This is a genomic window from Corallococcus sp. AB049A (genome assembly GCF_003668885.1).
In the GTDB taxonomy this organism is placed as follows: domain Bacteria; phylum Myxococcota; class Myxococcia; order Myxococcales; family Myxococcaceae; genus Corallococcus; species Corallococcus interemptor.
Map to the genome: position 1 here is coordinate 1 of NZ_RAWL01000020.1, position 40,843 is coordinate 40,843.

37 protein-coding genes are annotated in these 40,843 nt (G+C 69.6%); 13 read left to right on the forward strand and 24 right to left on the reverse strand.

The window, feature by feature from the left end:
* Nucleotides 1-344, reverse strand: a 344-nt coding sequence (locus D7X55_RS03910) for a peptidogalycan biosysnthesis protein (RefSeq protein ID WP_199746858.1), incomplete at its 3' end; no start/stop codon positions are given.
* 113 nt (nucleotides 345-457) lie between these two features.
* Entirely contained in the window at nucleotides 458-868 is a 411-nt protein-coding gene (locus tag D7X55_RS03915) for a helix-turn-helix domain-containing protein (protein ID WP_120547224.1), read from the reverse strand.
* A 110-nt stretch (nucleotides 869-978) separates the two neighbouring features.
* Here D7X55_RS03915 and D7X55_RS03920 point away from each other — a divergent pair, with 110 nt between their 5' ends.
* Complete coding sequence (locus D7X55_RS03920; RefSeq protein ID WP_120547225.1) at nucleotides 979-1,836, forward strand: SDR family oxidoreductase; 858 nt, start codon at nucleotides 979-981, stop codon at nucleotides 1,834-1,836.
* A 43-nt stretch (nucleotides 1,837-1,879) separates the two neighbouring features.
* On the opposite strand, the gene D7X55_RS03925 is transcribed toward D7X55_RS03920, so the two are convergent.
* From D7X55_RS03925 to D7X55_RS03935, 3 genes are read right to left on the reverse strand one after another with little or no spacing between them, the layout of a single operon-like run.
* Nucleotides 1,880-2,347: an NUDIX hydrolase gene (locus D7X55_RS03925; RefSeq protein WP_121722267.1), complete on the reverse strand. Its 468-nt coding sequence runs from the start codon at nucleotides 2,345-2,347 to the stop codon at nucleotides 1,880-1,882.
* Nucleotides 2,344-3,813, reverse strand: a complete 1,470-nt coding sequence (locus D7X55_RS03930) for a DUF2380 domain-containing protein (RefSeq protein ID WP_121722268.1) — start codon at nucleotides 3,811-3,813, stop codon at nucleotides 2,344-2,346. Before D7X55_RS03930 ends, D7X55_RS03925 begins: the two co-directional genes overlap by 4 nt.
* The gene (locus tag D7X55_RS03935) at nucleotides 3,803-5,125 is read right to left on the reverse strand and encodes a hypothetical protein (protein WP_121722269.1); all 1,323 of its coding nucleotides are present in this window, start codon (nucleotides 5,123-5,125) and stop codon (nucleotides 3,803-3,805) included. The genes D7X55_RS03930 and D7X55_RS03935 overlap by 11 nt, the downstream gene beginning before the upstream one ends.
* A 221-nt stretch (nucleotides 5,126-5,346) precedes the next feature.
* Between D7X55_RS03935 and D7X55_RS03940 the strand changes: the two genes are divergently transcribed.
* A complete protein-coding gene (locus tag D7X55_RS03940; protein WP_121722270.1) occupies nucleotides 5,347-6,204 on the forward strand; it encodes an SDR family oxidoreductase in 858 nt (285 codons plus the stop codon).
* Here D7X55_RS03940 and D7X55_RS03945 read toward each other — a convergent pair.
* The 3 genes from D7X55_RS03945 to D7X55_RS03955 all read right to left on the reverse strand — a co-directional run bounded on the left by D7X55_RS03945 (nucleotide 6,191) and on the right by D7X55_RS03955 (nucleotide 8,690).
* Complete coding sequence (locus D7X55_RS03945) at nucleotides 6,191-6,532, reverse strand: DUF3969 family protein (protein ID WP_120547230.1); 342 nt, start codon at nucleotides 6,530-6,532, stop codon at nucleotides 6,191-6,193. The two genes, D7X55_RS03940 and D7X55_RS03945, sit on opposite strands and share 14 nt — an antisense overlap.
* 29 nt (nucleotides 6,533-6,561) lie before the next feature.
* Complete coding sequence (locus D7X55_RS03950; RefSeq protein WP_147442666.1) at nucleotides 6,562-7,782, reverse strand: hypothetical protein; 1,221 nt, start codon at nucleotides 7,780-7,782, stop codon at nucleotides 6,562-6,564.
* A gap of 110 nt (nucleotides 7,783-7,892) precedes the next feature.
* Nucleotides 7,893-8,690: an acyl-CoA desaturase gene (locus tag D7X55_RS03955; RefSeq protein ID WP_120547232.1), complete on the reverse strand. Its 798-nt coding sequence runs from the start codon at nucleotides 8,688-8,690 to the stop codon at nucleotides 7,893-7,895.
* A gap of 188 nt (nucleotides 8,691-8,878) precedes the next feature.
* Here D7X55_RS03955 and bioA point away from each other — a divergent pair, with 188 nt between their 5' ends.
* Both bioA and D7X55_RS03965 read left to right on the forward strand, forming a co-directional pair.
* Entirely contained in the window at nucleotides 8,879-10,210 is a 1,332-nt protein-coding gene (bioA, locus tag D7X55_RS03960; protein WP_120547233.1) for an adenosylmethionine--8-amino-7-oxononanoate transaminase, read from the forward strand.
* Between the two features lie 127 nt (nucleotides 10,211-10,337).
* On the forward strand, nucleotides 10,338-11,786 hold the full coding sequence (locus D7X55_RS03965) for an FAD-binding oxidoreductase (protein ID WP_121722271.1): 1,449 nt from the start codon (nucleotides 10,338-10,340) through the stop codon (nucleotides 11,784-11,786).
* A gap of 10 nt (nucleotides 11,787-11,796) precedes the next feature.
* On the opposite strand, the gene D7X55_RS03970 is transcribed toward D7X55_RS03965, so the two are convergent.
* The 3 genes from D7X55_RS03970 to D7X55_RS03980 all read right to left on the reverse strand — a co-directional run bounded on the left by D7X55_RS03970 (nucleotide 11,797) and on the right by D7X55_RS03980 (nucleotide 17,041).
* A complete protein-coding gene (locus D7X55_RS03970; RefSeq protein WP_121722272.1) occupies nucleotides 11,797-15,222 on the reverse strand; it encodes an ATP-binding protein in 3,426 nt (1,141 codons plus the stop codon).
* 96 nt (nucleotides 15,223-15,318) lie between these two features.
* Nucleotides 15,319-15,939, reverse strand: coding sequence for a DedA family protein (locus tag D7X55_RS03975; protein WP_120547235.1), 621 nt, complete (start codon nucleotides 15,937-15,939; stop codon nucleotides 15,319-15,321).
* Between the two features lie 16 nt (nucleotides 15,940-15,955).
* Nucleotides 15,956-17,041, reverse strand: a complete 1,086-nt coding sequence (locus D7X55_RS03980) for an AI-2E family transporter (RefSeq protein WP_120547259.1) — start codon at nucleotides 17,039-17,041, stop codon at nucleotides 15,956-15,958.
* Nucleotides 17,042-17,470: 429 nt separating this feature from the next.
* Here D7X55_RS03980 and D7X55_RS03985 point away from each other — a divergent pair, with 429 nt between their 5' ends.
* On the forward strand, nucleotides 17,471-17,992 hold the full coding sequence (locus D7X55_RS03985) for a hypothetical protein (RefSeq protein WP_121722273.1): 522 nt from the start codon (nucleotides 17,471-17,473) through the stop codon (nucleotides 17,990-17,992).
* A gap of 47 nt (nucleotides 17,993-18,039) precedes the next feature.
* Nucleotides 18,040-20,106, forward strand: coding sequence for a S9 family peptidase (locus tag D7X55_RS03990; protein WP_121722274.1), 2,067 nt, complete (start codon nucleotides 18,040-18,042; stop codon nucleotides 20,104-20,106).
* A 3-nt stretch (nucleotides 20,107-20,109) separates the two neighbouring features.
* On the opposite strand, the gene D7X55_RS03995 is transcribed toward D7X55_RS03990, so the two are convergent.
* The 7 genes from D7X55_RS03995 to D7X55_RS04025 form a co-directional block, all read right to left on the reverse strand.
* Nucleotides 20,110-20,877, reverse strand: coding sequence for a hypothetical protein (locus D7X55_RS03995; RefSeq protein ID WP_121722275.1), 768 nt, complete (start codon nucleotides 20,875-20,877; stop codon nucleotides 20,110-20,112).
* On the reverse strand, nucleotides 20,877-21,998 hold the full coding sequence (locus D7X55_RS04000) for a hypothetical protein (protein ID WP_121722276.1): 1,122 nt from the start codon (nucleotides 21,996-21,998) through the stop codon (nucleotides 20,877-20,879). Before D7X55_RS04000 ends, D7X55_RS03995 begins: the two co-directional genes overlap by 1 nt.
* A 92-nt stretch (nucleotides 21,999-22,090) precedes the next feature.
* The gene (locus D7X55_RS04005) at nucleotides 22,091-22,666 is read right to left on the reverse strand and encodes a GNAT family N-acetyltransferase (RefSeq protein WP_120547240.1); all 576 of its coding nucleotides are present in this window, start codon (nucleotides 22,664-22,666) and stop codon (nucleotides 22,091-22,093) included.
* Nucleotides 22,667-22,694: 28 nt separating this feature from the next.
* Nucleotides 22,695-23,618 carry a response regulator gene (locus D7X55_RS04010; RefSeq protein WP_121722277.1) on the reverse strand — a complete coding sequence of 308 codons (924 nt, stop codon included), beginning with the start codon at nucleotides 23,616-23,618 and terminating at the stop codon, nucleotides 22,695-22,697.
* Nucleotides 23,615-25,207, reverse strand: a complete 1,593-nt coding sequence (locus D7X55_RS04015; protein ID WP_121722278.1) for a sensor histidine kinase KdpD — start codon at nucleotides 25,205-25,207, stop codon at nucleotides 23,615-23,617. Before D7X55_RS04015 ends, D7X55_RS04010 begins: the two co-directional genes overlap by 4 nt.
* A gap of 84 nt (nucleotides 25,208-25,291) precedes the next feature.
* A complete protein-coding gene (locus tag D7X55_RS04020) occupies nucleotides 25,292-26,545 on the reverse strand; it encodes an OmpA family protein (protein WP_121722279.1) in 1,254 nt (417 codons plus the stop codon).
* Between the two features lie 33 nt (nucleotides 26,546-26,578).
* Nucleotides 26,579-26,941 carry a DUF4398 domain-containing protein gene (locus tag D7X55_RS04025; RefSeq protein ID WP_120547244.1) on the reverse strand — a complete coding sequence of 121 codons (363 nt, stop codon included), beginning with the start codon at nucleotides 26,939-26,941 and terminating at the stop codon, nucleotides 26,579-26,581.
* Between the two features lie 226 nt (nucleotides 26,942-27,167).
* Between D7X55_RS04025 and D7X55_RS04030 the strand changes: the two genes are divergently transcribed.
* The 3 genes from D7X55_RS04030 to D7X55_RS04040 are packed head-to-tail and all read left to right on the forward strand — an operon-like array spanning nucleotide 27,168 to nucleotide 29,303.
* Nucleotides 27,168-28,052 carry a 5'-3' exonuclease H3TH domain-containing protein gene (locus D7X55_RS04030; protein ID WP_120547245.1) on the forward strand — a complete coding sequence of 295 codons (885 nt, stop codon included), beginning with the start codon at nucleotides 27,168-27,170 and terminating at the stop codon, nucleotides 28,050-28,052.
* Nucleotides 28,053-28,059: 7 nt separating this feature from the next.
* The gene (locus D7X55_RS04035; RefSeq protein ID WP_120547246.1) at nucleotides 28,060-28,500 is read left to right on the forward strand and encodes a group II truncated hemoglobin; all 441 of its coding nucleotides are present in this window, start codon (nucleotides 28,060-28,062) and stop codon (nucleotides 28,498-28,500) included.
* Entirely contained in the window at nucleotides 28,497-29,303 is an 807-nt protein-coding gene (locus tag D7X55_RS04040) for an SRPBCC family protein (protein ID WP_121722280.1), read from the forward strand. Before D7X55_RS04035 ends, D7X55_RS04040 begins: the two co-directional genes overlap by 4 nt.
* 15 nt (nucleotides 29,304-29,318) lie before the next feature.
* Here the strand turns inward: D7X55_RS04040 and D7X55_RS04045 are convergent, their stop codons facing one another.
* Nucleotides 29,319-30,170, reverse strand: a complete 852-nt coding sequence (locus D7X55_RS04045) for a hypothetical protein (RefSeq protein ID WP_120547247.1) — start codon at nucleotides 30,168-30,170, stop codon at nucleotides 29,319-29,321.
* A 130-nt stretch (nucleotides 30,171-30,300) separates the two neighbouring features.
* Here D7X55_RS04045 and D7X55_RS04050 point away from each other — a divergent pair, with 130 nt between their 5' ends.
* The 4 genes from D7X55_RS04050 (at nucleotide 30,301) to D7X55_RS04065 (ending at nucleotide 35,983) form a co-directional block, all read left to right on the forward strand.
* Nucleotides 30,301-31,020: a sterol desaturase family protein gene (locus D7X55_RS04050; RefSeq protein ID WP_121722281.1), complete on the forward strand. Its 720-nt coding sequence runs from the start codon at nucleotides 30,301-30,303 to the stop codon at nucleotides 31,018-31,020.
* Nucleotides 31,021-31,067: 47 nt separating this feature from the next.
* Nucleotides 31,068-32,864 carry an amidase gene (locus D7X55_RS04055; protein ID WP_121722282.1) on the forward strand — a complete coding sequence of 599 codons (1,797 nt, stop codon included), beginning with the start codon at nucleotides 31,068-31,070 and terminating at the stop codon, nucleotides 32,862-32,864.
* Nucleotides 32,865-32,999: 135 nt separating this feature from the next.
* Nucleotides 33,000-34,766: a glycoside hydrolase family 88 protein gene (locus D7X55_RS04060; RefSeq protein ID WP_121722283.1), complete on the forward strand. Its 1,767-nt coding sequence runs from the start codon at nucleotides 33,000-33,002 to the stop codon at nucleotides 34,764-34,766.
* Between the two features lie 17 nt (nucleotides 34,767-34,783).
* The gene (locus D7X55_RS04065) at nucleotides 34,784-35,983 is read left to right on the forward strand and encodes a spore photoproduct lyase family protein (protein ID WP_233609567.1); all 1,200 of its coding nucleotides are present in this window, start codon (nucleotides 34,784-34,786) and stop codon (nucleotides 35,981-35,983) included.
* Here D7X55_RS04065 and D7X55_RS04070 read toward each other — a convergent pair.
* From D7X55_RS04070 to D7X55_RS04085, 5 genes are all read right to left on the reverse strand, one after another.
* On the reverse strand, nucleotides 35,904-37,160 hold the full coding sequence (locus D7X55_RS04070) for a GntR family transcriptional regulator (RefSeq protein WP_167510794.1): 1,257 nt from the start codon (nucleotides 37,158-37,160) through the stop codon (nucleotides 35,904-35,906). The two genes, D7X55_RS04065 and D7X55_RS04070, sit on opposite strands and share 80 nt — an antisense overlap.
* Nucleotides 37,161-37,684: 524 nt before the next feature.
* Nucleotides 37,685-38,323 (reverse strand): hypothetical protein, encoded by a 639-nt coding sequence (locus D7X55_RS44485; RefSeq protein WP_233609568.1) that lies wholly within the window; start codon nucleotides 38,321-38,323, stop codon nucleotides 37,685-37,687.
* A complete protein-coding gene (locus tag D7X55_RS44490; RefSeq protein WP_233609570.1) occupies nucleotides 38,320-38,931 on the reverse strand; it encodes a hypothetical protein in 612 nt (203 codons plus the stop codon). The genes D7X55_RS44485 and D7X55_RS44490 overlap by 4 nt, the downstream gene beginning before the upstream one ends.
* 46 nt (nucleotides 38,932-38,977) lie before the next feature.
* Nucleotides 38,978-39,310, reverse strand: a complete 333-nt coding sequence (locus D7X55_RS04080; protein WP_120547252.1) for a hypothetical protein — start codon at nucleotides 39,308-39,310, stop codon at nucleotides 38,978-38,980.
* The coding region (locus tag D7X55_RS04085; protein WP_121722284.1) for an alpha/beta hydrolase-fold protein at nucleotides 39,307-40,843 on the reverse strand (1,537 nt) is incomplete at its 5' end. The genes D7X55_RS04085 and D7X55_RS04080, both read right to left, overlap by 4 nt.

The following is a 40,843-nucleotide window of genomic DNA, read 5'->3' on the forward strand; positions in this document are numbered from 1 at the left end:
GTGGCGGGGGACAGGGGGCCGCCGACGAGGAGCTTCGGGTAGTACTCCACGCCCAGCTGGGCGGCGGCGTTGGCCCAGCCGAAGTCGTAGATGTACTCGCCCATGCTGTGGAACTTGAGGTAGGCGGGCGCGGCGGCGACCAGCTTCTTTCCGCGCCACAGCGTCAGGTGGTGCGGGGCCCAGCCGGTGTCCTCGGTGGCGCTGCCGCTCTCCTCCATGGCGGACAGCCACGCGTGGCGCACGAAGGGGGGCGCGCCGCCGGCGACCAGGGCATCCCATTGGGCGGCCGGGACATCGCGGATGGCATCGAGAATGCGGACCTGGAGCGGGGTGTCGGCGGGCACGGGAGCAGTCTTAACGCGGGCCTGTCTCCTTCGCTCCCGTTCGTCCCGCTGGAGGGCACCCGGGCAGGCAGGCCCGCCCGGGGCGGCTCAGGAGGCCGGCTCAGGAGGCCGGCTCAGGAGGCCTTCTTGCGGGGCGAGGCCTTGTTCCGGGCGGCCATCACCCGGGCCACGTTGTCTTCAATCCAGGTGGTCAGCGCCTCCACGTGGACGGCGACCTCTTCACCCAGGGGCGTGAGGCTGTAGTCCACGTGCGGGGGAATCACGGGGTGGGCCTCGCGGTGCACGAAGCCGTCCTGCTCCAGGGACTGGAGCGTCTGGGCGAGCATCTTCTCGCTGACCCCGCCCACCTTGCGGCGCAGCTCGCTGAAGCGGTGGGTGCCCTCTTCCTTGAGCGCGACGAGCACCAGCACGCCCCACTGGCTGGTGACGTGCTCCAGGACGCCGCGCGAGGGACACATGGGCGCGTACAGGTCCCCGCGCTGCTTCACCTTCTCCAGCAATGGACTGCCCTTGCGTGGCTTCATGACGGGACACTTACCATGGGGTGCGTACTTACGAAAAGTGAGTACCCCCGTTACGGTAAGCCCCAGTCCGATTTCGCGCCTGGAGCGCGGGTTCAGGAAAGGGCGGAGCCATGTTCGTTGTCACGGGAGCCACGGGGAAGCTGGGGCAGTACGTCGTCGAGGGGTTGCTGAAGAAGGTGCCGGCGAACCAGGTGGCGGTGGCGGTGCGCAACCCGGACAAGGCGAAGGCCTGGGCGGCGAGGGGCGTGCAGGTGCGCCAGGTGGACTACGACCGGCCGGAGACGCTGAACGGGGTGTTCTCGAAGGGGGACACAGTGCTGCTCATCTCGGCGAACGAGGTGGGCAAGCGCTTCCCGCAGCACTCGGCGGTGATTGAGGCGGCGAAGAAGGCGGGCGTGAAGCTCCTGGCCTACACGAGCATCCTGTTCGCGGACCGGAGCGGCCTGTCGCTGGCGGGCGAGCACAAGGCGACGGAGGAGGCCATCCGCGCGTCGGGCCTGCCGTACGTGTTCCTGCGCAACGGCTGGTACGTGGAGAACTACACGGAGCACATCGGGCCGGCACTGCAGTACGGCGTGGTGCAGGGCAGCGCGAAGGAGGGCCGGGTGGCCACGGCGACGCGCGAGGAGTACGCGGACGCGGCGGTGGCGGTGCTGACGGGCACGGGCCACGAGAACCAGGTGTACGAGCTGGCGGGGGACTCCAGCTTCAGCCTGCCGGAGTACGTGGCGGAGCTGTCGCGCCAGTCCGGCAAGCCGGTGAAGTACGTGGACCTGCCGGTGGCGGAGTACTCCGCGGCGCTGCAGCAGGTGGGCGTGCCCAAGCCCTTCGCGGACACGCTGGCGGACGCGGACGCGGGCCTGTCGCGCGGGGAGCTGAACGACACGAGCCGCACGCTGAGCCGGCTGATTGGCCGGCCCACGGCGCCGTTCGGGAAGGCGATTGGCGCGGCGCTGAAGCAGGGGTGAGTTCTGGGGGGATGCCCCCTGGCCCGCGAGGTCTCCTCGCGGGTCAGGCTTCCTCGTCAGGGAGGAGCGTGCGGAGCAGTTCGTCATCGGGACCGAGCGGCTGCCAGCCGGGCGGTGGCGGATGGGCGAGGAGCGCATCGCCGGCCCGGTCAACGCGCTCCTTGTGGGTTTCTGGGGTGTAGGCGAACCACGTCCCGAGCCCCAAGGCGACCTCTCCCCGGCTTACGTCGTCCAGCGCACCCGGCCAACCATTTGGGAACCTCTCGGCCAACTCGCGCACGAGGACATCACGAACCAAACGCGTGACCTGCCTGCGCTGCTGCGCCTCGTACAGCAAGCCGCTTAGGACCTGTACGGCAGCAACGTCGTTGCCAAGCTCGTCGGCCAGGGCATACAGCGGAATGGCAGGGCGTGCTTCGGCAAAAGCGATGAGGGAGTCAAAGCCACGTTCACGAACCCTCTCGTACAGGCGCGCCTTGATGTTGCCCCGCCAAGCTTCTCCGCCGCTCATCGGCTTCTCCCGGATGTGAAGCTCATCGGGATTCTGTAGTCCCGCATACGCATCGCGACCTCCTTCAGGATCTCATTCCGCATCAATCTTCGGCCGGCCTTCATCTCGGCTTTAAACAGTACCTCCATCAACATCCGGTTCCACTCACCGGGCCACATGCGCCCCAGCTTCCAGTTCCCTCCACCGTGAATCGCTTCGTGGTGGGCCTGCTCCAACCGGACGCAAAACTGGTCGATGTCCATGTCGCCCTTGAAGCCGCGCTGTTCGAACCACTCGCGGTGCTCTTGCGGTAGGACATGGTGCTTCGGAGCGTCCGACATGCCCGCCCCCGTCCTGCCGGTTTCGTGCATGCCGCGCACCTCGGGACTGTCCCCCAGCGCGTCGCGCACGCCCTTGGGTAGGTCCTGATGCGCCTGGGCCATCATGACCTGTCCGCTTTGAATCAGGACGGCCGCGCTGACGGCAGGAACGGAGATGACGCCCGCCTGCACGAGCCGCCGCATCATCTCTACCCACTCGGCGGAGACCACCATCCGCGAGCCCACCATGACTCCACCCGAACTCATCACGAGGCCCACGCCGAGCGTCGCGGGAGCCGAGGGCGGCACGCGTGGCAGGGACATCTTCAGCGTGGAAATCATCGTGACCAGCTCCACCGCCTGCATGGCCGCGATGACCTGCCCGCCGAACCTCATGGTCGCTCGAGTTTCTCGCTGGAGCGTGTCGAACTCACGCGTCAGCCTCCCCATCAGCTCGGGCATCGCGGTGGTCGCCGCCTCCACCCGCTCCGGGTCCAGTGATGCGAGGTCCGTGAGCGTGGGCTCCATCAGCCCCTGCACGCGATGAAGGTCCATGAATATCTTCTCGACGCTGCACATGGGGCAGTTGCGAAGCACGGCGTCCCCGAGGTGCAGAAAGTCCACCCAGGTGGACAGCAGCAGGGTCCCGAACTGAGCAGCCTGGAGCTTCGGCCCTGTCATGCGCAGCAGGCCCAGCTCCATGTCCGAGTCGCCGACTTCCGAGGCCGCATTCGTCAGGGCGGTGGCGCTTCCGAGCGCGCCATGAAGCCACGTCACTTGCTTGGAGCCCTGGTCGAGGTAGCGCGTGAAGACGCCGGTGAGGCCCCATCCCCCAAGGGCTGGAGGGCGGGCCGCCAGCTTGGAGAACGCGGCTTCGACGCGGGTCAGGGCGCCCTTCACCTCGCCCGTGGCCTGGAGGACTGCCTGACGTGTCAATGCCGCGCTTCGGGCCCCGCCGCCCCCAACAGCGACCTCCGTGCTGCCGTCTCCCACGGCTGTCACGTCGTCACGCGGTTGCTGGCGGCGCAGGAGTCGTTGCTCGGGCCCGGAGGAGTAAGTCTCTCGCGGCGCGTAGCTCAGGCTCCGGCCATATCCAGGCACCTGCGACACGGAGGCGCATCCCGTGGCCATCAGGACCAGGACCAGCACCAGGGCGTCAGCGCGCATCGTCCACCCCGAGGCCCAATGAGGCGAAGGCGCCTGTCCGCGGCATTCCTCCCGGCGATGGGAGCAGCAGCGTGCCGCCCGTCCCCACCGCGTAGAGCTTTCCACCCAGGAATCTCCAGCGGAGCTCAGCGGACCCCAGATATCGCGCCCCCGGCTGTCCCATGCCCACCCCGAGGCCGTTCACCTGCACTTCGAGGCTGCGCGCGAAGAGTTGCACCGCCACGCGCCCATCCACGTCAAGGCGACCCCATGAGAAGGCTTCCGCGCCCAGCGACACCTTCAGGTGCTTGGAGAGGCCTCCATAGCGGACCGCGTCCCAGCCCACTTCCGCCTCGCCGTAGGCGGAGTACCCATCCGGGAAGAGGGCCTTCGCCAGCGGCACTCCCTGCGGCCCCGCCGCCTTGAAGCGCGCCAGTTCGTAGTCCGGGCCGAAGAAACCCTGACGGAAGCCGCCGTGCTGCCTGCGCATCTCCAACCGCAGCCGTAGATCCAACGTGGGCGTCAATGCATCCACGCCCGCGCCCACCACCGCGCCCCACGCGCCGCCCTCACCGGGCCGTCCGCCCCAACCGGCGAGAAGGTGCGCCTCGAAGCCTGGCCGCACGACCACCACGGCGGTGCCATCCAGGTGCGCCAGCGTCACCGAAGGCGCGCGTCCTCCAGCCCGCCCCCAGTCATGCACGGCGGAGAGGGCCAGCGTGTAGCGGCCCTGCTCGCGGGGCTGGCCGAAGAGGACGTGCTGCACATCCAGCGAGACTTCCGCCCCCAAGAGGCGCGCACCCAATACGTCCGAGGCGAATGCCTGCGTGTAGAGGGGCCCCAGCGTGCCGGTGAGGAAGCCTCCCGCTGGGTGGTAGTCGGGATTGCTTCGGTTGGAGTAGCGCCGCACGAGATGTGCCGACAGCAGGCTGTAGGACTCCAGCGCGCCGAACCAGATGCCCACGGGCGCGTTGTCCGAGCCCAGCTTGAGTCCGCGCACCACCTGCCCGAAGTCGGAGAGGTTGTCCCAGTCCTCCCTCCTCACGTGGCCCGTCCCGCCCCACGCTCGCAATCTGATTGGTGCGCCGAGGTTGAGCCCGAACTCTGGACCCCCATCCAGGATGAGCGTGGGCTCCAGTTGGACGAAGCCTTCGGGCTCACCGCCGCCTGAGCGCGGAAGGAACGCGAGCGACGCCACCTCCAGCCGTGCCAGTGAAGACCAGGAGCGGGATGGCTCCTTGGGGACTGGAGGCTCGGAGTCAGTCGAATCCGCAGCCGCTCCTCGCATGGGAAGGAGCCCCAGCCACAGCACCGCCCACCAGCGGTTGCCCATTGCTCGCGCCTCCTGACCGCACTCCGGTGCGGCGTGCAGAACCCGGTGATAGCGGTCAGGTCCGACACGTCAGCCGAGCCGGGCGAGGCCTGCTCCAGAACGCATGGTGTTGGGGCTCTCGCCTCAGGACTCCCTCTCCTTCTGGTTGCGCGATTTGTTAGAGAACTTCTGGCGACCTGCTTGGGCGCGGTGGCCGCATCTGCAAAAGGGAGAGGACGCCGATGATCGTCGTCACGGGAGCCACGGGCCGGTTGGGCCGTTTCGTCGTCGAAGGCCTGTTGAAGAAGGTCCCCGCGAACCAGGTGGCGGTCGCGGTTCGCAATCCGGACAAGGCAAAGGATTGGGCCGCGCGTGGCGTGCAGATCCGCAAGGCGGACTACAGCCACCCGGAAACGTGGGATGGCGTGTTCTCCGCCGGGGACACGGTGCTGCTCATCTCTTCGAGCGAAGTGGGGCAGCGCCGCAAGCAACACCAGACCGTGGTGGACGCGGCGAAGCGGGCCGGCGTGAAGCTCTTGGCCTATACGAGCATCCTGCACGCGGACACGTCGCGGATGGTGCTGGCGCCGGAGCACCTGGACACGGAGAAGGCCATCCGCGCGTCAGGGCTTCCGTTCGTGTTCCTGCGCCACAGCTGGTACCTGGAGAACTACACGGAGGCCGCGAAGCGCACGCTGGAGCAGGGCGTGCTCCGGGGCTGCGCGAAGGACGGCCGCGTCGCTCCCGCCACCCGGCAGGACTACGCGGACGCCGCCGTGGCGGTGCTCACCGGCACGGGTCATGAGAACCAGGTGTACGAGCTCGCGGGTGACACCGGCTTCACGCTGGCCGAGTACACAGCGGAACTGTCCCGCCAGTCCGGCAGGACCGTGACGTACCAGGACCTGCCTCCGGCCGACTTCGCCGCCGCGCTCCAGCAGGCCGGCCTGCCCAAGGGCTACGCCGACGTGCTGGCCAACTCCGACGAAGGCATCGCCCGGGGCGACCTGAACGACACCAGCCGCACGCTGAGCCGCCTCATCGGCCGGCCCACCACGACGCTGGCCGAGGCGCTGGCCGCCACGCTCAAGCAGGCGTGATGTTGAGCCACTTCGCGGCATCACTCGACGGAGACGAAAGGCTCGCGAGCACCTGATGCAGCTTCGCCTCAATCTCCGCGATGGAGGCGGATAGCGCCTCGGGTGCCAGCTGAGCCACGTCTTCCAGCTCCGTCGCCAGATGGATGGCGTGACGGAGCTCGGGGGGGACTTCCATCGCTTCGAGCCGCGACAGCAGCGCTGGTCCAAAGAGCCGGCTGCATGCTCCGGCGGGAGCGATGCTCCCCAGCATCAGCGCACGGCACATACCCAGGGCCGTGACCGCCACGAAGCGCTGGACCTCTTCAAGCCCCGAGGCCTGAAGGGTCATGACTGCTCCTTGTTCGGGGGGCGCAGGATTCACAGGTTGCTCCATCCGGGTTTGACCTTGAGGTTGAAGACCTTGCCGGATGCACTTTCGAAGTAGTGAAGGGACACCTTCTCGCTTCCGACCCAGCCATCCTTGTAGACCTTGTGCCAGGTCCCAGGTTCGACTTCCCGAAGCTTCTCCAACAGGGCCTTGTTGGACACAGTGTTCCGGGTCGTCCCATTCTGGACGGCCTTGAACCCAGGAGGATATCCCGGGGCGATCTTCACACTGTCGTGGACGGAAGCGACCCCTCCTCCCTGTCCCGACGGCGAAGGGCTCCCGGTTCCCTGCCAGGCGGAAGCGGCCACGGCGGTGGACGCGACGCCGATGGTGAGTACGCCCTCCGCGAGCGAAATAGACCGAACGCCCCCGGATGCCGCGGCACTCAAGCGCAGACCTGCGTTGGTCTCCGCCGCCAGTGCCGCGCGAGCGAAACCCGGAAGCATGGGACCCTTCGTGGCCACATTCGACGCTCCGCCACCCAGGGCGGCCGTGAGTGCCAGGATGAGGAGCCGGGCTCCGCTGGTCCCCATGACCTTTCCAAAGCGATGCCCCGCGTCCTGCAACTCCTCGAACGTGACCGCTCGCCCTGCTTCCGCGGACAACTGCTCCCAGCCGCTCACGAGCTGGACGAAGTTCTCCACTCCGACGTAGGCGATGACGTACGTGGTGAGCGCGATGGCGATGAGCTTCGTCACGGGCTCGGGCGCCACCAGCAGGGCCATGTAGGCCGCCATGGCGGTGGAGATCATCGCCTTGAGCGTCAGGGGATTGATCACCTCCGCCACGGCACCCTGGACGCCATCCCAGACTCCGTCCCATGCGAAGGACAGCGCCAGTCTCCTCCGGGCGCTGGCATCCAGGAACGAGAAGCCGTCATCCAACAGGGAAAGGCATTCCGTGGGTGCTTCTTGCTGGGAGCACCATTCCCGGGGCTCCAGTTCCTGCGCGCGCGAAGCCGGGCCCCAGCTGGCGAGCTGGAGGCGGGAAGGGGGCTGTCGCTCGGATTGAAGAGGGAGGCGCATCTCCAGCACGAGCTGAAGCAGCGCCTCCCGGAATCCATCCTCGGGAATGGGAATGGGGTCTACGTTCCGGGGAGGCGTGTAGATGATGGGGACGCCATCACCCGTGTCCAATTGGACGACGCGCGAGGTTGCACATCCCGCGCAGAGCAGTCCAAGGAGCAGGAGACCCAAGCCGCGTTGCTTCATGTCGTCCTCCCGGCACGCATGCCCACGAGGAGCATGCGTGCGGGGACTGACATCCACGGCCGGACCACGACAACCGCCGGGGCGCGACAGGCCCCGGATGATTCAAGACCTCAGGCCACCTGGGCTCCGGCGCCGCTCTGGCGGGCCACTTCGCGCGGCTCCGGGTAGACGGCGCGCTGGGGCGTGGTGATGCGGATGACGCCCAGCTTGGACAGCACGCGCATCACCTGCCACGTGGGGTCGATTTCGAAGGCGCGCGCCGCGAAGTTCGGGCTGCTGCCGTACTTGTGGTGGTTGTTCTGGAACAGCTCACCCATGCACAGCACGTCCACCGGCAGCGTGTTGCGCGACTTGTCCGCGCCCTTGAAGTTCCGGTAGCCGTACTTGTGCCCGCACCAGTTCACGATGGCCCCGTGCACCGGCCCCATCACGAAGTGCACCGGCAACAGCAGGAACATCCAGGCCGACGTCGCGAACGCCACGTAGAACGCCGTGTACAGCGCCACCCAGCCCAGCACCGCGAACCAGGACTGGCCCAGCGTCTCGTCCACCAGCTTCCACTCCGGATAGCCACCCTCGAAGCGCGGCTCCGGCTGGATCTTCCGCGTCAGGATGCCGGTGTAGCGCTCCTTCGTGTGCCACATCATCCGCATCACGTCCTTGAAGTAGTGCGGCGAATGCGGGTCGTTCTCCGTGTCCGAGTACGCGTGGTGCTCGCGGTGCAGGATGGCGTACGCCCGCGGCGACAGGTACGACGAACCCTGCACCAGGTAGGTGAGCAGGTGCATCACCTTCTCCGTGCGCGGCCCCATGCTGTACATCCGGTGCGCCGCGTAACGGTGCTGGAAGAAGCTCTGGAAGAAGACGCAGAGCAGCCAGTGACTGATGAAGAAGATGACGATGGCCATGACTCTCCCGTGTTTACAGACACAGGGCTAACACCCCCCCTGTCACGGCAATGTCAGCGCCCCCCATGTCACCGGCCCCCTCCCGCTCGCCCTGTCCACGGGCGGATAAGGAACCGTTGCCGGCCGCACCCGGGGAGGGCAGAAGGGCACGCGGCGCGTCACCCTCCCTGTACCCAGGAGCTTCCACCGTGGATCGGGCAACCCTCGTCGGCCTGGACAAGCAGCACGTCTGGCACCCCTACACCGCCATGGAGGCGTACATCGCCAGGACGGATCCGCTCGTCGTCGTCCGGGCGGAGGGCGTCTGGCTCCATGACGCGGATGGACGGCGTTATCTGGACGCCAACGGCTCCTGGTGGGTGTCCACCCTCGGACACCGCCACCCGCGCCTCGTGCGCGCACTCACCGAGCAGCTGGGCAGCCTGGCGCACGTCTCGCTCGCTGGCATCACCCACGGCCCGGCCGCCCGCCTGGGCGCGGAGCTGACCGCGCTGGCCCCGGGCGCGGACCGCCCGGACGTGCCCGCGGAGCAGAAGCTGTCGCGCGTCTTCTACACGGACAACGGCAGCACCGCGGTGGAGGTGGCCATCAAGATGGCCGCCCAGTACTGGGCCCAGAACGGCCGGCCCCGCCGCACCCGCTTCATCACGCTCACCGGCGCCTTCCACGGCGAGACGATTGGCTCCACCAGCGTGGGCGGCGTGCACGAGTTCCGAGACGTGTTCGGCCCGCTCCTCTTCGACGTCATCCATGTCCCGTCCCCCGCCGAGGCCGACGGCCACGCGCGCGCCCTGGAGCAGGTGAAGGCCGCGCTCGCCCAGGATCCGGACGGCATCGCCGGCGTCATCCTGGAGCCCGTCATCCAGGGCGCGGCGGGCATGTGGATGTCGTCGCCGGACTTCGTGCGCGAGGTGCGCGCGGCCACCCGGGCGGTGGACACCTTCCTCATCGCCGACGAGGTCTTCACCGGCATGGGCCGCACCGGCGCGCGCTTCGCGGTGGACCTGGCCGGCGTGGTGCCGGACCTCCTGTGCCTGGCCAAGGCGCTCAGCGGGGGCCTGCTGCCCTTCGCCGCCACGCTCGCGTCGGAGCGCATCTTCCAGGGCTTCCTGGGAGCGAAGGACCGGGCGCTCTATTACGGGCACTCGTACTGCGGCAACCCGCTGGGCGCGGCCGTGGCGCGCGAGGTGCTGGCCGTGTACCGCGACGAGGACGTGCTGGGGCAGGTCCAGCGCAAGGCGCCGCGCGTGAAGGCCGCCTTCGAGCGCATGGCCGCCACCCTCCCCGGACTGGAGCGCCCGCGAGCGGTGGGCATGGTGGGCGCGGTGGACCTGGGCGGCGGTGGCTACTTCGCGGACAGCGGCTGGCGCGTGTACGAGGCCGCCCGCCGGCGGGGCCTCTACCTGCGCCCCATGGGCAACACGGTCTACATCGCGCCCGCGCTCAACATCCCGGACGCGGACCTGGACCTGCTGCTCCAGGGCGTGGAGGACAGCCTGCGCGAGGTGGCGGCGGGCTGAGTCGTCACTCGCCACCGGCGCGTGCCGGGCAGCCCCCTCCCGCCTTCCGGTCCTCCCAAGGCCGTCACCGTGCGCATCCGTTGAGTCAGGCGCCGTGCCGGTGCCGGCCCTTGAGGAGGGAACCGCCGTGACACTCGAAACCCACCGTCCTCGGACGGGCCCCGGCCTGCCCGCCGGGTTGACACCGGACAGCGTGGAGCTGTTCCGCGCGCAGCTGCGAGGCTCGCTCATCCAGCCGGGTGACGCCGACTACGCGGAGGCGTGCCAGCTGTACAACGCGATGATCCACAAGCGCCCGGCCATGGTGGCCCGCTGCGCGGACGTGGCGGACGTCATCGCCGCGGTGGCCCTGGCCCGCGAGCGCAAGCTGGACCTGGCCGTGCGCGGCGGCGGCCACAACGGCGGCGGACTGGGCCTGGTGGACAACGGGCTGGTCATCGACCTGTCGCGCATGCGCGGCGTGCGCGTGGATCCGGAGGCCCGCACGGTGCGCGTCTCCGGCGGCGCCGTCTGGGGGGACGTGGACCACGCCACGCACGCCTTCGGGCTCGCGGTGCCCTCCGGCATCATCTCCACCACGGGCGTGGCCGGGCTCACGCTGGGCGGGGGCCTGGGCCACCTCACGCGCCGCTTCGGGCTCACCATCGACAACCTGCTCGCCGTGGACATGGTGCTCGCGGATGGCCGCTTCGTCACCGCGAGCGAGGAGAAGCACCCGGACCTGTTCTGGGCCGTGCGCGGCGGCGGCGGCAACTTCGGCGTGGTGACGTCGTTCCTCTTCCGCGCCAACCCCGTGGACATCGTCCTGGGCGGTCCCACGCTCTGGCCCCTGGACCGCGCGGCGGAGGTGATGCGCTGGTACCGCGAGTTCCTGCCGAACGCGCCGGAGGACCTCACCGGCTTCTTCGCCTTCATCACCGTGCCGCCCGCGCCGCCCTTCCCGGAGGAGCTGCACCTGAAGAAGATGTGCGGCGTCATCTGGTGCTACACGGGCGACCCCGCGCGCGCGGACGCATTGTTCGCGCCCGTGCTGGCGCTCAAGCCCGCGCTGCATGGCGTGATGCCCATGCCCTTCCCCATGCTCCAGACCGCGTTCGACGCGCTCTATCCGCCGGGGCACCAGTGGTACTGGCGCGCGGACTTCGTGCGCGAGCTGCCGGACGCGGCCATCGAGCGCCACGTGTCCTTCGCGGAGCGCCTGCCGTCCATGCAGTCCACCATGCACCTGTACCCCATCGACGGAGCGGCGCACCGCGTGGGCCCGCATGACACGGCCTTCCGCTTCCGCGACGCGCGCTGGTCGGAGGTCATCGTCGGGGTGGACCCGTCACCGGAGCGGGCGGCGGACATCTCCACCTGGGCGAAGGAGTACTGGAACGCGCTGCACCCGTACTCGGCGGGCGGCGCGTACGTGAACTTCATGATGGAGGAGGGCCAGGAGCGCGTGCAGGCCACCTACGGCGACAACTACGCGCGCCTGGTGGAGGTGAAGCGGGAGTACGACCCGCACAACCTCTTCCACGTGAACCAGAACATCCAGCCCGGCCCGGTGAAGCCCCCGAGCGTCGCGCACTGAAGGCGCGCGCTCAGGCCTGGGCCCGCGGAGGCAGCGGCAGGTCGATGATGAAGGCAGCGCCCTGGCCGGGGGCGCTCTTCAGGACCAGCTTGCCGTGGTGGCCCTCGACGATCCGCCGGGCGATGAAGAGGCCCAGCCCCAGGCCGTGCACGGAGCGGGGCGAGCCGCCGCGCTCGAAGCGCTCGAAGACGCGGTCCTGGTGTTCCTGAGGGATGCCCGGGCCGCCGTCCGACACGGAGAGGATGAGCCGGTCGCCGTGCTTCCGGAGCCCGATGCCGAGCGCCGTGCCCGGTGCGTACTTGATGGCGTTGGACACCAGGTTCGTCAGCACCTGCTGCATGCGCGAGCGGTCCCACCACACGCGCACGTTCAGCTCCGCCCGCAGCTGCAGGATGCAGTGGGCCTGATCCATCTGCTCGCGGAAGACGTCGAGGACCTCGTGCACCAGCTCCATCGGGTCGCTCTCCTCCATGTGGAGGTCGAGCTTGCCCGCGCGGATGCGGGAGACGTCCAGCAACTCGTCCACCAGCCGCGACAGCCGCTCCACCTGCCGCTGCGCGGACCCCACCGCCACCGTGAGCTTCTCCGGGGAGGGCGGGTCTCCGCGCTTGGGCGACAGGCGCCGGCGCGTCATCTCCAGGTGAAGGAGCAGCGCGGTGACGGGCGTCTTCAGCTCGTGCGAGGCCACGCCCAGGAAGGTGTCGCGCGCGGTGAGCGCGTGCTGGAGGTCGCGCGTCAGGGCCTCCAGTTGCTGGCGCGCGTGGGTCCGCTCGCTGACCTCCTGCACGGCGACGAGCAGCCCCTGGATGTGGCCCCCGCCGTCGCGCTGCGCGTGGATGTCCACGTCCAGCAGCAGCTCCTTGAGGCCGCCCTGGCCGTCCGGCTGGCGCACCGGCACCTCGCGGCCCACGAAGGGCTCGCCGGTGCGGTAGACGCGCTCCAGGTGCTGGAGCAGCATGCCGTGGCCACCCTGCGGCTGCGCCTCGCGCGCGGGCCTGCCCAGCATGTCCCGGCCCATCAGGCTCGCGAACAGGGGGTTGATGACCGTGAAGCGGAGGTCCGGCCCCGTCAGCACGCACATGGCCACGGGGGCCTGCAGGAAGAAGTCGGAGATCTGCTGCCGGGCCCGTCCCAGCTGCAGCTGGCTGTCCACGCGCGCCAGCAGCTCGCGCGCGGAGAAGGGCTTCACCAGGTAGTCGTCCGCGCCGGCCTGGAGCCCCTCGATGCGGGCCTCCTCGCCCGCGCGCGCGGACAGCATGATGAAGGGGATGCCGCGCGTGCGTGCGTCGTCGCGCAGCTTCTTGAGCAGGCCGAAGCCATCCAGCCGGGGCATCATCACGTCGCTGAGGATGAGGTCCGGCCTCATCTCGAGCGCCGCCTCGAAGGCCGCCTCGCCGTCCGCCACCGCGCGCACGGTCCCGTGCGCCGCCAGGAGGCCGCTCACGTACCCGCGCATGTCCGCGTTGTCGTCCGCGACGAGGATGCGCCCGCGCCTCACGGACGGAGCGAACCCCGTGCCCAGGCTCTCCAGCATGGTGGCGTCGTTCGCGGCCAGCGCCGGTTCCAGCCCGGCATCCCGTGAAGGCACGGGCTCCTCCGCGTCCGGCAGCCAGCGCAGCGCCTCCTCGCTGAAGGCGGACCCCAGCTTGCCCGCGTGCGGAGCGCCTTCCTCTTCGTGGACCTGCTCCGCGGGCAGGTGCGCGCGGCCCAGCGGCAGCTCCACGGTGAAGGTGCTGCCCTGGCCCTCCACGCTGCTGACGCCCAGCTTTCCGCCGTGCAGCTTCACCAGCTCCTGGATGAGCGCCAGGCCAATGCCGGTGCCCTCGTGCGTGCGGCCTTGCGAGGACTCCACGCGGTGGAAGCGCTCGAACACGCGCGGCAGCTCCGCCTCCGGGATGCCGGTGCCGGTGTCCCGCACGGAGAGCCTCACCCGCGTCCCTTCGCGCTCGAGCCGCACGGTGACGCCGCCGTGGAGCGTGAACTTGAACGCGTTGGAGAGCAGGTTGAGGACAATCTTCTCCCACATGTCCCGGTCCACGTAGACGGGCTCGCCCACGTCCCGCGCCTCCACCGTGTACTGGAGCCCCGCCTTCTCCATGGCGGAGCGGAAGACGCTGGCCAGGTCCCCGGTGAGCCGCGCCAGGTCCGTGGGGTGGAAGCCCGCCTTCACGCGGCCCGCCTCGATGCGGGAGAAGTCCAGCAGCGAGTTGACCAGCTTGAGCAGGCGCAGCGCGTTGCGGTGGGTGAGCTCCTGGCGCGCGCGCTGGACCGGAGGCAGCGGCGCGGACGTGTCCGCGAGCGACTCCTCCAGCGGGCCCAGGATGAGCGTGAGCGGCGTGCGGAACTCGTGCGACACGTTGGAGAAGAACGCCGTCTTCGCCCGGTCGATGGCGGCCAGCGCCTCCGCGCGCTGGGCCTCCGCCTCATACGCGCGCACGGTGACCACGGCGTTGGTGACCGTGGCCTGGAACTGCTCGTGGAAGTCGCGGTAGGCGTCATCCATGGCGCGGCGGGGGCTCACGCCCGCCACCAGGTAGCCGAAGGGCTCCGCCATGCCGGGCGGGTGGATGGGCAGCACGCGCGCGTGCGCGGGCGGCTCCTCGTACGGCCCCGGCACGATGCCCGCGTCCAGCGGCGCGCGTGGCACGTCCACAACTTGCGCGCCCGCGCTGGCGAAGGGCCACGGCCCGTCCAGCCCGGTCTCCTCCGGGCTCCACGCGGTGCCCGGAGGCAGGCCCATGCCGGACACCCAGCGGACGCGCGGGGCGGCTTCGTCGCGGCGGTAGAAGAGGAGGAAGGGCACGTCCAGCGCGGCGTCCGGCTGCAGCCGCGGCAGCGCGGCGCCAATGTCCTCCACCGTCTTCACCTTGCCCAGCAGGCCGGACAGCTCGCGCAGCGTCTGCGAGCGCCGCGCGCCGAGCATCTTCTCCGTCACCTCCGTGATGGGGTGGAAGAGGCCGCCCACGCCCCCGGACTCGTCGCGGATGGGGCTGAAGGAGAAGGTCATGAAGGCCTCCTCCAGATAGCCGTGCCGGTCCAGGAACATGCGCTGGTTCTCGATGTAGGAACCCGTGCCCGTGCCCGCCTTCTCGAACACGCCGCCCACCACCGGCAGCGCCGTGGCCCAGCAGTCGCGGAAGCGCTGGCCCATGGACTCCGGGTGCTTCGCGCCGCAGATGGGCCGGTAGCTGTCGTTGTAGATTTGAACGCGCTCCGGTCCCCACGCGATGAGGATGGGGAAGGTGGAGGACAGGCACAGGCTGACGGTCGTGCGCAGGCTCTGCGGCCACGTCTCCAACGGCCCCAGCGGCGTCTTCGACCAGTCCATGGCGCGGATCAACCGGCCCATCTCACCGCCGCCGGACACCCAGTCCATCCCCCCTTCCGTGGATGACATCGCCGTGGAGCCGGCCTGAAGGGGGATGGGGAGAGTCATGAAGCCTCGGATGTTCGATCAGGGGAGCCGTCTGGTTGATAGCGGAGTCGCGCGGCGCGTGCCGGGCCAACGCCCCGAAGTGTGCGCTTGCCTGCTTCAGCCCTGGGGGGGATGGCGCGACAGCCGCTTCTCGCGGGCATGGCGCACCGCGAACGCGACAAGCAACGCGGCCACGCCGGCCAGCACGAGGAAGTGCTCCACGCGGCCCACGCCCTTCGCCACGCGGTCCACGCTCTGGGAGCCCAGGTAGCCCAGCGTCACCACCAGCGGTGAGCTCACGCACAGCGCCAGCCCGTCCCAGAGGAGGAAGCGGCGCAGGGGCATGCCTTCCGCCGCGGCCATGGCGAACACGGGCACGCGCAGCACGGACATGAACCGGCCCACGAAGACGACGCGCGGGCCGTGCTTCGCGTACAGACCCTGGATGCGCTCGCGCCGCTCTGGGGGGAACAGGCGGCGGGTGCGCCGGTGCGTGTACAGGGCTTGTCCCAGCCGGCGGGCCGTCAGGAAGAGGACGGTGTCGCCGCACAGCACGCCCACGAAGCACAGCGCGATGGCGGCCGGCAGCGGCATGGCGCCCCGGTGCGACAGCACGCCCGCCGCCAGCTGCACCAGGTCCTCCGGGAAGGGCAGCCCCAGCCCTCCGGCCACCAGCACGAGGAAGAGCAGCGGGCCGGAGCCGTGCGTCACCAGGAGCTGGAGGGGCGAGGCGTTCATCGAGGCGTGAAGCCGTTCAGGGCTCCGGCAGGACGGCCGCGGCGCGGCGCTCCTGGCGGAAGAGGAGGACCTCGCGGACGATGATCTGCACGGTGGCGGCCACGGGCACGGCCACCACCGCGCCCACGATGCCCGCCAGCTCCACGCAGAAGAGCACCGCGAGCAGGGTGACGAGCGGGTTGACGTGCACGGTGCGCTTGAACACGAGCGGCGCCATCACGTTGCCCTCCAGCTGGCCGTAGAGGAGGAAGTAGATGAACACCGCCAGCGCCTTCCACAGGCCGCCGGTGGCCAGCGTGAGCAGCGTGATGAAGCCGCCCGCGATGATGGGGCCCGCGTAGGGCACCAGGCTGGAGAAGCCGCTGGCCACGCCCAAAGGCAGGTAGAAGGGCATGCCCAGCACGGCCAGCATGGTGGTGGTGAGCGTGGCGTTGATGGCGCAGATGAGCGTGATGCCGGACAGGTAGCCGCCCGTCGCCGTGTACACGTTGCGCAGCACGCGCACGTACCGCAGCCGGTGATCCGGACGGGCCAGCTCCAGCAGGCGCCTGAGCACGCCGCCGCCGAACACCAGCATGAACACCACCAGGAAGAAGACGGTGATGACGCCGCCCAGCAGGCCCACCACGCCGCCAATGGCGCTCATCAGCAGCTCGGGCAGCGGACCCGCGAGCGCGGGCGTGGCCTCCTCCAGCCGTTCGTTCCAGCCCAGGCTGTGCAGCCGCTGGTTGAGCGCGCGCAGGATGCCGGTGCCGCGCACCTGCTTCCACAGCTGAGGCCACTGGGTGACGAGCGCGTCCACCTGCTCCACCAGGTCCGGAATCACCAGCAGGCCCAGCGCCACGATGGCCAGGAACAGCGCGAGGAGCACCAGCGTGATGGCCTGCCACCGCCTCAGTCCGCGCTTCTCCAGCCGCGACACACCGTGCTCCAGCGACAGCGCGATGAGCGCCGCAATGCCGGTGAGCGTGAGCGCCACGCGCGTCTTGGCGATGAGCACCACCAGGGCCATCACGCCCAGCACCACGAAGCACACGGTGAGCACCGTGCGGATGGACACCTGGGACTTCTGCTGCGGTGGGACGACGACGGGCTCGGACACCGGCAAAGGCTCCCCGGGGCGGGCCACCGGCTTCGGGCCCCATGTCCTTGCGGATGCGTCATCCCGTGCCCGGCGGCAACCACTGTCATCACGCCAGGTGTGCGCGCCGGGGCCGCGCGCCGCTCAAGCGTCCTGCGGGTGACACCCGGCGCTCGCGAAGTGGCCGGGGCGGACGCAATCACCGGCCGCGTGGTTCGTCACCCCGGCAGCCCCGGAATGGCCGGGCTGGCCGGGCTGGCCGCCAGGCTGTCCGTCCCCCCCGGCACGGTTGCGCGTCCGCCACGCGACGGCGCCGCGCTCGGGCGTCCAGCACCTGACGCGCTGGGACGTCGTGGAAAGAGGGGACAGCACGGTTTGCCGGGCCCGAGCGTCAGACGGGGATGGGAACCTTCGTGGGAAGGGGCCTTTCGCGGGCCGGGAGAGGACACCATGAAAAAGACGGGTGAGCAGGAACTGGAAGGGGTGCGGCGGGAGGCCCTGGAGACCGAGGCCCGGTGGCGCGCGCTGGCGGCGAAGCTGGCGGAGCTGGGCGGCGAGGAGATGGACGCGCAGCTCCTGGTGACGTTCCGGAGCGCGCGGGACGCGGGCGCGGTGCCGCCGGACGCGGGCTTCTTCCTGGTGGCGCACATCCTCACGGCGATGGCGGACGAGGCCATCGCGGAGGATCCGCGCGTGCGGATGCGGGCGCGGGAGCTGGACGCGATGGAGCGCGACTACGGCCTCACCGGCGAGGGCTGGCCGGAGGGAGAGCTTCCACCGGAGGACTGGGAGGCCCTGTGCGTGGAGTACGAGCGGGCGTGTGACGAGGCGCGCGCCGCGTTCTTCCGCGCGTACGGCGAGGAGGAGATGGCGCGGCTGTACCTGGACCAGCGCGTCACCTTCCACCACCGCTTCGAGAGCGGGCGCCGCTTCTTCCACGGGCTGCCCATTCTGCCCACGCAGCTGCACTGAGCGGGAGGTAGACTCCGCCTCCCTGCGTGCGTTTCGGGAGGCGGCGGATGCGAGCGGCAAGCCTGGCTGTGGTGGTGGGCTGTTGGGTGTGGGGCGCGCTGGCGTCCGCGGCGGTGCCCTCGCCCGCGCCCGCGCGGATGGATGCCAGCGCGACGTACGACGCGCTCCAGCGCACGGTGCGCATCAAGCAGGTCTCGCTGTCGCCGGATGGCGCGCGGGTGGCCTGGGTGGAGTCGGTGCCGGGGACCGCGGAGGCCGCGCGGCTCCAGGTGCGGGAGCTGGCGCATCCGGAGCGGGCACCGGTGCGCGTCACCGCGTCGAAGGACGGCGCGCCGTGCGCGGAGGGCTCGCTGACGTGGAGCCCGGATGGACGGCAGCTCGCGTTCCTCTCCACGGCGGGCGAGGGCCGGGCGAAGCAGCTCTACGTGGCGGACGCCTCCGGTGCGGGCGGGCCCGCGCGCCGGCTCACCACGATGAAGGGCGTGCTGGCATCTCCGAAGTGGTCGCCGGACGGGAAGGCCGTGGGGCTGCTGGTCATTGAAGGCGCGGAGGACGCGCTGGGGCCCCGGGGCCCCGCGGCGCGTGAGACGGGCGTGGTGCAGTCGTCCCCGCCGGTGAAGCGCTTCGCGGTGGTGACGGTGGAGGACGCGCGGCTGCGGCTCGTGTCGCCCGCGGGGTTGTTCATCCACGAGTACGCGTGGAGCCCGGAGGGGGCTCGCGTGGCGGTGACGGCGTCGCTGCCGCCGGGGGATGCGAACTGGTGGACCGCGCGGGTGTACGCGGTGGAGACGGCGACGGGAGAGACGTCGCTGTTGCACGTGCCCCGGTGGCAGGTGGCGGAGCCGGCCTGGAGCCCGGATGGACGGCAGCTCGCGTTCATCGAGGGCCTGATGAGTGACGAGGGCAGCACGGGCGGGGACGTGCTCGTGGTGCCGGTGCCGGAGCGGCTGGCGGCGAAGGTGCGGTTCGGGGAGAAGGCGGCGCTGCCCGCGAAGGTGCCGCCCGCGCGGAACGTGACGGAGGGGCTGAAGGCGACGGCCACGGACCTCTTCTGGCCCACGGCGGAGCGGCTGGTGTTCGGGGCGCAGGCGCAGGGCGAGGCCGCGCTGATGGCGGTGGCGCCTGGCGGTGGGGACGTGAAGACGTTGTGGAGGGGCCCGGAGCGCGTGACGGTGTCGCTGGGGAGGGACGGGGTGACGAGCGCGGTGGTGCGCGACTCCATCACCCAGGCGCCGGAGCTGTGGACGGGGCCGGTGGGGAAGTGGAAGCAGGTGACGCGCCTCAATGCCGGCGTGCGCGTGGCGGTGGGCGACGTGCGCAGCGTGACGTGGACGAGCGGTGGGCAGCAGGTGCAGGGCTGGCTGGTGCTGCCGGTGCCGGATGGGTCCGGGCGCAAGGTGCCCATGGTGACGGTGGTGCACGGAGGGCCCGCGGCGGGCGTGCTGCCGGGGTTCAACCCGCAGACGGTGTTGTTCGCGGCGAGGGGCTACGCGGTGTTCATGCCCAACCCGCGAGGCAGCTATGGCCAGGGCGAGGCGTTCGTGCAGGCGAACCGCCGCGACTTCGGCTTCGGAGACTTCGACGACGTGCTGGCGGGGCTGGATGCGGTGCTGGCGTCAGCGCCGGTGGATCCGGCGAGGCAGGGCATCACGGGGTGGAGCTACGGCGGCTTCCTGACGATGTGGGCGGTGACGCGGACGCAGCGCTTCCAGGCGGCGGTGGCGGGCGCGGGCATCGCGAACTGGCAGAGCTACTACGGCACGAACCACATCGACACGTGGATGCTGCCGTACTTCGGAGCCTCGGTGTACGACGAGCCGGAGGTGTACACGCGCTCGTCGCCCATCAACGGCGTGAAGCAGGTGAAGGCGCCCACGCTGGTGCTGCACGGAGAGCGGGACGTGGAGGTGCCCGCGTCGCAGGGCTACGAGTTCCACAAGGCGCTGAAGACGCTGGGGGTGAAGACCCAGCTGGTCATCTACGCGGACGAAGGCCACAGCCTGCGCAAGCCGGAGCACCAGAAGGACCGGCTGCTGCGCACGCTGGACTGGTTCGACGCGAACCTGCCGGCGGCGCAGGATTCGAAGCCGAAGGTGCGGGCTCCCGCGCGGTGAGCTTCAGAGCTCCGCGAACAGGTCGACCGCTGCCTGGGCCAGCAAGGCCTGCTCGTCTGGATCGAGGCTCGCCGCGTAGCGGATGACGTCACGAGGGCCGGGCGCCTCCGTGCTCCAGAAGAGATGAAGCAACCGGGTTCGGAGCGCCCGCCCTTCTTCACCTGCCTGCAGCAGGGACGCACGCACGGCCTGGGGACCTACCAGCTTGACGTAGGCGAACAGGTCGAAGCTGTCCTTGGTCTTGTCAGGTCGCAGCTCACGCTTGGCGCGTTCCTTCATCGTCAGGAACCCCGTGGCATCCGGTAGCAGGATCCGCAGGGGCTTTCCTTCGAGCAGGACCACGGCGTGACCGCGGCGGAGTGCCAGCCGCGCATCGGGCAGGGGCGTCATGCCCGTGGGCAGCTCGTCGGGGGCGACGTCCTTGGGGGCGAAGAGGTCCAGGTCCATCTGGCCGCCGGGGAGGGGCTTCGACCAGCGGAAGTGCCGCGACCTCGCATATCCCCTCTGCCGGAGGACCTGTGGAAGTCGCTCGGCCATGAAGTCCGAGCCATCCACGTCGAACAACAGGTCCGGCTCGTATGAGAAGCCCCGCTCGACCACGATGCCGGTATCGGTCTCGATGGAGATGACCCCGGTTCCACCCCGTTGGCGGGACTCCAGCGCGAGGACCTGCCCGCCAATGAGCATGATGCGGCTGGAGAGGTCTCCCAGATCGAGCATCAGCTCGCCCAACTCACCGAGGATTTCGTCGAATCGCTCTTCATCCGTCATCAAGACTCATCCGAAAGGGGGAGGGCCCGTGCGAAGCGCCGCACCAGTTCCTCCGCCTGTTCGGTTCCCCTGCCGCCACTCTGGTGGAAGTCCACGACCAGCTGGGGCAGCGCGACCGCTGGACCGTGCGGTAGCAGTCGCTGTGCATGGTAGATGCCGCCCGCGTCGGTCTCGGCGGCTGGCTCCGGGCGAAGCACGAAGAAGTTGTGCGGAGTCATCCGGCGCAGTCCAAAGGCCGAGACGGCTGTCTCAAGAGCGCCGGACAGGTAGATGCCGTGAGGGATTCCGGAGACGGATCGTTCGTCGGCGTGCAGGGCGCTCGCCAGCGTGAAGGTGGAGCGGATGCCCTGGGCGGTCAGCGAGGCATGGGCCTTGTTGAGCAGCGCGGGGGTCGTGGATGGCGCGTTGAACCCTTCACGGGTGACAGCTGTCGGCTTGTCGCTCGTCAGCCATGCCCTCAGCAGGGACACCGGATCCCGAAGCCGGAAGCCGGTGCCGCGGCCTCCTTCGACGAAGCCTTCCTTCAGGAGTCGCGTGGTGACCCCGTGCGCATAGGAGTAGCTCGTCTGGGTCTGCTCGGAGAGTGCGCGAATGGTCCAGCGATGGCCGGGCGACTGGAGCAGGACGCGCACGACCCGGCATCCCTTGCCATGAAACAAGGGCTCGCGAGGTGTTCGCTCCAGCGGCCGATGCCCCTGCACCCGGATGAAGGTGCTGCCCGTGCGCAGGAAGAACGTTCCCCGCATGTCGATGAGGCCCAGTTCCTCACGCTCACAGAGTTCGATGACGCTGGCGGAAGCCGAGTCCGTGACGAGCATCGGCAGGCGGAAGATGGGCAGCGAACGCGGATCCGCGTCCCTGCGTTGAAGCTGCTCGCGCAGGGTGGACAGCTTGTCACGCTGGCTCAGCACGTCCGCCGGGAACAAGGGGGCGCGATACCCCAGCAACACCGGAACGCGAATCTCCGGGAGCTGGACCTCCGCGAGGTCATAGAGGGATTCCCCTCCGGGGCCCACCCGGGACACCACGACGGCCTCCTGCTGCACCAGCTTGATGCCACGCGGCAGCGGCGGCGGATTGCGCCAGAACTCGTCACGGAGATGGGTAGGTCCGGGTCTCATTCAATTCTGTCGATATTCGCCAAGGGCCAGCGAAAAGCGCGGAGAAAGGCGTCGTTCTCCGACAATATCGACAAAATTTGGACGCTTGCGTGTCAGGGCTCGGCGGGGGCCACGAGCGAGTTCAGCACGTGGTCCCGCCACTGGCCGTTGATGAGGAGGAAGTCGCGGGCGTAGCCCTCGGGGATGAAGCCCAGGCGGCGGAGGACGGCGGCGCTGCGCAGGTTCTCCGGCAGGTGGTTGGCCTGGAGCCGGTGCAGGCCCATGGCGCCGAAGGCGAAGTCGCAGAAGGCGCGGAGGGCTTCGGTCATGAGGCCCTTGCCCTCGTGGCGCTGATCCAGGCCGTAGCCCAGGTCCGCGGCCTGGAGTGGCCCCCGGCGGATATGAGCGAGCGTGGCGTTGCCAATGACCGGCGCGAGCGCGAGGGGTTGGCCCCTGGGGAGGATGAAGACGCGCAGGGACAGGTCGTGGCGGAAGTCCTCGCGGTCCTGGGCCAGGCGCGTGCGCCAGTAGGCGGTGGAGAAGAAGGTCGGCGGCCGGGCCGGAGACACCGGGCCCAGGTGGTCCTTGTTGGCCACGTGGTACGCGAGCACCCGCTCCGCCGCGTCAGGCGGCAGCAACATCAGGTGCAGACGCTCGGTGGTGAGCAGGACGGGCGACTTGTCGATCATGGCGGACTGGCGACGATGGGCGCTTGAATCAGGCGGGGCCGTTGCCGCTCATGACGGCGTCTTCGTGGAGCTTCTTGAAGGTCTCGTTCCGGTTCGTGGAACGCACGAGCGCGTCCAGTTCCGTCGGGCCGATGGCGACGACCAGGTGGTCGTCCTTCCGGAAGGTGGCGGAGCGGGTGTGAAAGCCCTCGGTGAAGCCTCCGGCCGCGACGAAGAAGCCGAGGCGGCAGCGTCCCCCGCGGTTCCAGAGCTTGTCGCGGAAGATGACCAGCTCCCCGGGGCCGACGTGCTTCGACCAGTTCTTGCACTCGACGAGGATGTAGCTGCTGCTCTCGCGGGCCCAGAACGGATCCTGGGATTCGTTGCGGATGACGATGTCGATCTCTTCGTCCGCGCTGGTCCGGTTGGTGCTGGTGTTCATCAGGCCCGGCACGGTCTTGAACAGGAGGACCAGGAGCTCTTCCAGCAGGCGGCCCTTGCGGTTGCCGTTGGTTTCAGACCGGCAGGCGGCCCACAGGTCCTGGATCTCCTTCTCCCGCTGGGCGTGGGTGAGTGAGGCGAGGCGCCGCTCCCGCACGGCTTCGGAGGCATTGCGCACCTTGATGCGCAACATCATGGGGAGGGTGGGGACCTTCTCCAGGTAGTCGTAGGCGCCGTCCTTGAAGGCCCGCTCAATCATCTTCGCGTCGGCATACGCGGTCGCGACGATGACCTTGGCGCCCGTGGGGACGATCTCTGAAATGAGGTCGATGCCGGAATCGCCTCCGGTGGAACCCTGGAGGCGCTGGTCGAGCACGACGACGTCCCAGGTGGATTCCTGCAGGCGGGCCTGGGCAGTCTTCCGGTCTGGAGCCCATTCGACGCGGTAGCCCTCGGGGACGAGGATGTCCTGGTAGGTCTCGAAGAAGGGCTTCTCGTCGTCGACGACGAGTACGGTGCCTGGAGAAGTCATCGTGGTGTCCTCTCTGCCACAGGCAGGCGCATCCGGAAACGGGCACCGCCATCGGGTTTGTCCACGCAGGCGACTTTGCCGTGCAGTTCGATCTCGACGACCTCCTTGACCAGGGCCAGACCTTCACCCGCGCCACCGGAGCGGAGGGAGATACCGCGCTGGAAGATGCGCTCGCGGTCCTCGGGACGGACGCCGGGACCGTCGTCGTCCACGGTCAGGAGGAGGTTCCGCTGGTTGTCCTCCAGGATGCAGTCGATGACGACTTGCTTCGCGCCGGCCTGCTCCGCGTTCCGCAGCAAATTGACGATGGCGAGGACGAATCGCTCCCGGTAGCCCGACAGGGAGGGGAGGTCAGGGGCTACATGAAGCTGGGTGCGCAGTGACGTGGCAACACTCGCGACCGCATCCGCCAACACGCGGAGAACATCGAAACCTTCGGGCGCACGTGCTGCCAGTTCAGAGGTCTTGAGCAGATCCGTGACGAACTTCAGTGCGCGGTCAATGCCCGGGTCGATGCGAGGGCGGAAGCGGGCGACCTCCGCTTCAACCTGACTGCCCACCACGGAGCTGTAGAGCGACCCGAGAGCGATCTGCGCCGGAATGAGTGCGTTCCGGATCTCGTGAACGACCAGTCGTGCTTGTCGAGCGGTAGCGATGGCCGAGGAGTTGAAGACCATATCGAGACCTGGCCTGCCGCCACCTTCCTTCTCCAGTGCGGTCAGCGATTCGTCCTGGCTGAGCGTGGCCGCGAGAACGGAGAAAGGCGTTTCCGTAGGCGTCAGCAGGGCTTCCAGGAGACGCTTGCCTTCGTTCAGGAGCCTGTATCCGCTGTATGGATCGGATAGGTCGTTCATGCCCTCGATGTATTCAAGGACGCCCAGCGACCCAAGCCGCCGGAGAGTCGCCCAGGAGTGCGCGAGCCCGGACTCATCCCACGTGCTCTCGAGACGAATGTCTTCTGGGATTTGGAGAAGGTGCCTGGCGGTTTCCCTGCTCAGTCGCCAGTCATCAATGGGTCCCATCGATTGAGCGACCTCGACTTGGAGAAGCCACTGGATGGCGTCTCGTCCGCTCAAGCCCAGAAGGACTTCCCCGATGGGCCCCACTTCATGGCGCTCTCCTAGTTGGCGAATGGCGCGAACCTCTATCGCGTACTTTGCGACCCCGTTGAGTTGTGACGTGCCTCGAGGAGGCCCTTGATGCCAGGCCTTGTCGGCCAGACGGTCAATCTCCAGTCGACGCGTCAGCGATGAAGCGGGCCCGTTGAACCCCATGCGACGCGTCATTCCGAGGAGCACATGCTCTTCAATGACACTGCGTGGTTCACCATGCAGAAAGCCTTCCTGGAGCAGGATGGCAAGGTTGATGGCGAAACTCACGACGCGATCATCCGAAGTCCATTTTCGATGGAGGTCGAACAGGAGTCCGGGGGGAAGTTCCCCGGGTTCTCGCTCAAAGTGTTCGACGAGTCGGATGAACTCCGCACGCACCCATTTGGCTTCTGGCACGAAGAGACTTGAGGCCGGCCGGCCGTCCTGCGCCGAGCGCACGCTCTGAAGGTACTCTTTCAGGTCCTCGATGAAGCTCATGGCTCGGCATCATTCCACCAAATGGGATGGGCCCGCCGCGTTCTCTCCGCGACGGGCCCTGGCTCTGCGCTTCAACTCAAACGGCTACTGGCCGTGGTCCATGGGCTGCTGGGGTACCTGCTGCGGTGCTGAGCCACCGCCCGTGCCCTGCTCGGGCTGGGGGCTCTGGTGGTCGGTGCCCGTGCCGTGCGGCTTCGCGTCCGTGCCGCTGCCGCCCGCGTTCTGGCCCTGGTCCTGGTCGCCCTGCGTGCCGCTGCCTCCCACGCCTCCGCTTCGCGACGGCTGCGCTCCGGCCACGTTGCGCTCCACCACGATCTCCACGCGGCGGTTGTTGGCCCGGCCCTCCGCCGTGCTGTTCGAGGCCACCGGGCGGGTCTCACCCACGCCTCGAATCTGGATGCGGTCCGGCGGGACGCCCTGGTTCACCAGGAAGTTCTTCACGCTGTCCGCGCGGCGCTCCGACAGCTGGTCGTTGTAGTCCTCCGAGCCTCGCGAGTCCGTGTGGCCTTCGATGAGCAACGGGCTCTTCGCCTCCTTCAGCGCCGTCGCCACCTCCGACAGCCGGTCGCGCGCCGCGGGCAACAGCTCCGTCGCGTTCGTCGCGAACAGCACGCTGCCCGACAACGTCACCACCGTGCCTCGCGCCTCCTCGCGCACCTTCACGTTCTCGTCCTGCAGCTTTGACAGCGCCTGCGTCGCGCGCTGCTCCGCCTGCAACCTCGCCTGACGCTCCTGCTCCAGCTCCTGCGTGCGCTGCTGGAGCTGCTGGTTCAACTCCGCCAGCCGCCGCGCCTCGGCCTGCTGCTGCTCCAGGCGCCGCTGCAGGTCCGCTTCCATCTGCTGGCGCTGCTGCGCGTCCGCCGTGCGCATCCGCTCGGCTTCCTGCGCGCGCTGGGCTTCGAACTGCTGACGCTGGGATTCGTACTGCTGGCGCTGCTGCTCGTACCTCGCGCGCTCCTCCTCCTGCTGACGCGTGAGGTTCTGCGCGCGCGCCTCCTGCTCCTGACGCAGGAGCGCCTCGGCCTGCGCCCGCTGCTGCGCGGCCAGGTCCGCCTCGCCGCGCGCCTGGGCAATCTCCGCCTTGCGCAGGGCCACGTACGCCAGCGAGCGCGTCGTCACCGACCCCTTGCTCTCCGCGTACTCGTTCTCCGCCTCCTGCAGGGCCGCCCGGGCCGCCGCCACGTCCGCGGGGCGCTCGCGGCCCTCGGGGCTCGTGGAGACTTCGCGGTAGGCCTGGCGCGCCGCGGTCAGCTCACTGGGCGGAGGACCGTGCGCACACCCCACCGAGAGCGCCGTGACTCCCGCGACCGCAAACCATCCAAGTTTCCAACGCTGCATGACTCGCTCCTCGCAAAGCTCAAGGTGGGGGACTCACTGACGGTTGCGGAGGGACTCGGCCTGCTCGCTGGCCCGCCGCGCCTCGTTCTTCAGGGGCACCGCCCGGGCCAGCGCCGACGCCAGGTCCGCGTCCGCGGCAGCCTGGCGGAAGCGCAGCTCCGCGGCCTCCTGCTCGCCCTCCCGGACCAACCGCTCACCGTCGGCGATCTGCTGACGCGCGAACTCCAGATGCCTCGCGGCCTCGGGCACGTTCGGCGCCTGCGAGTTCTCCGCGGAGCGCAGCGCCGCCTCCGCCTGGACGCGTTGGTTGTGGGTGGACGTCGCAATCACCTGCTTGCCTGCACAGCCAAGGGCCGCGATGGAGAGCAGGGCGGCGGCGAACAGCTTCGGGCGCATGGATCACCTCATGCCGGTGGGAAATGCTGGGACGCTCCGGCGCGGCCCAGAGGGAGTTGGTTTGGAAAATGGGACCCGTGCACCCACTCGGCATCGGCGACCCGTCCCCACCCGGCACGCTGGCCAAGGGGGTTGACAGGCGTCGTGTAGGGAACGAGGCGCGCCCCACTGAGACGCTGTGCACGGGTTGCTGGCCGCGCGGCGGAAGGGGCGCTAGAGGGGGAACATGCGCCTGCACCTCGTGGACGGCACGTATGAGCTGTACCGGGCCCACTACTCGCCCCGGCCGGGCACCACCGCTCCGGATGGACGCGACGTGAAGGCCACCGCGGGCGTGATGGACTCGCTGCTCGCCCTGCTGCACGACGAGCAGGAGGCCGTGACGCACGTGGCGGTGGCGTTCGACAACCCCATCCGCTCGTTCCGCAACGCGCTGTTCGCTGGTTACAAGGGAGACGAGGGCGTACCGCCGGAGCTGCGCGCGCAGTTCGACCTGGTGGAGGAGGCCGTGGCGTCCCTGGGCGTGCGCGTCTGGTCCATGAAGGACCAGGAGGCGGACGACGCGCTGGCCACCGCGGCGGCGCGCTGGGCGGGCGAGGTGGAGCAGGTGCGGCTGCTCACCCCGGACAAGGACCTGGGCCAGTGCGTGCGCGGCCAGCGCGTGGTGCAGGTGGACCGGCGGCAGCAGAAGGTGATGGACGCGGACGGGGTGAAGGCGAAGCTGGGCGTCGCGCCGGAGAGTGTTCCGGACCTGCTGGCGCTGATGGGCGATGACGCGGACGGCATCCCGGGGCTGCCGGGCTTCGGGGCGAAGGGCGCGGCGGCGGTGCTCCAGGCGTATGGACACCTGGAGGCCATCCCGGACAACGCCGCGGAGTGGACGGTGAAGGTGCGGGGCGCGGACAAGCTGGCGGCGACGCTGAAGGCATCTCGCGACGACGCGCGGCTGTACCGCACGCTGGCCACGCTGGTGGAGGACGCGCCGCTGCCGGGCACGGCGTCGCTCGCGGACCTGGAATGGAAGGGCGTGCCGGAAGCGCGCTTCAAGGCGTTCTGTGAAGGATTGGGATTGAAGAGCCTCCAGCGCCGGCCAAAGCGCTGGGCGGCATGAGGAAGCCATGAGCATGGAATTGAAGCCCCCGCCGTCTGACGGCTGGGTCCCCACGCTGGACGACACCCCCTTCACCCGCATGGGCGGCGAGCAGGCCGTCCACGCGCTGGCGGAGGCCTTCTACGACGTGATGGACGCGGAGGAGCCCGCGCTCGCGGCCATCCACGAGCTGGACGCGGAAGGGAAGGTGAACCGGGGCACGCGCCAGCGCTTCGGCATGTTCCTGGTGGGCTGGCTGGGCGGGCCGCAGCACTACAGCGCGACGCACGGCCACCCCCGGCTGCGCATGCGCCACGGCCACCTGCCGGTGGACACGGCGATGCGGGACGCGTGGCTGCGCTGCATGCAGAAGGCCATGGACAAGCAGGGCATCACCGGCGGCCTGCGTGGCTTCCTGGATGACCGCTTCGCCCAGGTGGCGGACTTCCTTCGCAACACGGAAGGATGAGGTTCACCGAATCCATCCGCATCACCTGTCCGCGCGAGCGCGTCTTCGCGTACACGCAGGACTACGGACAGCGGCTCGTCTGGGACACGTTCCTGCGTGAGGCGGTGCTGATGGACGGCGCGACACAGGCCGGGCCGGGCGTGAAGGCCTGGTGCGTGTCGTGGCACGGGCTGGGGATGGAGACGGAGTACGTGTCCTTCCAGCCGTCCCTCGCCACGCCTGCCCAAACCGGCCGCCTGAGTGCCTGCCCGCCCGGCAGTGGCCGGACGGGCGCCGAGCCCCCACCCTCTGGTTTTCACCACCGGCATCGGGGGATGGGGTCCATGCGAACGAACACTGAACTCTGGACGGCGGCGGGCTTCGGCGTCCTCGCCGGGATGCGCAGCATGACGGCGCCCGCGGTCCTCACGCGTGAGCTGTCGCGCAAGCCGACGCGCGCGTTGAAGCGGGCCCTGCCGGGCCTCACGTCGAAGAAGGTGTCCCAGCGCCTGGGGCTCCTGGCGCTCGGTGAGCTGGTGGGGGACAAGAACCCCAAGGCTCCTCCGCGCACCGCGCTCCCGGTCCTGTCCGGCCGCATCCTCTCCGGGGCCGTCACCGCCGCCGCGGTGTCACGCAAGCGCAAGGGCGCGCGGATTGGCTTCGCCCTCGTCGGCGCCGCCACCGCCATCGCCTCCAGCTACTTCTTCGTCGGCTTCCGCCGCCTCCTGACGCAGCGGCTGCGCGTGCCGAACGTGGCCGCGGGCCTCATCGAGGACGGCCTCGCGCTGGCCCTGGGCTCCCGCCTCACGCAAGCGCTGAGGTAGGCCCCGCGCCCTGGCTCACCCCGGTGCCTTGCCGGCGGTGAGCCGCGCCTCCAGCCGCGCCAGCACCGCGTGCTCCGCCCGCGCCCGCTCCGCCAGGGGCGCGAAGAGCAGCCGCGAGCGCAGGCCCATGCCTTCCGTCAATTCGAACTGGCGCAGGTCCTCCGGCAGCGCGAGCAGCACCTCGCCCAGCGGCCGCACCCGGTGCAACTGGTACGACCCCGCCGCCTCCAGCGCGCGCACCACGTCCGCCACGGGCTCCGCGCGGGCCATGGCCTTGCGCGACTGTTCCTCGTACCGCAGGCCCGCCTCCACCCGCTCCTCCAGGTCCGCGAGCACCGCCGCCGACGTGCGCTGCGCCTCCTTCACCAGCCGCAGTGGATCCAACGCCCGCTCCACGCGCCTTCGCACCGCCGGGGACAGCGCCCGGGCCCGGCCCTCCACACGCGACAGCACCGCGTCGCGGTAGCTCGCCGCGAAGCAGACCACGAACAGCGCCTCCTCCAGCGGCGCCCGCTCGCGCCCGGCCAGCCCTTCCGCCAGCGAGCACAGCCCCTCACCGGTCAGCACGTACCGGCGCCCCCGGGGCAGCCCCTTCACCGGAGCGCTGGTGCCCGCCTCCGCGTGGCCCGCGCGCACCAGCCGCTCCAGCGTCCGCCGCACCTGCGTCAGGTCGATGTCCTGCGAGGGCCGGGTGACGTCGTGCTCCACCCAGTTGGTGAACAGCAGGAAGTAGAAGCGCACGTCCGACACGCGAAACCCGCCCGCGCGAGCCCCCGCTCCATGCGCCGCGAGCAGCGCCGCCTGCACGAAGGTGGCCTGCGTGTCGATGTAGCCCAACCGGGCCGTCAGGGTGCTGTTCCGAGCCATGCCCGGGAGGATGCCAGCCCCCGTTCCTCCCGTCCCAGCCCTCCCAGGTGACAGTGTCAGTCCGGGCGAAAGCCATCTCCCGGAAGGTCCTTCGTAGAAGGGGCTGGTCCGAAATCACGGAAGGATTCCCATGCTGCCCTGGCTCGTGCTCATCGCCGGTTTCTGCTTTCTCATTGAACAGCTGTCCCTGGGGTGGAAGCTGCCCCGCGTGCGCGGCTGGCATTCGCGGGTGGTGCTCATCAACCTGGCGCAGGTGGGCGTGGTGGTGTTGGGCGGCTACACCTGGGAGCGGTGGTTCTCCGCGCACTCGCTCTTCCACCTGTCCCGGCACGTGAACCCGGTGGTGGGCGGGGTGCTGGCCTACCTCATCGCCACGTTCGTCTTCTATTGGTGGCACCGAGCGCGGCACGAGAGCGACGTGCTCTGGCGCTTCTTCCATCAAATCCATCACAGCCCGCAGCGGCTGGAGGTCATCACCAGCTTCTACAAGCACCCGCTGGAGATGACGGCCAACAGCCTCATTGGCGGGCTGCTCGTCTACACGGTGCTGGGATTGAGCCCGGCGGCGGGCGCCGTCTACACGGCCTGCTGCGCGCTGGGCGAATACTTCTACCACACCAACATCCGCACCCCGCGCTGGGTGGGCTGGTTCTTCCAGCGTCCGGAGATGCACCGCATCCACCACGAGTACGGCAAGCACAAGAACAACTACGGCGACCTCCCCATCTGGGACATGTTGTTCGGCACCTACGAGAACCCCGCCACCTGGGACGCCGCGTGCGGCTTCGACGACGCGCAGGAGCAGCGGCTGGGGGACATGCTCGCCTTCCGCGACGTGCATCGCTCCTAGGCGGTGGCACACTGGCGTCCCCTTCGCTTCATCCGTGAGGTTGCGCCATGAGCAGCTCGCGTCGGCAGTTCCTGACCCACACCGTGATTGGACTCGCGAGCACCGCCGTCTCCGCGGCTCCGGACGCGGGCACGTCCGCACCGCCGGCCGGTGCGCCGCCCACCTTCGGCGCGGGCCCCACGGTGGGCCCGGAGGTCAGCCCCACCACCTTCGCGGAGGCCGAAAAGCTGATGCAGGTGCAGCTCACGCCCGCCGAGCGCACCCAGGCCGCCAGCAACTGGCGCGTGTCGCTGGCCCCGCTGCACGAGCGCCGCACCGGCCCGCGCAAGCTCGCGCTGGAGCCCACGCTGTCGCCCGCCTCGCAGTGGAACCCCTCGCTGCCAGGACTCAAGTCCACTGTCCCCGTGAAGGCCCGCTTCGTCCGGAGCCGCGACGCGAAGCTTCCGCTGCCCGCGAAGGAGGAGGACATCGCCTTCGCGCCGCTCACGCAGCTGTCGCGCTGGGTGCGGTCGCGCGCCATCACGTCGGAGCGGCTCACGCAGCTCTACCTCGCCCGCTTGAAGCAGCATGATCCGAAGCTCCAGTGCGTCATCACGCTGACGGAGGAGCTGGCGCTCCAGCAGGCCCGGCAGGCGGACAAGGACCTCGCGGCGGGGCGCTACAAGGGCCCGCTGCACGGCATCCCCTGGGGAGCGAAGGACCTGGTGGACACCGCGGGCATCCGCACCACCTATGGCGCCGAGCCGTTCAAGGACCGCGTCCCCACCACGGATGCCGCCTCGGTGGCGCGGCTGCACCAGGCGGGCGCCGTGCTGGTGGCGAAGCTCAGCCTGGGCGCGCTCGCGCTCAATGACATCTGGTTCGGCGGCGAGACGAAGAACCCGTGGCTGTTGGAAGAGGGCTCCTCCGGCAGCAGCGCGGGACCGGGCGCGGCGACGGCCGCGGGGCTCGTGGGCTTCTCCCTGGGCAGCGAGACGGGCGGCAGCATCATCTCGCCGTCCATGCGCTGCGGCATCACCGGCCTGCGCCCCACCTACGGCCGGGTGCCGCGCTCGGGCGCGATGACGCTGTGCTGGTCACTGGACAAGCTGGGGCCCATGACGCGCGGGGTGGAGGATTCGCTCCTGGTGCTCGCGGCGCTCCATGGCGCGGACGCGGGTGACGTGGCGAGCGTGTCCGCGAAGCTCGACTTCGACGCGAACGCGCCCGTGAAGGGGCTGCGCGTGGGCTACGTGCCCGCGTGGATGAAGGAGAACCCCGCCACGGACGTGGACCGCCAGGCGCTGGAGACGCTCAAGGGGCTGGGCCTGACGCCGGTGGAGGTGCGGTTCCCCGACTGGCCGTACTCCGCCCTCAACGTCATCCTCTTCGCGGAGGCCGCCGCCGCGTTCGAGGAGCTCACGCTCAGCCACGGCGTGGACGCGCTGAAGATGCAGACGCCGGACGCGTGGCCCAACCTCTTCCGCCAGTCCCGCTTCCTGTCCGCGGTGGACTTCGTCCAGGCGGACCGGCTGCGCCGCAAGGTGGCGCAGGAGATGGCGCGCATCATGTCCCAGGTGGACGTGCTGCTCGTGCCCTCGCTGCGCGACGAAGCCCTCACCATCACCAACCACACGGGCCACCCGTCCCTCACGCTGCGCACCGGCTTCGTGGAGGTGTCCAAGGCCCGCAGCGACTGGGCCCCGGACCCCAAGCGCCCCATGCCCACGTTCAGCACGCCGCGCCGGGTGCCCCATGGCGTGACGCTCATCGGCCAGCTCTTCGACGAGGGCACCCTGGGCCGTGTTGGCATCGCCCTGGAGCGCGCGTCCGGTGTGGCCGGGGAGCGCCCGCCCGGCTTCTGAGGCCGAGCGTCGGCTGACGCACGCCAGGGCCCTCCCCCAAGGCCGGGGGAGCGGACAGCCAGCGACCCCCGGGCCCCTGTTCCCCGGGGTGGCACACCCGCACCTTCCGCGCCGGTCAATGCAAGGGGAGGGTGTATGGGATTGCCAAAGCCGGGAGTGAAGCTGTGGTGGATGTTGGCGTTGCTGGTGGCGCCGGTGGCGAATGCCTTCACGGACGCGGACGCGGTGCGCGTCTTCACGTTCGCCCGGGCTCAGCTCGCGGACACCATCACGGAGATGCCCAGCGTGAACCGCTCTCCCAAGGCCTCCACGTCCAGCGGGACGTGGACCACGGTGGCCAACACGGACCGCATCGCGTGGACGCAGGGCTTCTTCCCCGGGAGCATGTGGTTCATGTTCCAGGTGGCCAACGAGCCCTACTGGCGCGACCGCGCGGACATGTGGACGCGTCCCCTGGAGGTCCAGAAGACCAACACGGAGACGCACGACCTGGGCTTCAAGATGTACAACAGCTACGGCAACGCCTACCGGCTCACCGGCGACCCGTACTACCGCGACGTGCTGCTCACCTCCGCCGCGTCGCTGGCCACGCGCTACAACAGCACCGTGGGCATCATCGATTGTTGTGATTGGAACTCGAACTGGAACATCCCGCTCGTCACCGACACGATGATGGACATCGAGCTGCTGCTCTGGGGCGCCCAGAACGGCGGCCCCGCGGTGTGGCGCACCATGGCGGTGAACCACGCGCTGCGCACGCTCCAGGACGCGGTGCGCGCCAATGGCAGCTCGTTCCACTACGTGGACTACAACAACAACGGCACCATCCGTTCGCGGGGCACCTTCCAGGGCTACTCCACCACCTCCACCTGGGCGCGCGGGCAGGCGTGGCTCATCTATGGCTTCACCATGGTGTACCGCTACACGGGGGATGCACGCTTCCTCACCGCGGCCCGCCGGGTGACGGACTACTACCTGGCGAACCTGCCCGCGGACCGCGTGCCCAACTGGGACTTCAACGCCCCCAGCCAGTCCAAGGACTCCTCGGCCGCGGCCGTCGTCGCGTCCGGCCTGCTGGAGCTGAGCAGCCTGGAGACGGACGCCACGCGGCGCACGACCTACCGCAACGCCGCGCTGGCCATGCTCGACTCGCTGGCGTCGCCCGCGTACCTGGCGCAGGGCACCAACAGCCCGGGCCTGCTGCTGCACGGCGTGGGCAACTTCCCCGCGGGCCAGGAGATCAACGTCAGCCTCATCTACGGTGACTACTACTTCCTGGAGGCGCTGCTGCGCTTCAACCCGCGCCCCAACTACCCCTGGTACTCGAAGCTGAGCCTGCCGCGCGGCCAGCACCTGCTGGGCACCACCAACACGGGGACGCGCATCGTGGAGTTCGACCTCACGCCCCTGGCGGACAACCTGGGCGGCGGCGTGGTGGGGTGGACGGACAGCTCCACGGAGGTCACGGCCTTCAACCGGCTGAACATGGCGCTGCGCATGAGCGAGGACGGCATCTTCCAGGTGCGCAACGGCGCGGGCTACTCGTGGATCCGCCGGGTGCCGTACGTGCGAGGCCAGACGTACCACTTCCGCATGAACGTGGACCTGCTCGCGCAGCGCTACACCGTCTGGGTGACGCCGCCCGGCGCCGCGGAAGTCCTCCTGGTGGACCGCGTCGCGTTCCGGTCGGACGGGCCGCCCATCAACGACCTGGGCCGCGCCGCGGTCATCTCCACGGTGACGGACAGCGACTTCCGGGTGAACAACCACCGCGTCTACGCGCCCACCGCCAGCGTCGCGGCCGCGCTGAACGCCCCGGCCCCGCTGCCGGAGGCCCTGTGGAAGGCGCTGGACGCGCCGGCCCCCATCTCCACGGGCCCCGCGATTCCGTCCGAGCGTTGACAGCAGGCGCCTGTCCGGTGGCCCGCCCGTCGTCGGGGTGGGCCACCGCGGGTGCATGGGAGGCGGAACGCGGTTACATCCGCCGGGTGACGAACCTGGACCTCTTCCTCCCGGAACCCGCCCCGCGCCCGGCCGCCGTGCCCCGGGGCCCTGGCCCGCTCGACCGGCTGCTGAAGGTGTCGCGCATCTACCTGGAGCCCGGCGTGCGGGAGTCCGCGCGAGGCCGGGAGATTCTGGAGCGCTGGCCGGACGCGGAGCAGGTGGAGGTGGCCTCGCACCAGCACATCCCCGGCCTCTTCGGCAACGAAGGCAACGTGGAGGCCTGGAACCGCATCAAGGGCAGCACGCTGGTGCTGGGCGTGAAGAAGACGCTGTCGTTCATCGCGAATGACCGCAGCTCGGACTTCATCGCGCCGTCCACGGCGAACGGCTGCGTGATGGCGTGCGCGTACTGCTACGTGCCGCGCAACAAGGGCTACGCGAACCCGGTCACGGTGTTCGTGAACATCGACCGCATCCAGGAGGCCATCCGCAAGCACGCGCACAAGCGCGGGCTCAAGCTGGAGCCCAACACGGTGGATCCGCACGCGTGGGTCTACGACATCGGGTGCAACAGCGACTGCGCGGCGGACGCGGCCATCAGCGACAACGTGCGGGACCTGGTGCGGCTGTTCACCACGCTGCCCAACGCGAAGGCCAGCTTCGCCACCAAGCTGGTGAACCGCGAGCTGCTCACCTACGAGCCCAAGGGCAGGACGCGCATCCGCTTCAGCCTGATGCCGCACGCGCCCGCGAAGCTGCTGGACGTGCGCACCAGCCCCATCGCGGAGCGCATCGCCGCCATCGACGACTTCGTGGCCGCCGGCTACGAGGTGCACCTCAACTTCTCCCCGGTCATCCTCCACGACGGCTGGCAGGACGCCTACGTGGAGCTGTTCCAGCAGATTGACGCCGGCATTGGCGAACGGGCGAAGCAGCAGCTGGCGTGTGAAATCATCTTCCTCACGCACAACGCGGGCCTGCACGAGGTGAACCTGCGCTGGCACCCGAAGGCGGAGGAGCTGCTGTGGCGGCCTGGAATCCAGGAGACGAAGGTGTCCCAGGGCGGCGGCGTCAACGTGCGCTACCGCACCGGGTTCAAGGGCCGCCACGTGGCGGAGTTCCAGGCCCTGCTCGCGAAGCACCTGCCGTACTGCCGCGTGCGCTACGCCTTCTAGGCAGTCCGCCTGGAAGCCAACGCGTCAGCACAGGGCCCACGGCGCGGCCAATGAGGCGCCAGGGATACGCGGCCCACCGGAGGCCGGCCTCCAGAAGCGAAGCACCCGGACCTGCCTGACACTCGGACACGCTTCCCAAATCCGCTCGCGTCACATCCTCTCCGACGTACGCCATCTCGGGCTTGCATGGAGCGAACATCGAGGCGGTAGGAGACCGAGGCGCCCCATGGTCCGGCGCCAGGTCAAGGGCTGCCACCCGGGGACAGGGCACCCCCGGGAGTGCTTCGGTGTCCCTGGAGTCATGTGCCACTGGGCCAGGGCCATGCACCTCCAGGCAGGGGCGTTCCCCTATCGCGTCATCCGGAGCGGTGGCTGCGGCAAGAGCTTCGGCTTGAGCGATGGCTGAAGCAAGCTCGCTCGGGAGTTTCTCCTGGGAAGGATGGGCCGCGGGGGAAACAGGCTCCTTGAGAGCAGGAGCAAAGGCGTCCAGCACAAGGTCGTCGCAAGCCTTCATCAGCGCCGGCAGCTCATGCTGGAGGGCCCGCGTATCGCGATCATGCAGGGCATCCTTCGCGCAGTTCACCCACTGGCGCAGCGGCTCACCTCCCAGAAGAGGCAGCAGCTGGGCCGCGCCGACCATGAAGGCCCGCTGCAGGGATTGCACGAGGAGCACATGCCCGGGCCGGTCTGCTACTCGCGCCGCCAGCCGCAGCAACTCGAATTCCACCCGGGCGCAGTAAGCCCCCGACTCCCAGCGTGCCGCGTCCCAAAGCCCGAAGCAGATGCTCCCCAGTTGGTCCAGGTCCCGCTTGGAGGCCCGTGCGCAGCAGTCAGACAGCAGCTCCACCAGCACCTGCCGCCGGAGGCTGAAGTAGCCCTCCAAGAGCCACCGGGCCTGCGGCGAGCGCGTGTCATGCAGCGCCAGGCCCAGGTTCTCCAGCGTCAGCGACTCATCCAGAGGTACCGCGCGCGTCTTGCGTCCAGGCCTCTGCACCACCAGGCCCCGTGCCGCCAGCCGCCGCAGCGCTTCACGGATGGTGCCCCGGCAGACGTCATAGCGACGCGCCAGCTTTGCTTCCGAGCCGAATCGCCCGCTCGGGTGAATCCGTCCCAACGCGATGTCGCGCTCAATCTGCGCTTCCACGTACGCCACGAGTCCGCCGTGCCCCATCCCCATTCCCCTTCCTCGTTCCAGCATCGCCATCCAACCACAGGGGTCTGACATGGACGCGTGGGGCCCACCGCCCGCGTCGGCTGACTGGAAGGGGCGCCCTCCGGAGCCGGACGAAAAAAACCTGTCCGACTGTCGGACAGGTTTTTTAGCAACCGCCCCCGGCCGGGCGCCTCTGCCCGAGGCTTGGGCCTGGCGTCCTGGCGCGCACGACATGGCGGCCTGCAGCTGTGCCTCGCGAGGTGCATCGCTGGTTCATTCGGCGCGACCTGTCCAACTGTCAGACATGTTCTTGGGCTCTGCCGGCGTCCCGCCCCTGACCGTCAGATGCGCACCTCGTCACGGCCCACTGCTGTGTTCCGTCAGGCACGCGCCTTCCCGTTGAAGCGGCGCGGACCTGTCCGACTGTCGGACAGGTTTTTCGGCGACCGCCCCGGCGGGGGCTCTGGCTCCGCGAGCTGCGCGTCATCGCGGAGCACCTTGGACCGCCGCATGGGGGGATGCGGGTGCCCGGTGCTTGCTTGAGCTGCTCAGTACTCGTGCTGGATGAGCCAGAACACCGCGGTGCGGTGCGACACGGGGAAGTACACGATGTAGAGGTTGTGGAAATCGTGCGCGCCCGCGGCCACCAGCGGGTCGTCGTAGAAGTGCGCCACCTGCGGCACCTCCGTGCCGTTGCCCAGCTCCTGCGGCAGCACCTGGCCCAGCTCCGGGAACATCCACCCGATGCGGCCCGCGAAGTCCGGGTACGTCAGGTCCGGCTGCCGTGTGAATTGCACGCGCTGATTGGACGACAGCTCCGGCAGCGTGGCGAAGGCGCCCTCCACCACCCAGTCCAGCTGCGTGGGCTGCGTGCCCGCAACGAAGGGCACGTTGAACGTCCAGAGGGACTCGTCGCAGTAGTTCTCACCCGCCTTGCACCGCGCGTGGCCCGTGGCCCGGGCCTCGTTGATGGCGTCGTTGTCCTCCAGCGCCGTGAGGGGCAGCGGGCCCGCGCCGTAGTAGCGCTGGTAGAAGTCCTTGCACACCGGCCACATCCGCGACGTGAAGGCCGCCTCGCCATTGGCGCACCAGGGCTTCTGACCGGAGGACACCGCGCACTGCGACAGCCAGGCGTCGTGCGCGTCCTGCGCGTCCGTGCACTGCGGCAGCGCCTGCGCGGGCGTCACCCCTGCGTCTCCACCACGCTCTCGTCACACACCTCGATGCGCGTGGCCACGTCCAGGTCGCACGCGGTGAACAAATCCTCCTGCGCACAGGCTCCGTTGAGACAGCCCAGCGCCAGGCGGAACTTCTTGCCCGCGCCCGTGCCGGTGCTCACCACCGCCAGGTACTCGCCGCCCTGGGCCAACGTCAGGCTGGCCACCTTGGACAGCTGGCCGTAGCCCGCGTCGTCGTCCTGCGCGAGCACCGTGGTGCCGTAGCTGCCGCTGGCGTTTTTCGGGCCATGGATGAACAGGCCCGTGTCCAGGTACATGCTGCTGCCCAGGTGCGTCACCTCCAGGCTCACCCGCGCGCCCGCGGCCACGTTGAAGCTGAAGGACAGGTACTGCGGGTTCGTCGTGAACTGCGTCTGCACCGCGTCGTTCAGCCCCACCGGACCCAGGTACGGCGTGCTGTCCACGATGTTGCCGCTCGCGGGCACGGGGGGCGGATACAGGATGGACTGCGTGCGCTCACCGACTTCCGCGGAGGCTTCCAGCTCCTGGGATGGACCACACGCCGCCACGAGCAACGACGGCACCAGCCACCACAGCCGACTCCAGGCGTGACGCATGCAACACTTCCTTCATGTCTTGGGGGGAATACAGCCTACAGCCGGTTCACGGCTCCTGGGACAGGCCCTGGAACCAGGCGGCGTACGGCGTGTTGCGCACGAGGCGCCGGTTGAGGTCCGGCGTGCCGTCCGTCCACCAGGGCGGGCCTCGCTCGCCCAGGCCCACCTTGGCGCGGTGCACGCGGTCGCGGGCCCTGCGCTCCAGGGCCGCGTCCTTCGCGCGCTTCGCCCGGCCCACGTCGGCGCGGGCCCGCATCAGCGCGGCCACCAGCAGCTCACGCTGCCGGGGCCCGAGCGCTGGATTGCTGCGGCGCCACAGCCGCCCGTCCACCACCAGGTAGCGTCCATCCGGGGTGGTGGGGGGCGGCGGCTTCGTCACTGATTCACGGGATACAGGAAGCGCAGGATGTCACCGAAGCGCGCGCTCCACGCGGCCTCGTTGTGCTGGCCTCCCTCCACCACCGTGTACTTGAGGTCGCTGTCCAGCACCCAGCCCTTGGCCACCAGCGCGTCACGCAGCGCGTTCGCGTCCGCCACCGTCTCCGCTTCGTCGCCGTCGCCTTCCTTGGTGCCAATGTCCTCCCAGATGCGCAGCGCGGGCTTCGTGGTGAGCGCGTTCACCTCCGCGATGATTTCCCGGTCCGCCCACCACACCGACGGCGACACCACGCCCAGGCGGCTGAAGACGTCCGGGTGCTTGAGCCCCAGCGACATGGACACGAGACCGCCCAGCGACGAGCCCGCGAGCCCCGTGAATTGCGCCTCCGGCTTCGTGCGGAACTCCGCGTCGATGCGCGGCTTCAGCTCCTGGATGAGGAACTGGCCGTACACGTCCGCGCGGCCCGCGTCCGGGTACTTCGGAGCAGGCACGGGCGTGTACTCCGCGATGCGGTCAATGGTGTTGTAGATGCCCACGATGATGAGCGGCTCCACCTGGCCGGACTCCACCAGCGCCTGGGCTGTCTCGTCCACGTTCCACTCGCCGGCGAACGCGGTGTTGTTGTCCATCAGGTTCTGGCCGTCGTGCATGTAGAGCACCGGGTAGCGGCGCGAGGTGTCCGCCTCGTAGCCGGGCGGCAGCCAGATGATGACGTCGCGCGGCTTGAGGGTGGCGTCCGTGGGCGTGACATTCTGCAGATAGCGCACGTTGCCGGTAAGCGTAGGCGTGGTGTTCGCCCAGCTGCCCACCGCAATGGACACGCGCTCGAAGCCGCCACTGGTGGTGAAGGTGTGGTTGTCCACCTCAGCTCCCGTGTCGCTCTTCTCCACTGTCTTCCACGAGCCCAGCGTCATCTTGAACTCCAGGCCCGTGCCCGCCGCGAACGTGACGGCACCGGCGTAGGCGTTGTCCACCGCGGGGTAGAGCTCCACCTCCGCGCCATTCCAGTTCCCCAGCTCCGGCTGGTTCCCTGTCAGCCACACCTTGGCCCCTGCCGGAGTGGTGTCCGGTACCTGGACGATGAACACGGTCCTCGCGCCTGTCTGCCCCCCCTCCGCGCCGAAGCGCTCCACCGTGAGGGCGACACGCTCCTCGTTCTCCTGGACGGTGAGGGTGTGGTCCGCCTCCGGCGTCCCCTGGGCGTCCAGCGCCACCTGGGGCGTGGGCGCCGTCATCCGCACCGCGTAGGTGAAGGCGGTGTTCTTGGGCAGGCGGGCCTTCAGGCTGAACTGACGGCCGCCCTGGTAGACCATCTCCAGACCCCGTCCGTCCGTGCCCTGGAACGTGGCGCTGGGACCGGTGAGGAAGATGGCCGCGTCCACCGGCGTCTCCGGCGGAACGGTGAGGTCGAACTGCACGTCGGAGAAGAGCTGCTCGACGGGCGGCTTCGGCTCGTTGGAGGAACAGCCCCAGAGGGCCGTCAGCGCCAGGACGAGCAGCAGGGTGGGCCGCGAGGGCCGGGAAGGCGACATG

Excerpts from the sequence above, each read along its gene's own strand:
- D7X55_RS04070 (WP_167510794.1), bottom strand. The coding sequence starts at position 37,160 with ATGGGGATGGGGCACGGCGGACTCGTGGCGTACGTGGAAGCGCAGATT.
- D7X55_RS04035 (WP_120547246.1), top strand. The coding sequence starts at position 28,060 with ATGAGCATGGAATTGAAGCCCCCGCCGTCTGACGGCTGGGTCCCCACG.
- D7X55_RS04005 (WP_120547240.1), bottom strand. The coding sequence starts at position 22,666 with ATGATCGACAAGTCGCCCGTCCTGCTCACCACCGAGCGTCTGCACCTG.
- D7X55_RS04040 (WP_121722280.1), top strand. The coding sequence starts at position 28,497 with ATGAGGTTCACCGAATCCATCCGCATCACCTGTCCGCGCGAGCGCGTC.
- D7X55_RS04000 (WP_121722276.1), bottom strand. The coding sequence starts at position 21,998 with ATGAGACCCGGACCTACCCATCTCCGTGACGAGTTCTGGCGCAATCCG.
- D7X55_RS04055 (WP_121722282.1), top strand. The coding sequence starts at position 31,068 with ATGAGCAGCTCGCGTCGGCAGTTCCTGACCCACACCGTGATTGGACTC.
- D7X55_RS03925 (WP_121722267.1), bottom strand. The coding sequence starts at position 2,347 with ATGAGCGGCGGAGAAGCTTGGCGGGGCAACATCAAGGCGCGCCTGTAC.
- D7X55_RS04010 (WP_121722277.1), bottom strand. The coding sequence starts at position 23,618 with ATGACTTCTCCAGGCACCGTACTCGTCGTCGACGACGAGAAGCCCTTC.
- D7X55_RS03940 (WP_121722270.1), top strand. The coding sequence starts at position 5,347 with ATGATCGTCGTCACGGGAGCCACGGGCCGGTTGGGCCGTTTCGTCGTC.
- D7X55_RS03920 (WP_120547225.1), top strand. The coding sequence starts at position 979 with ATGTTCGTTGTCACGGGAGCCACGGGGAAGCTGGGGCAGTACGTCGTC.
- D7X55_RS03935 (WP_121722269.1), bottom strand. The coding sequence starts at position 5,125 with ATGGGCAACCGCTGGTGGGCGGTGCTGTGGCTGGGGCTCCTTCCCATG.
- D7X55_RS03950 (WP_147442666.1), bottom strand. The coding sequence starts at position 7,782 with ATGAAGCAACGCGGCTTGGGTCTCCTGCTCCTTGGACTGCTCTGCGCG.
- D7X55_RS04015 (WP_121722278.1), bottom strand. The coding sequence starts at position 25,207 with ATGAGCTTCATCGAGGACCTGAAAGAGTACCTTCAGAGCGTGCGCTCG.
- D7X55_RS03945 (WP_120547230.1), bottom strand. The coding sequence starts at position 6,532 with ATGACCCTTCAGGCCTCGGGGCTTGAAGAGGTCCAGCGCTTCGTGGCG.
- D7X55_RS04045 (WP_120547247.1), bottom strand. The coding sequence starts at position 30,170 with ATGGCTCGGAACAGCACCCTGACGGCCCGGTTGGGCTACATCGACACG.
- D7X55_RS03995 (WP_121722275.1), bottom strand. The coding sequence starts at position 20,877 with ATGACGGATGAAGAGCGATTCGACGAAATCCTCGGTGAGTTGGGCGAG.
- D7X55_RS44490 (WP_233609570.1), bottom strand. The coding sequence starts at position 38,931 with ATGCGTCACGCCTGGAGTCGGCTGTGGTGGCTGGTGCCGTCGTTGCTC.
- D7X55_RS04050 (WP_121722281.1), top strand. The coding sequence starts at position 30,301 with ATGCTGCCCTGGCTCGTGCTCATCGCCGGTTTCTGCTTTCTCATTGAA.
- D7X55_RS03930 (WP_121722268.1), bottom strand. The coding sequence starts at position 3,813 with ATGCGCGCTGACGCCCTGGTGCTGGTCCTGGTCCTGATGGCCACGGGA.
- D7X55_RS03990 (WP_121722274.1), top strand. The coding sequence starts at position 18,040 with ATGCGAGCGGCAAGCCTGGCTGTGGTGGTGGGCTGTTGGGTGTGGGGC.
- D7X55_RS03970 (WP_121722272.1), bottom strand. The coding sequence starts at position 15,222 with ATGACTCTCCCCATCCCCCTTCAGGCCGGCTCCACGGCGATGTCATCC.
- D7X55_RS03955 (WP_120547232.1), bottom strand. The coding sequence starts at position 8,690 with ATGGCCATCGTCATCTTCTTCATCAGTCACTGGCTGCTCTGCGTCTTC.
- D7X55_RS04020 (WP_121722279.1), bottom strand. The coding sequence starts at position 26,545 with ATGCAGCGTTGGAAACTTGGATGGTTTGCGGTCGCGGGAGTCACGGCG.
- D7X55_RS03985 (WP_121722273.1), top strand. The coding sequence starts at position 17,471 with ATGAAAAAGACGGGTGAGCAGGAACTGGAAGGGGTGCGGCGGGAGGCC.
- D7X55_RS04060 (WP_121722283.1), top strand. The coding sequence starts at position 33,000 with ATGGGATTGCCAAAGCCGGGAGTGAAGCTGTGGTGGATGTTGGCGTTG.
- D7X55_RS03915 (WP_120547224.1), bottom strand. The coding sequence starts at position 868 with ATGAAGCCACGCAAGGGCAGTCCATTGCTGGAGAAGGTGAAGCAGCGC.
- D7X55_RS04025 (WP_120547244.1), bottom strand. The coding sequence starts at position 26,941 with ATGCGCCCGAAGCTGTTCGCCGCCGCCCTGCTCTCCATCGCGGCCCTT.
- D7X55_RS04030 (WP_120547245.1), top strand. The coding sequence starts at position 27,168 with ATGCGCCTGCACCTCGTGGACGGCACGTATGAGCTGTACCGGGCCCAC.
- D7X55_RS03975 (WP_120547235.1), bottom strand. The coding sequence starts at position 15,939 with ATGAACGCCTCGCCCCTCCAGCTCCTGGTGACGCACGGCTCCGGCCCG.